The organism is Streptosporangium sp. NPDC050855 (assembly GCF_044456585.1).
Lineage (GTDB): Bacteria > Actinomycetota > Actinomycetes > Streptosporangiales > Streptosporangiaceae > Streptosporangium > Streptosporangium longisporum.
On the sequence record NZ_JBITFY010000015.1, the window covers coordinates 1 to 56,953 of the forward strand.

Genomic DNA, 56,953 nt, shown 5'->3' on the forward strand with positions numbered 1-56,953 from the left:
AGGTAGTCCTCCAGCGACCGCGTCGAGCGCCAGCTGGAGGCCACCCGGGCCGGCTCACGCACCACATACCCGGCCACCCACACCCGCCCCGATTCAGGGTCTTCGTCGTTGACACCGGTGTTGCCGATGTGCGGCGCGGTCATCGCGACGATCTGACGGTGATACGACGGGTCGGTCAGCGTCTCCTGATAGCCGGTCATCCCCGTGTTGAACACCATCTCACCGAAGGTCTCCCCCTCGGCTCCGTAGGGGGTCCCGTGGAAGACACGTCCGTCCTCCAGCACCAATACCGCGGTCATTCACCCACCCCGATCATCTCGGTAACAACACCACAAAGTATGAAATATCCGGCACGCTGGGGAGTGGTCCGTCCGCCATGCGGGACGCTCCCGGATCCCGGCCGGGCGTGCGGGGGCCTCCGGCGCGCCGCGCGGCCGTTCACGGACGCGTGGCGGGCGGCGGGTACGGCGGTCCTCACGTGAGCTTCCCGTCCAGGACGGTGGGCCTGCCGCGCAGGAAGGTCGCCACCACGCGGCCGGGCAGGGTCAGCCCCTCGTACGGCGTGTTGCGGCTCTTGGAGGCGTAACCCGCGGGGTCGACCGCGGCGCGCACCGACGGGTCGTAGAGGGTGATGTTGGCCGGTTCGCCGGCCTCGATCGGCCTGCCGTGCCCGGCGAGGCGTCCGATCCTGGCGGGCGTGCGGGACATGCGCTCGGCGACGCCGGCCCAGTCCAGCAGCCCGGTCTCCACCATCGCCTCCTGCACCACCGCGAGCGCCGTCTCCAGACCGATCATGCCCATCGCCGCGGCGGCCCACTCGGTCTCCTTGTCCTCGACCGGGTGGGGGGCGTGGTCGGTGGCGACGCAGTCGATCGTGCCGTCGGCCAGGGCCTCGCGCAGCGCCATGACGTCCGCGCGGGTGCGCAGCGGCGGGTTCACCTTGTAGATCGGGTTGTAGGAGCCGACCGGGGAGTCCTCGACCAGCTCGTCGGTCAGCAGCAGGTGGTGCGGGGTCACCTCGGCGGTGACGTCCCAGCCCTTGGACTTGGCCCAGCGGATGATCTCCACCGAACCGGCGGTGGAGACGTGGCAGATGTGCAGGCGCGAGCCGACGTGGGCGGCCAGCAGGCAGTCGCGGGAGATGATCGCCTCCTCGGCGACCGCGGGCCACCCGGTCAGGCCGAGCCTGCCGGAGACCGCGCCCTCGTTCATCTGGGCGCCCGCGGTCAGCCTCGGCTCCTGGGCGTGCTGGGCCACGACGCCGTCGAACGCCTTGACGTACTCCAGCGCGCGGCGCATGAGCACCGCGTCCGAGACGCACTTGCCGTCGTCGGAGAAGACCCGCACCCGCGCGGCGGAGTCGGCCATGGCGCCGAGCTCGGCCAGGCGCTCGCCCTGCAGGCCGACGGTGACGGCGCCCACGGGCCGCACGTCGCAGCGGCCCGACTCCTGGCCCAGGCGCCAGACCTGCTCGACGACGCCCGCGGTGTCGGCGACCGGGTCGGTGTTGGCCATGGCGTGCACGGCGGTGTAGCCGCCCAGGGCCGCGGCCCTGGTGCCGGTCTCCACGGTCTCGGCGTCCTCGCGGCCGGGCTCGCGCAGGTGGGTGTGCAGGTCCACCAGGCCGGGCAGGGCGATCAGCCCCGCGGCCTCGACGATCTCGACGGGTTCCAGGCCCGGACGGCCCTCCAGGTCGCGGCCGACCTCGGCCACCAGCCCGTCGTGGACGAGGATGTCGGCGGGCTCGCCGCCGAGGATCCTGGCGCCCCTGATGAGGAGGCTCTCGCCGCCGGTGCCGTTACGCTCGTCCATCTACTTCTCTCCCCCGAGGTCGGCGCCGCTGAGCAGCAGGTACAGGACGGCCATGCGCGCGGTCACACCGTTGGCGACCTGCTCGACGATCGTCGAGCGCGTCGAGTCGGCCACCTCCGCGGCGATCTCCATTCCCCGGTTCATCGGCCCGGGGTGCATCACGATGGCGTGGTCGGGCATCTTGGCGACGCGGTCGCGGTCGAGCCCGTAGCGGCGGCTGTACTCCCGCTCGGTGGGGAAGAACGCCGCGTTCATCCGCTCGCGCTGCACGCGCAGCATCATCACCACGTCGGACTTGGGCAGCACCCCGTCCAGGTCGTAGGAGACCTCGCACGGCCAGGTGTCGACGTTGACCGGGAACAGGGTCGGCGGGGCGACCAGGGTCACCTGGGCGCCGAGGGTGGCCAGCAGCAGCACGTTGGAGCGGGCCACCCGGCTGTGCAGCACGTCGCCGACGATGGTGACCCTGCGTCCCTCCAGCGGGCCGAGGCGGCGACGCATGGTGAAGGCGTCCAGGATGGCCTGGGTGGGGTGCTCGTGGGTGCCGTCCCCGGCGTTGACGACGCTGCCGCGCACCCAGCCGGCCAGCCGGTGCGGCGCGCCCGAGGCGCCGTGCCTGATGACGACGGCGTCGGCGCCCATCGCCTCCAGGGTCAGGGCGGTGTCCTTGAGGGACTCGCCCTTGGAGACGCTGGAGCCCTTGGCCGAGAAGTTGATGACGTCGGCCGACAGGCGCTTGGCCGCCGCCTCGAAGGAGATCCTGGTGCGGGTGGAGTCCTCGAAGAAGAGGTTCACCACGGTGCGCCCGCGCAGGGTGGGGAGCTTCTTGATGGACCGTTCCGAGATCTTCGCCATCTCGTCGGCGGTGTCCAGGATGAGGAGCGCGTCGTCGCGGGTCAGGTCGGCCGCGGAGATCAGGTGCCGCTTCACCGCTCGTCCCCCTTCAGCAGCAGGACCGCGTCGCGGCCGTCGTTCTCCTCCAGGTAGACCTTGACGTTCTCGGACTTGGAGGTCGGCAGGTTCTTGCCCACGTAGTCGGGGCGGATGGGCAGCTCGCGGTGGCCCCGGTCGACCAGGGCGGCCAGCTGCACGGCCTGCGGGCGGCCCAGGTCGTTGAGGGCGTCCAGGGCGGCGCGGACGGTGCGGCCCGAGTACAGGACGTCGTCGACCAGGACGATCAGGCGGCCGTCGATGCCGTCCGCGGGCAGCTCGGTGCGGCCCAGCGCGCGGGCCGGTCGCAGCCGCAGGTCGTCGCGGTACATGGTGACGTCCAGGGAGCCGACGGGGACGGCACGGCCCTCGAACTGCCTGATGTGGGCTGCCAGCCGGCGGGCCAGGTGGACGCCGCGGGTGGGAATGCCCAGCAGGACGACGTTCTCGCCGCCCTTGGTGCGTTCGAGGATCTCGTGGGAGATGCGGATGAGGGCCCGGTTGATGTCGGGCTCCTCCAGAACTGCGCGGGCGCCACTGGGCGCACGCGAAACGGCCTCGGCCAAGGGGTGACACCACCTTTCCCGCCTCACGGGACGGGTCTTAAAGGAAGTCGATGCCCTCACGCTACCAGCCGGGTCCCGGTTCGCCCCGGGCGGGGGCGAGGCCCGGGACGGGCCCGACGAGGACACGGGACGAGCCCGGCCGCGGCGGCCCGGTGGGGCCTACCTCTCCGAACCTCCCTCAAAAGTGAACAAATATCCCAATATTCCCTGACTCTCAGTTGCCCGGATGGGTATGCGCCTTACACCCGCCCCACGGCGAAGCACGTCCGGGCGCCCGGGCGATCCCCGGCGACGCCCTTCCGACGCTCTCGTCACCAGCCGAGAAGGAACACACATGACCTTTCACGTCGACTCCGAGGTCGGTCGGCTCCACCAGGTCCTGCTGCACAGGCCCGAGCTCGCCCTGAAACGGCTCACACCGTCGAACAAGGACGACTTCCTCTTCGACGACGTGCTCTGGGTGCAGCGCGCCGTGGAGGAGCACGAGGAGTGGCAGAAGCTCCTGGTCGACCAGGGGGTGACCGTCCACATGCTCTCCGACCTGCTGCGCGAGACGGTGGAGATCCCCGAGGCGCGCAAGCACATCCTGGACGGCGTCACCGACGAGCGCTTCTTCGGCCCGATGGCCGTCGACGCCGTCCGCAACGCGCTGGACTCGATGGACTCCCCGACGCTGCAGCGCTACCTCACCGGCGGCATCACCAAGCGCGAGATGGTCGAGATGGGCACCGACCCCAAGAGCCTGGCCTTCCACACCCTGGGCCCGGACGACTTCGTCCTTCCCCCGCTGCCCAACCACCTGTTCACCCGCGACACCTCCTGCTGGATCTACGACGGCGTCTCGATCAACCCGATGAGGAAGAAGGCGCGCCGCCGCGAGACCGTCAACATGGAGGCGGTCTACCGCTACCACCCGACGTTCGCCCCCGGCTACGACCGGCCCGGCGAGGGCGGCTACAACGTCTGGATGGCCGGCACCCCCTCGGCGCCCGCCACCGTCGAGGGCGGCGACGTCCTCGTCCTGGGCGGGGGCGTGGTGCTGGTGGGGATCAGCGAGCGCACCCAGCCGCAGGCGGTGGAGATGCTGGCGCGGAGCCTGTTCGCGCGCAGGGCGGCCACGAAGATCGTCGCGCTGAACATGCCGAAGGCGCGGGCGTTCATGCACCTGGACACGGTCATGACCAACGTGGACGTCGGCGTGTTCACCAAGTTCGCCGGGCTGGGCATGCTGCCCTCCTACACGGTCGAGCCCGGGGACAACGAGAAGGAACTCAAGATCACCGATCATCCCGCCGAGGACATGCACCGGGCCATCGCGCGGGCGCTGGACCTGGACGACATCAAGGTCCTGACCGCCGTCCAGGACGTGTACGCCTCCGAGCGCGAGCAGTGGGACGACGGCTGCAACGTGCTGGCCCTGCGGCCGGGCGTGGTCGTGGCCTACGAGCGCAACACCACCACCAACAACCACCTGCGCGCCAACGGGATCGAGGTGATCACGATCCGGGGCAGCGAGCTGGGCCGGGGCCGCGGCGGCCCGCGCTGCATGAGCTGCCCGCTAGAGCGCGAGGGCGTCTGAGCGACGGCCCGGCCACTCCCGGGACACGGCGGATCACCCCGCGACGGCACAGCGAAGCGAAGGAAAGAGAGGACACATGGCTTCGGTAGCCCGCCGGCTGTTGCGCACCAAGCCCACCGAGGAGATCGTCGCCGAGGGCGGCCACGGCGAGGGCGGTGAGCTGCGCAGGACCATGACGCTGTGGCAGCTCACCCTGTTCAGCATCGGCGCCACGCTCGGCACCGGAATCTTCGTGATCCTCGGCCAGGCCGTGCCCAAGGCGGGCCCGGCGGTGGTGGTCGCCTTCCTGCTGGCCGCGGTGACCGCCCTGTTCTCCGCGCTCTCCTACGCCGAGCTGGCGGGCACGATCCCGGTGGCCGGGTCGTCGTACTCCTACGCGTACGCGACCCTGGGCGAGCTGGTGGCGTGGGTGTGCGGCTGGTGCCTGATGCTGGAGTACGCCGTCTCGGTGGCCGCGGTCGCGGTCGGCTGGGGGGAGTACCTCAACGCCTTCCTGAACGACCTGTTCGGCTGGACGCTGCCCGCGGCCCTGACCCACTCCCCCGGCGACCAGGGCGGTGTGATCAACCTCACCGCGATCCTGATCGTCCTGCTGGCCACCTGGCTGCTGCTGCGCGGCGCCTCGGAGAGCGCCGGCGCCAACGCGATCTTCGTGCTCATCAAGATCGTGGTGCTGGTGTTCTTCTGCGTCGTGGCGTTCACCGCGTTCGAGGCGGGCAACCTGGCGCCGTTCGCGCCGATGGGGATCGCGGGCATCACCGCCGCGGCCTCGCAGGTGTTCTTCTCCTACATCGGCTTCGACGCGGCCTCCACGGCCGGTGAGGAGGCCAGGAACCCCAAGCGGGACCTCCCCCTGGCGATCATGCTCTCGCTGGGCGTCGTCACGCTCGTCTACGTGCTGGTCGCGCTGGCCGCCGTCGGCGCCATGCCCTGGCAGGAGTTCGACCCGGAGAGCACCGAGGCCGGCCTGTCACTGATCGCCAAACAGGCGGCCGGCGCCACCTGGCCGGGGCTGATCATCTCCTTCGGCGCGGCCATCGCCATCGCCAGCGTGGTCCTCACCGTGCTGTACGGCCAGACCCGCATCCTGTTCGCCATGTCCCGCGACGGGCTGATCCCGAAGATCTTCCAGAGGGTGAGCCCGCGCCGCCGGGTACCGGTCGCCAACACGCTCATCGTGGCCCTCTTCGTCTCGGTGCTGGCCGGGTTCATCCCGCTGGGCCAGCTCGCCGAGGCCACCAGCATCGGCACCCTGTTCGCCTTCGCGATCGTCAACCTGGGCGTGCTCGTGCTGCGCCGCACCCGTCCGGACCTGCCGCGCGGCTTCAGGACCCCGTTCTTCCCGGTCACCCCGATCCTCGGGGTGGTCCTCTGCATCGTGGTGATGGCCGGCCTGGCCGGTGTCACCTGGCTGGCCTTCGGGATCTGGATGGTGGTCGGCCTGCTCGCCTACTTCCTCTACGGCTACCGCCACTCGCGTCTCAACGGGAGCGACCGATGAAGATCGAACACGTGCTCGCCGGGTTCGTCCCCGGGTCGCGGGGCCGGGACGGGCTGGCCCTGGCCCTGCTGCTGGCCCGGCAGGCCGGCGCAAGGCTGACCGTCGCCCACGTGCACGTGCCGGCCTGGACCACACCGGGCCCCGGCAAGGTCGACGCCGAGTGGCGGGCCTACGTCGCCCGGCAGGCCGCCCACACGCTCTCCCAGGCGCGGGAGCTGCTCTCGGACGTACGGGACGTGGAGATCGACCTCCTCTCGCACGGCCACCGCGGCAGCGGGCGCGGCCTGGCCGAGCTCGCCTGCCGGATCGGGGCCGACGTGGTGGCCGTCGGCCCGGCACCGCGCGGCGCGCGCGGGCGCATCAGCCTGGGCAGCACCGCCGACCAGCTGCTGCACGGCTCACCGGTGCCGGTGGCGCTGTCCCCCCACGGGTACGCCGTCACGGCCCCGGACCGGCTGGCCCGGCTGGCGGTGGCCTACCGGCGCGGTCCCGCCTGCGCCGAGATCGTCCGGCAGGCCGCCACGGCCGCGGCCGGGATGGGCCTGCCGCTGCGCCTGATCACCCTGGTGACGGGCGGCGGGCGGCGGACCGGGATCGGCCGGGAGATGCTCGACCGGCTGCGCGAGCAGGTCGCGGCCGACCTGGAGGCCGCGGCCCTGGCGCAGGGGGGGCCGGGGGACGCCACCGGCGTGGAGGTGGAGGTGCTGGAGGGCGGGGACGTGGCGGCGGCGCTGAGGAGCTCCGGCTGGCACGAGGACGCGGTACTGATCTGTGCCTCCAGCCGGACGGGACCGTTGCGCCGGGTATTCCTCGGCGACATGTCCCTGAAGATCATACGCGCCTCGCCGAGCCCTGTGATCATGTTGACCCGGCTCCCGCGGACGGCGCGGGAGGCGGCCCGGAACCCCCGAAAAACCTGATGTTTCGCGCGACCGCAGGGGACGATTGCGGCGTTTGAGGCGGACCCCACCGGACCGGATTCGACATCTTTTTTCCAATCAGCTTGACCTTAGGCGCCCACCGCTTTACCGTCACTGTCCGTAACCACACCTCGGAGCGTTATCGGATGAACCCTGACGCACCGGTCACCACAGGTGCCTGCCCCGGGCGCCAACCCGGTGACTGGGGCATAAGTTGCGAGGTAGCACAATCAAGTTGAGAGCAGTACATAGAGAGCCGGGGGGCCACACCATGCCGTCTGAGTACGCCAAGTCACTGGGTGCAAGACTTCGTGCCATCCGCACCCAGCAGGGCCTTTCCCTGCACGGGGTCGAGGAGAAGTCCCGTGGGCGCTGGAAGGCGGTGGTCGTCGGTTCCTACGAGCGTGGCGACCGGGCCGTCACGGTGCAGAAGCTTGCCGAGCTTGCCGATTTCTACGGGGTGCCGGTCTCGGAACTGCTGCCCGGAGGGGCCGCTCCCAGCCCTCTCGGCCCGACACCGAAGCTTGTCATCGACCTTGAGCGCCTCGCCCAGCTCCCCAAGGAGAAGGCCGGCGCGCTCGCCCGCTACGCGGCCACCATCCAGAGCCAGCGTGGTGACTACAACGGCAAGGTGCTGTCCATCCGCCAGGAGGACCTGCGCTCCCTCGCCGTGATATACGACAAGTCCCCCAGTGAGCTCACCGAGGAACTGATCGGCTGGGGCGTCCTGGACCCCGAGGCTCGCCGAGCCGTCGAGTCCTTCTGACGGCCTGACCGGTCGTGGGTGCGCCGGATCCGGCGTGCCCACCCCGCCGCCGATAATCCCGCTCTCAGCTGAAGACGTCTTTCCTCCCGCCCCGCCGTCGGCCACTGTGGTAGGAAAAGGCAGACATGCCCTCGGCGAGATGTGGTGGAGATGGCTCCGGGAGACGATCGGCCCGATCGTTCTCGATCGCGCCCTGAAAGCCGCCTTCGCGCCCTCATGGCCTCACTGGGCTCGACCAGGACGCGGGCCTTCCTGCGGTTGCTGACCTCGATCGGCACCACCAGGACGCAGGACACCCTCAAGCTGCTGCCGTTCGTCGTGATGGCCGTCGTGGCTTTGATCGACTTCGGCTCGGGCCCCACCTCCGGCCTCCTGCCGCTGCTCGCCCTGGGCCCGGCCTTCGCCAGCGTGGCGTGCGGGCTGACCCGCACCACCGTGGTCGGGGTGGTCGCCTTCGCCCTGTGCATCATGCTGGGCCTCTACAACGACATCCTCTGGATGCCCCGCACGAACATCACCATGGTCGCCATCCTCGGCGTCACCGTGGCCAGCGTGCTGGCCAGCGCCGGGCGGCTGCGCCACGAGAACCAGCTCGCCGACGTGCGCTCGGTGGCCGAGGCCGCCCAGCGGGTGCTGCTGCGCCCGGTCCCGCGCCGGGCCGGCCCCGGCATCGGCGTGGCCGTCTCGTACACCTCCGCCACCGCCGAGGCCAGGATCGGCGGCGACCTGTACGAGGTCGTCAGCACCCCGCACGGGGTCCGGATCATCGTGGGGGACGTCCAGGGCAAGGGGCTGGAGGCGGTGGAGACCGCGGCCGTGGTGCTCGGCGCCTTCCGGGAGGCGGCCCATGACGAGGGAACGCTCCAAGGCGTGGTGGCCCGCCTGGAGAACGCCCTGACCAGGGAGCTGTCGGGCGAGCAGTTCGTGACCGCCGTGCTGGCCGAGATCGGCGGCGGGTCCGCCATCACCGTCGTCAACTGCGGCCACCCGCCGCCCATGGTGCTCGGTGGTGACGGCGGGATCTGGTTCGCCGATCCGCCGGACGAGGCGCTCCCCCTGGGCATGAGCTCACTGGAGACCAGCAGGCCGCAGCCCTACCGCGTCCCGTTCGAACCGGGTGACCAGGTCCTCTTCTACACCGACGGGGTCATCGAGGCCCGCGACGGGGCCGGGGAGTTCTACCCGCTGGCCGAGCGGGCGCACCTGCTGGACGGCGCCGATCCCCAGGGATCGCTGGACGCCCTCCGCGCCGACCTGCTGCGCCACGTGGGCCGGCCGCTGGGCGACGACGCGGCCATGCTGCTCCTGCGCCACCGCGCCGCCCACCGCACCTCCTCGACCTCCTCGGCCGCCTGAGACCGGGCGGGCCCGCCCCGCCGGGGAGCGTGAGCCGATCGGGGATCAAGGCCGGGAATCGCGAGCCGGCCGGTCAGGGGAACGAGGAGCGGCTCGCCTGGCGGAGAGGCGGCCTGCCGGAAGACGCGGCCCGCCGAGAAGGTGTGACCGGCCGGCGGGAAGGCGTGACCGGCCGAGGTGGTATGGCCCGCTGAGGGAGTGCGGCCGGGAAGGTGTGACCGGTCGAGAGGGGTATGGCCTGCTGAGGGGGGTGCGGCCGGGGAGCGTGGGCTACCGGCCGGGAAAGGCCATGCCGGGGGTGGACTACCCGGCCAGGGGCACACGGCCGGGGAGCATGGGCTGCGTCGGCACGCCGAGCAGGTCCTCCACCGCGTTGACGAAGCGCTCCGCCTCCGAGATGAGCTCCTCGGCGTCCCTCGACGACACGACGCGGGTCATCCCCGCCTCGGCCGAGGCGCGCTTGGCGGCGCTCATCTCGAAGTAGGGCGCCCAGTCGGCCAGCCGGGGCTCTGCCTCGGGCAGCAACTCCCAGGCACTGCGGAGCCGGCGCCTGCGGCCCTGCATGGGACGGGGGCGCGCGGCCAGGACAGCGGCCGCCGCCCTCAGCGCCGCGAGGTGCGCCGCGACATAACGTGTGGCGGACGTCCGGGCGGCGGCTGCCTCTTCGAGGCAGTCACGCGCGTCTGTGAGGTGCGCCCGCACCGTGGGGGACAACCGGGGCCCGCCGGAATCGCTGAGCCGAGGGGTCATGCGCTTCAGCCTCCTTGGTCGCAAGCGGCTCCCGACGTTTTCGCCGGTGGATACCACACTTTCAGACCCCACCGACAAATTCGCCGGACGGCCGGACGAGGAGCTTCCCCTCTCCCCGCCCGTCCCGACCGGGCCCGATCGTCTCCGCCGACGACGTGGGCCCGCCCGACCGCCCTGGACACGGGCCGCAAGGCGCCGCGTCATTACCATCGAACATAAATTCGACCACTCGCACTGTCAAGTAGAACGGCGAACAAAAGTTCGATCTTCGGTATCCGTTCACGCGCACGAGAAGGCCCCGGGAGGAGGAGAACGGACCTCCCGGGGCCTTCGAAGAGCGGTACCGGATCGAACCGGCGAGCCCTGAGCGCGTCATGGGCCGCGCACCACGAGCGGCAGATCATGAACGGCGGGTCGTGAAAGGCTCGCGATGAGGGATACGTCACAGTCGGCACGTCACCGCGAACCCATCGCGACATGAGTGTCACCACGGGCGCGTCGCCGCGGGCGTGTCACGCGGCCGGCGGGTCAGGGCCGGCCGCGCCGTCCGCTAGCGGACGAACCTGCCGCGTACGTGAACCGGCACCCCCGTGCCGAGCAGGCCGGGCAGGACCTCCGCCACGTGCATCGGCAGCCGGACGCAGCCGTGGGAGGCGGGCGCCAGCGGCACCGACAGCGCGCCGTGGAAGGCGATGCCGCCGTTGAAGAAGATCGGGTTGTAGAGCTGTCCCAGGTAGGAGACGTGCCAGCCGTCGCGGCGCCAGGTGGTCTTGTAGTCGCCGGTGGGCGTGCGGGCGTTCCCGCAGAACCGCTGGGTCCTGCCCTGCCAGGTGGCCGTCTCGCAGTAGGCGATCCCGCTGCCCGAGGAGATGTGGCTGACCAGCTTCACCGCTCCGCCGGCGTAGAGGACCATCACCTGCTTGGTGAGGTCGACCTCCACCCGGGTCGGCTTCCCCCTGGTGACCAGCACCCTGGGCGCCCGGGGCGCCTCCAGCGCGGTCCAGGTCCTGCGTGCCACCGTGCTGGTCGGCCGGATGCCGTTCACCTTCTGGAAGGCCCAGACCGCCGCCAGGGTCGCCCCGCCGTAGCGGCCGTCGATCCTGCCCGGCAGGTAGCCGAGCGCGGCCAGCCTGCTCTGCAGCGTCTTCACCGCGGCGCCCTTGGCGCCAAGCTTGAGCGTCTTACCGGGCGCGGCGAAGCCGGACCCGGCGGACGCCGTCCCGGGCGTCACGGCCGTTCCGGACACCCCGGAGATCCCCGGCACGGCCGAGGTCCCGGACGTCGCCGTCGTCACGGCCACCGCCGAGGCCGCGGCCGGAGCCGTGGCGGCGACCGCCCAGGACGCGGAGGACGACACCGACACCGAGGAGAAGAGCACGGCTCCCGCCGTCGTCAGCGCGGCCGTTCTCAGCCGCCGTCCAACCCCCATTTTCCACCAACTCCTCATATCACTATCGATCGGGTCAAGGGACCATAGCGCACGCCTTCCCCGTGCACGTGGAGCGTCATGTGGCGGCGATGGGCCGTCGATCTGTTTAGAGTGTCCGCGTGTCAGAAAAGTTGCATCCGAACGTCGAGAAGGTCGCCGCGGCACTGCGCGAGCACGGCGTCCCCGGCGAGATCGTCTTCTTCGCCGAAGCCACCCCGACCGCCGCCACCGCGGCCGCGCAGCTCGGCTGCGAGGTCGGGGCCATCGCCAACAGCCTCGTGTTCGATGCCGACGGCGAGCCCCTCCTGGTGCTGACCAGCGGCGCCCACCGGGTGGACACCGCCCTGGTCGCCGGGAGGATCGGCGCGGCGAGGGTACGGCGCGCCGATGCCGCCTTCGTCCGGGCGGCCACCGGCCAGGCCATCGGCGGGGTCGCCCCGATCGGTCACCCCGCGCCGATCAGGACCCTGGTCGACACCTGGCTCGGCCGGCACGAGGTCGTCTGGGCCGCCGCGGGCCACCCGCACACCGTTTTCCCGACCTCGTTCGACGAGCTCGTCCGCATCACCGGCGGCGTCCCCGCCGAGGTCGAGTGAGGGATCGCGCGCGCCCGGCCGGTCGTGGCCGGGCCCGCCCGGCGCGGTGGCTCGGCGCCGCGACCGCCCTGCTAGGGTGCGATGCGTGACCGGACTGCGACGGATCGGCCCCGACGAGTTCACGCTCCGGCTGGACGCGGTCCTCGACGTCTACACCAGGGCGATGAACCCACCGGCCGACCAGCTCCCGGGGCGCAGGGCGATCATGCGCAACCACGCCGCCCACCCCGCCTTCACCTGCCTGTTCGCCGAGGACGAGACCGGTACCCCGGTGGGCGTGGCGTACGGCTTCCACGGGGTCCCGGGCCAGTGGTGGCACGACGTGGTGCGCCGCGCCCTCGTCGAGCGGCACGGCGAGGACCACGCCCGGCAGTGGCTGGGGGACGCGCTGGAGCTCGCCGAGATCCACGTCCACCCCGACCACCAGGGCAAGGGCATCGGGCGGGCGCTGGTGGTCGGCATGTGCGCGGGCCGCCTGGAGCGCACCGCCGTGCTCTCCACCCGCGACGGGGGGCCCACGGCCGCCCTGCACCTGTACCGGAGCGTCGGTTTCGTGGACCTGCTCACCCGGTTCGTCTTCCCGGGCGGGCACGAGCGTTACGCGATCCTCGGCGCGGCCCTCCCCCTGGGCGGCTGACCCCGGGGTCCTAAGCACCCGCCGGCCCGGGGCCCCACCGGGCCGAAGCACCCCGCACCGGCCTGCGGCCCCGTCGGCACGGAGCGCTGCCGGCCCGAGGCACCGCGTCGGTCCCCCGGTCCGAGACGCCGCGCGGGCACCCGGGCCTCCCGGGACGGACCTTCCCCGGAAGAACCGGCGGCCGGCCGCTCCGAAGCGCGACCGGCCGCCGGCCCGGAGTGACCGCGGGCTCAGACCTTCGCGGGGACGGCCTGCGAGGTGTGGTCGAGGGCCTGGAAGACCTCGCGGGTCGCGCTGGAGCGGTTGAAGGTGATGAAGTGGATGCCGGGCGCGCCCTCGTCGAGCAGGGTCTGGCAGAGCTCGGCGGCGTGCTCGATGCCCAGGGCGCGCACGGCGGCCGGGTCGTGGGCGACGGCCGCGAACCGCTCGGCCACCTCGGGCGGGAACGGCGCCCCGGAGAGCTGCTCGGACCTGGCGATGGTGCTGATCTGCGTGACGGGCATGATGCCGGGGATGATCGGCGTGTCGCAGCCCGCCGCCGCCACCCGGTCGCGCAGCCGCAGGTAGTCCTCGGCGCGGAAGAACATCTGCGTGATCGCGTAGTCGGCCCCCGCCCGGCACTTGCGGACGAAGTACTCGGTGTCGGTCTCGATCGACGCCGACCGGGGGTGCTTGTACGGGAAGGCGGCCACGCCGACGCAGAAGTCACCCGACTGGCGGATGAGGCGGACCAGCTCCTCGGCGTACAGGACGCCCTCGGGGTGGCGCACCCACTCGCCCGTGACGTCGCCGGGCGGGTCGCCACGGACGGCGAGGATGTTGCGCACCCCCGCGCCGGCGAACCGGCCGATCAGGTGACGAAGCTCACGGACGGAGTGGTTGACCGCGGTGAAGTGGGCGACCGGGGTGAGCGTGGTCTCGTGCGCGATCCGCTCGACGATGTCGACGGTGCGGTCACGGGTGCTGCCGCCGGCGCCGTAGGTGACGGAGACGAAGGTGGGGTGCAGCGACTCCAGCTCGCGGACGGCGCGCCAGAGCTGGCGCTCCCCCTCGTCGGTCTTCGGGGGGGAGAACTCGAAGGAGAACGAGCGGGCACCGGAGGCGAGGAGCTCGCGGACGGTGGCGGCGCGATCGGGAAGAACAGACGGGCGACCCAGAGCCATGGGGCAAGGATACTTGCCCGGCCCGCGGTACGCCCGGTCAGATGATCGACTCGGCACTTGAGAAGATGATGGGAAACAGCCGTATCTCTAGATCGAAATACCCTCTTGGGCGGTTAATCTCGTTATTTGAGCTTCTCCTGCGATCCGAGCCGGGGATTTTCGACCGCCCCAGATCAGGTCCTCATCGGGCCCGGTTGCAGATGTCCCGAGGTGTCATGCCGTACCGCGGTTCCACAGGTGTCCCGACTCTCCGCCGTCCCGATGGGGGAAATCGTGGCGATCATGCGTACGGTGGTCGGAGTGTCACCGTCGCCGGGCGGATCGTCACGGCGCCCGGCACCGCACCGCGCCTTCCCCCCGGAGCCGTAGCCAAGGGTCTCCACACTGGAGGTATTCGATGACCACTTCCGTGGCCGCGCTGGACACGATCCGCTCCGAAGTGGATCGTGCTCTCCGGTGGTTCGTGGATCGGCAGCGCCCCCAGGTCGGTGCTCCGGAGCTGGTCCCCCTGATCTCCGCGGCCGAGGACTTCCTGGCCGGTGGCAAGCGGCTGCGGCCCGCCTTCTGCTACTGGGGCTGGCGCGGCGCGGGCGGGGGCGACGACCCGGCGGTCTTCACCGCCGCCGCCTCGCTGGAGCTGCTGCAGGCCAGCGCCCTCGTGCACGACGACGTGATGGACGCCAGCGACCGGCGCCGGGGCATGCCCTCGGCGCACCGCAGGTTCGAGACGCTGCACCGCGAGGCGGGCTGGCACGGCTCGGCCGAGCAGTTCGGCGAGGGTGCGGCCATCCTGCTGGGCAACCTGCTGCTCATCTGGTCCGGTGAGATGTGGCGGAACAGCGGCCTGCCGGCCGCCTCCCTGGCGGCGGCCCAGCAGGTCCACGACGACATGCGCACCGAGCTGATGTGCGGCCAGTACTTCGACCTGCTGGAGCAGGCGCACGGCGAGGGCACCTTCGACAGCGCGCTGCGGGTCGCCCTGTTCAAGAGCGGGAAGTACTCCGTGGAGCAGCCGCTCCGGCTCGGCCTGGTGCTGGCGGCGCAGGGCAGGCAGCCGTGGATAGACCGGCTCTGCGAGGAGTACGGGCGGTCGGTGGGCATCGCCTTCCAGCTGCGCGACGACATCCTCGGCGTCTTCGGCGACCCGGACGAGACCGGCAAACCGGCGGGCGACGATCTCCGCGAGGGCAAGCGGACGATGCTGGTGGCCCGTACGCTCGCCGCCGCCTCCGAGGCGCAGGCCCGTGTGGTACGTGCCAGACTGGGCGCCCCGGACCTGGACGCGGACGGGGTGGACCTGCTCCGCGAGATCATCGAGGAGACCGGCGCCCTGGTGGCGTGCGAGGACCTGATCAAGGGCTACCTGGAGAACGCGCTCGGCTCGCTGGAGGGCGCCCCGATCCGCCCCGAGGCCCGTACGGCCCTGGCCGACCTGGCGGTGGCCGCCACCGCCAGGCGCACCTGAGCGACCACCGGTCCCGGACCCGGCCGGGGCCGTTCGGGCGTCCCGGCCCGGCACCTCGTCCGTGGCCCGTTCACGACACCGCCCCGGGGACGTCCGGACGCGGGCCGTTCAGGCGTGGGCGGTCAGCCTCCGCTTGAACTCCGCGGCCGCCGCCTTGGGGTCGTCGGCCTCGGTGATCGCGCGGACGACCACGACGCGGCGCACGCCGTAGGACATGACCTCGTCCAGGTTGTCCAGGTCGATGCCGCCGATGCCGAACCAGGGCCGGTCGGTTTCCAGGGCCGCGGCACGGGTGAGCAGGCCGGGGCCCGGGGCGTGCCTGCCGGGCTTGGTGGGCGTCGGCCAGATCGGGCCGCAGCAGAAGTAGTCGACGCCGGGCTCGACGGCCGCGGCGGCGGCCTCCTCGGGGGCGTGAGTGGAACGCCCGATGAGGATGTCGTCGCCGAGCAGCTCGCGGGCCACCGGCACCGGCAGGTCGCCCTGGCCGAGGTGGAGCACGTCGGGGCGGCACGCGTAGGCGATGTCGGCCCTGTCGTTCACGGCCAGGAGCGTCCCGTGCCGGTCGCAGGCCTCGCGGAAGACGGCCAGGAGGTCGAGCTCCTCGCGCGCCTCCAGGCCCTTCTCGCGCAGCTGCACGATGTCGACCCCGCCCGCGAGGGCGGCGTCGAGGAAGTCCGCGAGGTCCCCCCGGTCACGCCGCCCGTCGGTGCACAGGTACAGCCGGGCGTCAGAAACCGAGCGCCTGGGCACGTCTCTTCACTTCGGTGTGCCGGCCCGCGACGATCGCGTCGACCGGCGACCCCGGCAGGGTGTCGTCGGGCGTGAAGAGCCAGCGGAGCGATTCGACGTCGTCGTACCCGGCGTCGAGGAGGACGGTGAGGGTGCCCGAGAGGCCCTTGACGACCTCCGTGCCGGCGAGGAAGGCGGCCGGGACCTGCGGCTCGCCGCCTCCCCTGCGCACCCCGATGAGCTTGCGGTCCTTGAGAAGTTGCTTGGCGCGACCGGCGCTCAGGTTGAGCCTTCTGGCGACCTCGGTCAGGGTGAGCCACTCGCCCACCAGCTGGTCGGTCTCCCGGTCGATCTGCGCAACAGAAAGCGTCACGAATCCACCACTACCACATCGAGCCCTTCGCCAAACACCCCGCGGCGAGGTTACGCCGCCGTACAGTCGCGCAACGCTATCGCAGGGTCGGCCAGGCGCCCGACGTCCAGGCGCTGCCCGCCCTCGATGAGGCGGCGCCCCTGGACGAGGTCGCGGGGGCGGTTCACCGACAGGACCGCGACGAGCCGGTCCCCGGCGTCCACCCAGCACGTTCCCCACCGGGGTTTTCCCGGGGCGGAGGGGTCGCCGCGCCGGATCGGCCGGGCCCCGTCGTGGTGCCCGGCGTACTGGACCATGTGGCCGAACTGCTCGGACCAGAAGTAGGGCACCGGGTCGTAGACGGCGGCGTCCCCGACCAGCGTGGCCGCGGCCACGTCCGGGGCGCCCAGGGCGGTGTCCCAGTGCTCGACGCGCAGCCTCAGGCCGTAGCGGCGCGACCACCAGGCCGCGCAGTCGCCCACGGCGACCACTCCGGGCAGCGAGGTGTTCAGGTGCTCGTCGGTGACCACGCCGTCGTCGAGCCTGATGCCGGAACCGGCCAGCCACTCGACGGCCGGCCGTACGCCCACGCCGGTGACCACGACGTCGGCCTCGATCGCCGAGCCGTCGGCCAGGGTGAGCCCGCCGTGGTCGACCGAGGCGACCATGGTGCCCAGGCGGAGATCCACTCCCGCCTCGGCGTACCAGGGGACGGTGTGCGCGCCGATCTCGCCGAGCGCGGCGGCCAGCGGGGTGGCGGCGGCCTCGACCACGGTCACCGCGCAGCCGGCCCGGCGGGCGGCGGTGGCCACCTCGGCCCCGATCCAGCCCGCGCCGACGACGGCGACCCGCCTGCCGGGCCCGAGCAGCGAGCGCAGGCCCAGCGCGTCGTCGATGGTGCGCAGCACGTGCTGGGGGCCGTCGCCGCGCAGCCTGATCGGACGGGCCCCGGTGGCCACGACCAGGCCGTCGTAGTCCAGCTCGCCCTCGGTGGTCTCGACCACCCCGGGGTGCAGCCCCTTGGCGGCCACGCCCGCGCGGAAGTCGACCTCCAGCGCGTCGAGGTCGGAGTCGACCACCGTGGAGTCGGTCCCGCCGAGCAACACCGCCTTGGACAGGGGCGGCCGGTCGTAGGGCCGGTGCCGCTCCTCTCCGATCATGGTGATCCTGCCGCCGAACCCTCGGGCCCGTAACGCCTCGACGCTGCGTACACCGGCCAGGCCGGCACCAACCACCACGACATGATTCACACTTCCTGACCATAAGCGTCAGCACCGCCCTCCTACCAACGGTCGTTGGTAACGAAAGCGGGATTTACCTCACATCTGACGCGCTAAGGATGTTGCCGCAACCCTTAGGGTGGAGGAGAAGACGCGCGGGAGCCCGGAACGCACCGGGCTGAGAGGAGGGCAGCGGGGCGAGGCAGGGCCTTCGTGAGCCACGTGACGTGCGAGGAGGTACCGCTCCGGCGGTGCGGCCCGGCACCCGCGGGGCGGGAGGGACCCACCGAGCGACCGCGAGCGGGCCCTCGACCGCCAGGAACCTGATCCGGGTCATGCCGGCGAAGGGAGCGGAGCACGTATGCCCGACCTTTTCGACCTCGTCGTCGTCGGCGGTGGCGTCATCGGCCTGTCGGTGGCCTGGCGGGCCACCGGCCGGGGGCTGAGGGTGGCCGTGGTCGACCCCGCACCCGCCACCTCGCACGCCGCGGCCTCGCACGCGGCCGCGGGCATGCTGGCACCGGTCAGCGAGGTCACCTACACCGAGGAGCCGCTGCTCCGGCTGGGCCTGGCCTCCCTGGAGCGCTGGCCGGCCTTCGCCGCCGAGCTGTCCCGGGCGAGCGGGCACGACCTCGACTACCGCGCCGACGGCACGCTCGACGTGGCCTTCGGAGCCGACGACCTGGCCGCGCTGGACGACCTCGCCGCCTTCACGGCCTCGCTGGGGCTGCCGGCCGAACGGCTCACCGGGCGCGAGTGCCGCCGCCTGGAGCCCATGCTGGCCCCCTCCGTCCGTGGTGGCCTGCTGGCCGGCGGGGACGCCTGGGTGGACCCCAGAAGGGTCACCGCGGCGCTCCTGGCGGCCCTGGGGCGGACGGGCGCCACCCTGGTGCCCGGCCGGGTGACCGGGCTGCTCACGGCCTCGGGCGCGGCCAGCGGCGTACGGCTGGAGAGCGGCGGGCACCTGGACGCGGGCCGGGTGGTCCTGGCCGCCGGCGCCTGGTCGGGTTCCCTGGAGGGGGTGCCGCCCGAGGCGCTGCCCCCGGTGCGGCCGGTCAAGGGCCAGATCATGCGGCTGCGCTCCCCCGAACCGGTGCTGAGCCGCTGCGTGCGCGGCGTCGTGCACGGCTCCCACGTCTACCTGGTGCCGCGCGGCGACGGCGAGCTGGTGGTCGGCGCCACCCAGGAGGAACTCGGCTTCGACACCCGCGTCACCGCCGGGGGGCTCTGGGAGCTGCTGCGCGACGCGCGCGAGCTCGTCCCCGGCGTGACCGAGCTGGAGGTCACCGAGACGATCGCCGGGCTGCGCCCCGGCACCCCGGACAACCTGCCGCTGGTCGGCCCCACGACCGTGCCGGGCCTCGACCTCGCCACCGGCCACCACCGGGGCGGGGTCCTGCTGGCCCCGCTCACCGCCGACCTGTGCGCCGGCGAGGACACCGGGTCCGTACGGCCCGCGGAGCTCGCGGAGCTCGCGGGGCTCGCGGGGCTCGCGGAACTGTGCTCCCCGCTCCGCTTCGCGCGGGGCGCCCCGCGGGCGCCCTCACCGCACGCGCCCGCGCCGGGGCCGTCCCGGCTGCGGGAAGGCGGCCTCGCGGCACGGGAACGCGACCTCACGGAGAACACGACGCGGGAGCATCGATGAACGTGACCATCAACGGCGCCGCCCACGAGCTGCCCGCCGGGGCCACCGTGGCGCAGGCCGTACGGCGGCTGACCGACGCCCCGGGCGGGGTGGCGGTCGCGGTGAACGACGAGGTCGTCCCGCGCGGCGCCTGGGAGTCCACCGCGCTCGGCGAGGCCGACCGCGTCGAGGTGCTGACCGCGGTTCAGGGAGGGTGAACGTGGACGACATGACGGACGACCTGCTCATCGGGGGCGAGAAGTTCTCCTCCCGCCTCATCATGGGCACCGGGGGCGCCCCGTCCCTGGAGATCCTCGACCGGGCGCTCGCCGCCTCGGGGACCGAGCTGACCACGGTCGCGATGCGGCGGCTCGACCCCGCCTCCCGGGGGTCGGTGCTCGACGTGCTGCGCGGGCGCGACATCAAGGTGCTGCCGAACACCGCGGGCTGCTTCACCGCGGGGGAGGCCGTGCTGACCGCCAGGCTGGCCAGGGAGGCGCTGGAGACGAACTGGGTCAAGCTTGAGGTCATCGCCGACGAGCGCACCCTGCTGCCCGACCCCATCGAGACCTTCGACGCGGCCGAGCGGCTGGTCGCCGACGGGTTCACGGTGCTGCCCTACATCGGCGACGACCCGGTGCTGGCCCGCAGGCTGGAGCAGGCGGGCTGCGCCGCGGTGATGCCGCTGGGCTCGCCGATCGGCTCCGGGCTGGGCATCCGCAACCCGCACAACATCGAGCTGATCGTGGAGTTCGCGAACGTGCCGGTGATCCTGGACGCCGGGATCGGCACCGCCAGCGACGCGGCGCTGGCCATGGAGCTGGGCTGCGACGCGGTGCTGCTGGCCACCGCGGTCACCCGGGCGCAGCGGCCGGACCTGATGGCGCGGGCGATGCGCTCGGCCGTGGAGGCGGGCAGGGCCGCGCGCCTGGCCGGGCGGATACCCCGGCGTCGCTACGCGGAGGCATCCTCCCCTCTTCATCGCTAGAAAACGACCACGTCTCGGCATCGGTTTGGGATTCGGGGACCCTGTCGGCGCCAAATCGCCCGTAAACTCGGCCTCGTGGACACGACGCTTACGGATCCCCTGGTCGGGAAACTCCTCGACGGTCGATACCGCGTCGAGTCCCGGATCGCCCGGGGGGGTATGGCGACCGTCTATCTGGCCCTGGACATCCGGCTCGACCGTACGGTCGCCGTGAAGGTGATGCACCGATCCCTGGCCGAGGACCCCGCCTTCGTGCGGCGCTTCATCGGCGAGGCCAAGTCGGTGGCGAGCCTGTCGCACCCCAACGTGGTGCACGTCTTCGACCAGGGGACCGACGGCGACAACGTCTACCTCTCCATGGAGTACGTGCCGGGACGGACCCTGCGCGACGTGCTCCGCGCCCGCGGCAGGCTGCCCGCCCGCGAGGCGCTGGAGGTCATGATCCCGGTTCTCGCCGCGCTGGGCGCCGCCCACCAGTCGGGGCTGGTCCACCGGGACGTCAAGCCGGAGAACGTGCTGCTCGCCGACGACGGCAGGGTCAAGGTCGTGGACTTCGGCCTGGCCCGCGCGATCGAGGCGACCAACCAGACGCGCACCGGCGTCATGATCGGCACCATCGGCTACATGTCGCCCGAGCAGGTGACCGCCGGCGCGACCGACGCCCGCAGCGACGTCTACGCGGCCGGGATCATGCTGTTCGAGCTGCTGACCGGCCGCCAGCCGTACGAGGGCGAGACGCCGATGTCGGTGGCCTACCGGCACGTTCACGACACCGTGCCGGTGCCCTCGGCGGTGCTGCCCGGCTCTCCCCCGCTGCTCGACAACCTGGTGGCCGCGGCGACGGCCCGCGACCCCGCCAACCGGCCGGCGGACGCGACCGCCCTGCTGGTCGCCGCGGTCGAGGCGCACCGGATGCTGCCCCGCGACAGCGTCCCGCATCCGTCCGTGCCGATCGGCGCGCCGCACGCCCACGCCTCCGTGGCGCCCGAGCCGCCCGCCCCGGTCAACCACACGCTGATCCAGCCGCGCACCGACCTGCTCACCGGCCCGGCGGCCGGGACGGGGACGCCCCCGCCCGCCGTTCCCCGGCCGCGCCGTTCGGCGGGCGCCCGCTGGTTCCTCGTCGGGCTGGCCGTGGTCATGGTGATCGCGGTGGGGGTGACCGGCTGGCTGTTCTCGCAGAACACCTCCATCGTCGTGCCCGCCACCCTGGTCGGCAAGAACATCACGGCCGCCACCGACGAGGCCGAGCAGCGGGGCTTCGTCGTCGAGCGGGGCAAGCCCGAGCACGACGAGAAGGCCCCCAAGGGCACCGTGCTCCGTACCGACCCGGTGGCGGGGACCGAGCGCGAGCCGGGCAGCAGGCTGGTCCTCATCGCCTCGGCCGGGCCCAAGAGGGTCGCCGTGCCCAACGTCGTCGGCATGAGCGAGCCGGAGGCCAGGAGCAGGCTCGCCGAGGTCCTGATCACCGTGGACGACGTCAGGAAGCAGGCCAGCGAGACCGTGCCGCGCGGTCAGGTGATGCGGACCGTCCCGGCCGTGGGCAACCTGGTCAAGGAGAACAGCAGGATCGACCTGGTGGTGAGCGCCGGGCTGCTCATGCCGGACGTCAGGGGCATGCCCCGCGACCAGGCCGACGGGGTGCTGCGCGGCGCCGGGTTCACCCCCGAGTTCGTCGAGCAGACCGACAGCGCCCAGCCGTGCACCGTCATCGCCCAGGACCCGCTGCCCAAGGCCGAGATCGACAGGGGCGCCGTGGTCCGGCTGACCCTGTCGCAGTGCAACAGCGAATGGCAGTGGCCGTGGGAGCGGGATCGGCAGCGGGAGGGCGAGCAGCCCGGCGGTGAGGAGGGCGACAACGTCGTGGTCATCCCGAACATCGTGTTCAAGGACTTCAGGGCCGCCCGGGACGAGCTGCGCGCCGCCGGGGTGCGGGTCAAGATGAAGCGCACCCTGGGACGGGGCAGGGTGGTGGCCCAGCTCCCGCCGGGCGGGCAGTCGGTCCCCCCGGGCACCGAGGTCACCATCTGGTACTGATCCGCCGGTTACTGACCCGCCGGTGCCGGACCGGCCGCGGACGCTGCCCCGACCGTCGGTGCGGCTCAAGGGCGACTCAGGGCCGTGGACGCGGTCCCGACCGTCGGTGCGGCTCAGGAGCGGCTCGGAGGCCGTGGACGCGGCTCAGGATCGTGGACGCGGCTCAGGATCGCACGCGGCCTCAGGGCCGGTCGGTGGCGAGGAAGCCGTGCAGGCGGACCCTGGCGAGGCCGCCGTCGGGATGGATGTCCACCCTGGCGTACGCGGCCACGGGCGCGTCCGCGATGCGGAAGCGGTGCCGGGTGTCCGGCAGCAGGCGGGTCCTGGGCAGCAGCGGGAACCAGGTCTCGCCGTCCGCGGTGCCGGTGATCCCGGCCTCGGCGGGGGCGTTGAAGACCAGGTTGGCGGTGTCGATCTCGGCGAGCCTGACGACCCCCGGACCGGCCAGGCGGATCACCATCCAGTCGTTGCCGCCGTCACGCCGTCGGGCGGTCTCCCACCCCTCGGCCTGGTGGCGGGCGAGCCCCGGCGAGATCGCGTTGTTCGGCGAGGAGTAGAACTCGTCGGAGCAGGCCGTGACCAGGGCGCCGTTCTCCAGCGCGGCCAGGTCCAGGCCGAGCCCGTCGTACACCGACAGGTCGCACCTGACCTCGCCGTGCACCCGGAGCCGGGCGACGCCCCCGTCGGGGAGGATGCTCAGCCGCACGTGCGTGTACCGGCGCTCGTCGGACACCTCGAAGAAGTGCTCGGCGTCCCCCGTCAGAGGGCTGACGGGCACCACCTCCACCCAGTCGGCGGCCTCCAGCTCGGCGGGCGCCGGGTAACCCTCGACCTCGGCGGCCTCCACGCGTGCGCGGGGCGGGTAGTTGCCCTTGAACCAGGCGGTGTCGATCACGACGCCGCGGATCACGCCGGGCATGCCGAGCCGCACCAGGGCCCAGTCGTGGCCGGGCTCGCGCCGCCTGCGGGTCTCCCAGCCGTCGTACACCTGCCCCTTGGCACCGAAGGTGTGCGGCCTGAAGGCGGGACGGCCCGGCCTGATCAGGTTCTCCCGCTCGGCGAAGGACTCGTCGTTGGCCGCGACGACCGAGCCGCCGAGGCTGCGCAGGGCCAGGTCGGGCAGTGCGGTGAACTCGGTCAAGGAAGAGGCCTCTCACGTCGGACGGACGGGTGATCGGACGATGCGGGCGGACGGGCGATCCGTAGGAGCGACCGGACGGGCCGAGCGGAGCGAAGCGGACGAGGTCAGTGGAGTGGGCGGAGTCGGCGGGCGGGTCGGGGCGGGTTCACCGCAACGCGGCGGGCCCCCTACAACAGGGTCCCCCGGGGTTCCTTCCCCACCACCCGGCCGCGCAGCCAGGTGGTGCGCACCTCACCCCTCAGCGTCCTGCCGTGGTAGGGGGTGACCGGGTTGCGGTGGTGCAGCGCGGCGGCGTCCACGGTGTGCACGGCGTCGGCGTCGAAGGCGACCAGGTCGGCGTCACCGCCCACGACGATGGCCCCCTTGCCGCGCAGCCCGGCCAGCGCGGCCGGGTTCCCGGCCATCCAGCGGACGACGTCCTCCAGGCCGTGCCCGCGCCGCGCCGCCTCGGTCCAGACGGCGGTCAGGCCGACCTGGAGGGAGGAGATCCCGCCCCAGGCCGCGGCGAAGTCGGGCACCTTGAGGTCGGGGGTGGACGGCGAGTGGTCGGAGACGACGCAGCCGAGCACGCCGTCGGCGAGACCGCGCCAGAGCTCGTCGCGGTTGGCCGCGGACCGGATCGGCGGGCAGCACTTGAACCGGGTGGCGCCCTCGGGCACCTCCTCGGCCGTCAGCGTGAGGTAGTGCGGGCAGGTCTCGGCACTGAGCCTGACCCCCTCCCGCACGGCCCTGGCCAGCGGTTCCAGGCAGAGCGCGGACGAGACGTGCAGGATGTGCGCGCGCACCCCGGTCTCCCCGGCCAGCTCGGCGACCCGTTCGACGGCCCGGCGCTCGGACTCCCCCGGCCGCGAGCCGAGGAACTCGGCGTACCCCGGCCCCGACGGGTCGGCGAGCAGCGCGGGATCCTCGGCGTGCACGATCAGCAGCCCGTCGAACGAGGCGATCTCCTCCATGGCGGCCCGCAGCCCGCCGGTGTCCAGCGGCGGGAACTCCTCCACGCCCGACGGGGACAGGAAGCACTTGAAGCCGCGCACGCCCGCCTCGTGCAGTGCCCGCAACTCCCCGGTGTTACCGGGGATCGCCCCGCCCCAGAAGGCGACGTCCACCGCGCACTGCCCGGCCGCGGCCCTCCGCTTGACGGCCAGGGCGTCGGCGTTCACGGTCGGCGGCAGCGAGTTGAGCGGCATGTCCACGATCGTGGTGACCCCGCCCGCCGCGGCGGCCCTGGTGGCCGTGGCGAACCCCTCCCAGTGGGTACGGCCGGGCTCGTTGACGTGCACGTGGGTGTCGACGAGGCCGGGCAGCAGCGCGACGTCGCCGAGGTCGACCCGCTCGGCGACGTCGAGGCCCGCGTAGGGGTCGGTGTCACGGCCGGTGTCGCGGGGGTGGACCGCGACGATCCTCCCGTCCCGTACGGCGACCGCCGCCGGTCCCTCCCCGGAGGGCAGCACGACCCGGCGCGACCGGATGACCAGATCCGGCCGCTCGCCGGCGCCCGCGCTCATCGCGATTCCCCCGTGAGCCCTCGCCGCACGCGAGCGGTCGACGCCACGGCGGTCACGACGGCCGTCGCAGTGACCGTCGCGGCGGCCATCACGACGGCGGTCGCAGTGGCCGTCGCGATGGAGGCCGCAGTGGCGGTCGCATTGGCCGTCGCGGTGGAGGTCGCAGTCGCGGTGGAGGTCGCGGTGGCCGTCACAGGTGCCGCTCCGCGACCGTGCGGGCCAGCCGCTCCAGCAGCGGCCCGGCCTGGGCCATGCAGACGGCCGGGTCCGGTTCCAGGTCGGTGAGCGCGTAGGCGGCCGTGATGCCCGCCGCCCTCAGCTCCTCGTCCCCCAGGGTGCGGCGCCCGCAGACCGCGACGACCGGCACCCCCGCCTCGGCCGCGGCGTCCGCGACCCCCGCGGGCGCCTTGCCGCGCAGCGTCTGCTCGTCGAGCGACCCCTCGCCGGTGATGACGAGGCGCGCACCGGCGAGGTGGTCGCGGAAGCCGAGCAGGTCCAGGAGGTAGTCGATGCCGGGCCGGAACTCGGCCCCCAGGAAGGCGAGCGCGGCGAACCCGACCCCGCCCGCGGCGCCCGCGCCCGGCTGTCCGGCCACCCCCATCGAGCGGACGATCCCGTCGTGCTCGGCGGCTCCGACCAGGCCGTGGGTGTGCGCGGCGACCGCGGCGAGACGGGCGAGGGCGGCGTCGAGCAGCTTCACCTCGTCCGGGTTCGCGCCCTTCTGCGGGGCGTAGACGGCGGCGGCGCCGTACGGGCCGAGCAGCGGGTTGTCCACGTCCCCCGCCACCACGAACTCCACCTGGTCGATCGCGACGAGACCGGACATGTCGATCTTGTCCAGGTCGGCCAGGGCGGCTCCTCCGGGCGGGAGATCCCGGCCCTCGGCGTCCAGGAAGCGGACGCCGAGTGCCCGCATCATGCCCGTGCCCCCGTCGGTGCAGGCGCTGCCCCCCAGGCCGAGGACGATCCGCCGGGCACCGCGCCGTACGGCGTGGGCGATCAGCTCGCCGGTGCCCTGGCTGGTCGCGGTGAGCGGGGCCGTCTCGACGCCCTCGTGCGCGACCGATCCGGGATCCCGGGCGACCGGCCCGGAGGAGAGGGGCAGCCGCCGCAGGCCGGACGCCTCGGCCAGCTCGACGACCGCCGTCGGCACGTCCGCGGCGACCGGGGAGCCGGAAGCAGCCGGAGAGACGGAAGGAGCCGACGGTCCGGAAGCAGCCGGAGGTCCGGAGGGAGCCGAGGCACCGGAAGGAGCCGGGGAGCCGGAAGGGGCCGGGGCATCGGAAGCGTCCGGGGAGGAGCCGTCCCGCGCCCCTCCCGGGCGGGCGTCGCGCCAGGCGTAGGAGGCGAGGACCGGAACGCCCACGGGCCCGGTGACCTCCACCTCGACGCGGGTGAACCCGCAGGCCACCACCGCGTCCACGGTGCCGTCACCGCCGTCGGCCACCGGCAGCGCGACCGTGGTGACGCCCGGCCCCAGGCCCGCGGCGACCCGCGCGGCGACCTCGGCCCCGGTCAGCGACCCCTTGAACTTGTCCGGGGCGATCACGACGTGTCCCGACGACTCAGACAACCCTGCTCCCTGCTGGCGAAGGGGACGGCACGCGTTCCCGGCCGGTACGAGCGGACGGGAGGCGGACACCGGACCCGATGAGACGGAGGACCATCTTGGCATCCGTCCCCGCGCGCCCCGACGCCCGGCCCTTTCCCGCCGTCCCGGCTGCCGGGACGCTCATCCGAGCCGCCGTCCCGGCCCCACGCCACGACGCTCACGCGAGCCGTCGTCCCGGCCACCGGAGCGTTCACGCGAGCCCGGCGACGTGCTCGGGGCGGAGCGGCACCCGGTTCAGCGCAAGGCCGGTGGCGTCGCGGACGGCCGCCACGATCGCGGGCGTCGAGGAGAGCGTGGGCGGCTCCCCGGCACCGCGCAGCCCGTACGGGGCACGCGGATCGGGGTTCTCCAGGATGTCCAGCCGCATCGGCGGCATGTCCAGGATCGTGGGGATCAGGTAGTCGGTGAACGAGGGGTTGAGCACCAGCCCGTCGCGGACCTGGATCTCCTCCATCAGCGCCAGCCCCAGCCCCTGCGCGGTGCCGCCGTGGATCTGCCCCTCCAGCGAGACGCGGTTGAGGATCCTGCCCACGTCCTGCACGGCCGCCAGCTCCACCACCTTGACCAGGCCCAGCTCCACGTCCACGTCCACCACGGCGCGGTGCACGCAGAGCGCGAGCTGGGTGTGCGAGGCGCCCTGCCCGGTGAGCGGGTCCATCCGCTCGGTGGGCGCGTGGTGGTACTCGCGGGTCTCCTCGATCACGGCGTCGCCCAGCACGTCCTCGACGGCGACGCCCGCGCCGCCACCGGCCGGGACGACCTCGCCACCGGCCAGGCAGAGGCCGCCGGGCGCGGTGCCGAGCCGTGCCGCGGCCAGGGTCAGCACCCGGTCCCGCACCGCCCGGCAGGCCGTCATCACCGCGCCTCCCGACATGTACGACTGGCGGGAGGCCGAGCTGGAGCCCGCGTCGCCGACCCGGTTGTCGGCCGGTTGGATGACGACCCGCTCGACGCCCAGTTCGGTGCGGGCGATCTGCGCCTGGACGGTGACCAGTCCCTGGCCGACCTCGGCGGCGGCGGTGTGCACCAGCACGGTGGCCCGGCCGCCGATCACCTCCAGCCGGACGCGGGCGGTGGAGAAGTCGTCGAAGCCCTCGGAGAAGCAGATGTTCTTCAGGCCCACGCCGTAGCCGACGCCGCGCCGCACCCCCTCCCCGCGGGTGGTCTGCGAGGCGCCACCGGGCAGGCTGAGCGGGTCGAGCGGGTCGGCCGTGTCCAGCGGGGCGGGCATCGGCAGCTCGCGGACCCGTTCGAGCATCTCGGCCATGGGCAGCGGGGCGGCGACCACCTGCCCGGTGGCCAGCACGCCCCCCTCGGACAACGCGTTGACCTGCCGTACCGTGAGGGGGTCGAGGCCGCAGGCGTCGGCCAGCCGGTCCATCATCGACTCGTAGGCGAAGCACGCCTGCACCGCGCCGAAACCGCGCATCGCGCCGCACGGCGGGTTGTTGGTGTAGACCCCGTACGCGTCGATCCTGATGTTCGGGATCGTGTAGGGGCCGACGCCGAGCGAGGCCGCGTTGCCGACCACGGCCATCGTCGAGGAGGTGTAGGCGCCGCCGTCGAGGAGGATCTCCACGTCGGCGTACAGGAGCCTGCCGTCGCGGGTGGCGCCGTACTCGTAGCGCATCTCGGCCGGGTGCCGGTGGACGTGCCCGAAGAACGACTCCTGCCGGTTGTAGACCATCTTGACGGGCCGGCCGGTGCGGAGCGCGAGCATGGAGGCGTGGATCTGCATCGACAGGTCCTCGCGCCCGCCGAAGGCGCCGCCGACGCCCGAGAGCGTCATCCGGATCCGCGCCTCGGGCAGGCCGAGGCAGGGGGCGATCTGCTTGATGTCGTTGTGCACCCACTGGGTGGCGACGTAGAGGTCGACGCCGCCGTCCTCGGCGGGCACGGCCAGTCCGGACTCCGGGCCGAGGAACGCCTGGTCCTGGATGCCGACCCGGTACTCGCCGGAGACCACCACCTCGGCCCGCGTCCTGGCCTCGTCGACGTCGCCGACCCTGACGGGCTGGTGGCGGACGAGGTTGCCGCGCGGCTGCACCGGCGGGCAGGACGGGTCGAAGGCCGCCCTGCGGGCGTCGGTCAGCGGCTCCAGCACCTCGTAGTCGACCCTGATCATCTCCAGCGCCCTGCGCGCGGTCTCCGGGTGGTCGGCCGCGACCAGCGCGACCGGCTCGCCCTGGTGGCGCACCTCGTCGAAGGCGAGCACCGGCTGGTCCGGGATGTGGTCCAGGCCGAAGTGCTTGCTGCCGGGCACGTCCTCGTGGGTGAGGACGGCCGCCACCCCGGGGTGCGCGAGGGCCTCGGAGACGTCGACGGCGACGATCCGGGCGCGCGGGTGCGGGCTGCGCAGGGTGGCGCCCCACAGCATGCCGTCCATCCACAGGTCGGAGGAGTAGGCGAACTCCCCCCTGACCTTGAGCGTCCCGTCGGGCCGCGGCGGGCTGTCGCCCACTCCCCCGGAGCCGGGGGCCGCGATCTCGCGCGGCGCCCGCGCGGGGGCGGTGCGGGCCCGCGCGGCCGTTCCCGTACCCGTTCCGGCGCGCGTCCCCGTACCCGGGACCGGTGCGGGCCCGTTCATCGCCCGACCTCCCGGTCGGCGGAGAAGCCCCGCTCGTCGGCCAGCCGGACGAGGCGGCGGTGCGCCTCGGCTCCGGCGCGGCCCAGCTCGTCCTGGGCGACGGTACGCAGCTCGTCGTCCTCGACGACGGTCCTGCCGCCCACCAGCAGCCGGGCCAGCTCCGGCTGCCGGGTGCCGAAGACCAGGGCGCAGACCGGGTCGTCGACCGCGGAGGCGAAGGCCCCGGTCCGCCACAGCGCGATGTCGGCCAGTTTCCCCGCCTCCAGGGAGCCGAGCTCCTCCTGCCGTCCCAGGTTCCTCGCCCCGCCGAGGGTGGCGAGCTCCAGAGCCTGGCGGGCGGTGAGCGCGGTCGGCCCGTACCGGGCCCGCTGGAACAGCAGGGCCTGGCGCATCTCCCCCGACAGCGAGGTCAGCTCGGCCGAGGCGCTGCCGTCCACCCCCAGGCCGACGTTCGCCCCCCGCCGCAGCATCTCGGAGACGCGGGCGATCCCGGCGCCGAGGCGGCCGTTGGAGCTGGGGCAGTGCGCCGAGCCGGTACCGGTCTGGGCGAAGACGTCGATGTCGTCGTCGCTGAGGTGGACGGCGTGCGCGAACCACACGTCCGGGCCGAGCCAGCCGAGCTTCTCCATGTACGCGACCGGACGCTGCCCGACCTGCTCCAGGCAGTGCTCCTCCTCGTCCAGGGTCTCGGCGAGGTGGGTGTGCAGGCGTACCCCCTTGGACCTGGCCAGCGCGGCGGACTCGACCATCAGGTCGGCGCTGACCGAGAACGGCGAGCAGGGGGCGACCGCGACGCGGAGCATGGAGGAGAAGGACGGGTCATGGTAGGTGTCGACGGCCTCGGCGGTCGCCTCCAGGATGTCGTCCAGCCGCTCGACCACCACGTCCGGCGGCAGGCCGCCCTGCGACCGTCCCCGGTCCATCGAGCCGCGGGCCGGGTGGAAGCGGACGCCGACCCGCCGGGCCGCCTCGATCTCGGCGGCGAACAGGTCCCCGCGCCCGGAGGGGAAGATGTAGTGGTGGTCGCTGGAGGTCGTGCAGCCCGACAGCGCCAGGTGCCCCAGCCCCGCGCCGGCCGCGCCCGCGACCACCTCGGCGTCCATCGCGGCCCACACCTGGTAGAGCGCGGTCAGCCACTCGAACAGGGTGGCGTCCTGGGCGAGCCCCTGGGAGGCCCACTGGTAGAGGTGGTGGTGGGTGTTGACCAGGCCCGGCGTGGCCAGGCAGCCGGTCCCGTCGATCCGGACGGCACCGTCCGCATCCGGGGCGGGCCCCGCGCCGAGGGCCGCGATCCGGTCGCCCTCGACGTGGAGGTACCCCGACGCGATCTCCGGGCCGACGACCGGGGCGATGTGGACGTTCTCGATCAGGACGGTGCTCATCGGCGCTCCTCGGGCGTGGGGGTGCCGCCGTACGGCACGGGATCGTCTCCGGCCCTGCGCGCCGCGGCGACGCGCACGGCGTCGAGGATCTTCTCGTACCCGGTGCAGCGGCACAGGTTGCCCGCCAGGGCCTCGCGGATCTCCGCATCGGACGGCCGCGGCACCCGTTCGATCAGGTCGTGCGCCTGCACGACGAGACCGGGGGTGCAGAAGCCGCACTGGACGGCACCGCACTCGGCGAACGCCTCCTGGACCGGGTCGAGCCGGTCGCCGTCGGCCAGCCCCTCGACCGTGCGGACCGACCGGCCCTCGGCCTGCCCGGCCGCGACCAGGCACGCGCAGACCGGCAGGCCGTCCAGGTAGACCGTGCACGAGCCGCACTCGCCCTGCTCGCAGGCGTTCTTGGAACCGGGCAGGCCGACCCGCTCGCGCAGCACGTACAGCAGGCTCTCGCCCTCCCAGACGTCGTCGGCGGTCTCACTGCGGCCGTTGACGGTGAAGGTGACGCGCATCAGCCGGCCCTCCTCTCGAAGTGCCCGGAGCGCAGCTCGTTCCACGCCCAGGTGAGGGTGCGCCGCGCCATCACCGCGACGGCGTGGCGCCGGTAGGAGGCGGTGCCGCGCACGTCGTCGATCGGCGAGGCGGCCTCGGCGGCCAGCTCGCCGAAGCGCGCGAGCACCCCGGGGTCGAGCCGGGCCTCCCAGTCGAGCTCGGCGGCCAGGAACTCCTCGGCGGCGACGGCGCGGCGCGGCGTCGGGGCGGCCGAGCCGATGCCCGTGCCGACCCGGCGCTCGCCGGGGTGCAGCGCGATCGCGAACGAGCAGACCGCGATCACCATCGCGTTGCGGGTGCCGACCTTGGAGAAGTACTGCGGGCCGGTCGCCGGAACGATCCAGAACGCCCGGATCAGCTCGTCGGCCTCCAGCGCGCTGCGCTTGACCCCCAGGTAGAAGCCGTCGGCCGTGATCATCCGGGTGCCCCGGGCCGCGGACTCGACCTCGACGACCGCTCCGGCGGCCAGCAGCGGCGGGTGGGAGTCCCCGGCGGGCGAGGCCGCGCCGAGGTTGCCTCCCACGGTGGCCCGGTTGCGGATCTGCGGAGAGCCGACCGTGCGGGAGGCCTGCGCCAGGCCGGGCAGCCGGTCGCCCAGCTCGGCGATGAGCCGCGCGTACGTCACGCCCGCCCCGACCCTGAGCCGGCCGTCGGGCTCCTCGCTCCAGTCGGCCAGACCGGCGACCCCGGTCAGGTCGAGCAGCCCCTCCGGGCGCCGCGTGTCGAAGTTGAGCTCGACCATCATGTCGGTGCCGCCCTGGACGGGCGCCAGCCCGGGCCGCTCCGCCTTGGCGGCCAGGGCCTCCGCCCACGTGGCGGGTCGCAGGAAGTCCATGCGTCACTCCCAGCTGAAGCGGGCCTCGGGGGCGTCGTCGCGCAGTACGGCCCCCTCGATCAGCCCGTAGGGACGGTCGGCGGCGTGGAACACCTCGTTGGGGTTGTCCATCCCGAACGGGGTGAGGTCCACCGTGAAGTGGTGCCTGTTCGGCAGGGCCAGGCGCACCTCGCAGATCTCGTCACGGGCGTTCAGCACCCGCTCGCCCATCGCGTAGAGCGTCTGCTGCAGCGACAGGCTGTAGGTCCCGGCGAACGCCTCGACCAGGTGGCGGCGCACCTCGTCGTACGACTCACCGTACGACGCCGCCCTTCCCGGCCCGGCGGGCAGGTGCCGCCAGCGGGCCGAGACCTCGGTGGCCAGGACGCGGTCCGCGGTGGGCCGCAGGGTGGTGTACTCGTCCTCGGCGAACCCGGAGAACTCCGAGTCGGTCGAGTTGAGCACCACCAGGTCCTTGAGCCCGGAGACGACCGTGGTCGTGCCGTCGGCGTCGTGGTGGACCAGGCAGGTGCGGGTCTCCCGTCCCGAGCGGACGAAGGAGTGGCGCCGGTCGCCCGCCCCCGGGCCCGCGGCCGAGGCCGGCACCGGGATGCGGTCCCAGAAGTGCTCCTCGACCGACACCCGGGCGTGGTGGACGGCCGGCTGGGACCCCACGTAGTGGCGGGCCAGCAGGATCGCGAAGTCCTCGATCTCGGCCACGCCGTGCTTCCTGGCGAAGGCGTACACGGTGTTCTTCTGGGTGTCGGTGGGCAGCACCGCGGTGTTGTCGCCGGTGAGGTGGACGGCCTCCATGTCGCCGGACAGGGCCGTGGAGACCGTGAGGTCCTTGAGGTGGTGGACCCCGCCGTCCCTGACGACGCGGACCAGGCGGACCTCGGCCTTGCCGTAGCGGTTGGGACCGAGAACGACGCGCACGCTAGCTCCCCCGGTACGTCGAGTAGGCGAACGGGCTGAGCAGCAGGGGCACGTGGTGGTGCTCCCCCGGGTCGGCCACGGTGAAGTCGATCGAGACCCGCGGGTAGAAGGCGTCCACCGCGCGGGAGGCGAAGTAGCCGCCGGTGTCGAAGACCAGCCGGTGGGCGCCCGCACCGCACGTCCACCCGGTGATCCGGCCGTCGGCGTCGGTGACCCCCTCGGCGAGCACCTCGCCGTCCCGTTCCAGCCGGACCGCGACCCCGGCCGCGGGCCTGCCGAGGGCGGCGTCCAGCACGTGCGTGGACAGGCTCACGCGGCCTCCCCGGAGAACAGGCCGCTCACGGGGTCTCCCCGATGGGACGGGGTCACGGGGTCCTCCCGCAAAGGCGGGTTCACGGGGTCTCCTCCGGAGCCGGGGTGGTCCCGAGGAGCCTGGCCAGCCTCAGGCGGGTGATCGCGGCGAGTTCGGTCCTGACCACGTCCTGCTCGGCCTCCTCGTCGTTGCCGAGCCGCCGCGTGAGGCGTTCCAGCATCTCCTCGGCCGACAGGCCGGTGGCGCAGACCAGGTAGACGTGGCCGAACCGCCGCTCGTAGGCGCGGTTGCCCTCGGCCAGGCCCTCCAGCAGCTCGGGCCCGGCCGCGCCGACCCCCGACTGTTCCCGGCGGGACCAGGCCGACTCCCGTCCGGTGTCCTGGGGGCCGGGCGCCTGCCCGATCCTGGGGTGGGCCGCCAGCGCCTCCAGCACGTCCGGCCAGTCCAGTTCCCGTACGGCGGCCTCTGCCGCGCCGGCCAGCCGGTCCGCGTCGGGGTAGGGGCGTGCCGCGGCCACCCGCCGGGCGAAGGCCCTGCTCGCGCAGCAGGCCAGCAGCTCGGCCTCGGCCTCGCCGGCGTCCAGCGCGTTGAACGCGGCGAGCCCGTCGGGCGGCGGGGCGGGGTTCACCGTGGGCATGTCAGCCAGTACACACACCGTGAGCGCCCGCGGTCCACCGGCAGGACGTCCGAACCGTGGCAAGGGTCCGCCATGAGTTTTCGTAACATGCTCCGAACCTGCCGGTGCCCGGGGCTCGGTTACCCTCACGACATGCGGCTGAGCGCACTGCTGGAGACGACCGGGCTGGGCCTGTCGCTGGTGTCCGGCCGCGACGAGCCCGACCCGGTGCTGCGCTGGGTCGTCACCACCGACCTGCTCGACCCCGGCCGCTACCTCGCCGGGGGCGAGCTGGTCCTCACCGGGCTGGTCTGGCGCCAGGACGCGGCCGACAGCGAGACGTTCGTCCGGTGCCTGGCCGAGGCCGGGGTGTCGGCGCTGGGGGCGGGCGACCCCGACCGCGACGAGCTCCCGCCCGACCTGGTGCGGGCCTGCCTGCGGCACCGGATCCCGCTGCTGCACGTACCGGCCGCGCTCTCCTTCGCCGAGCTGACCGAGCACGTCGTACGGCGCCTGTCGTCGGGCAGGGTCTCGGACATCAGCGCCGTCCTCGACCGGCACCGGCGGCTCGTCGCCGGGGTCACCGCGGGCGCGGGCCTGGGCCCGGTGCTCCGCCTGGTCGGCCACGACCTGGGCATGCCCTGCTGGGTGCTGACCCCGGCCGGGCGGGTGGTGGCGGGCTCGCACCCGCTCCCCGAGGGCGCGGCCAGGCCGCTGGCCAGGGGTTTCCTGACGGCCAAGCGGATGCCGTACGTCCCTCCCGGCGCGGAGCGCTACTCCGTGCTCGCGGTGGACGAGCAGTCGACGCCCCGGGTCGCCGACTGGTTCCTGGCCTTCGAGGGCGCCTGGCAGGACTGGTCGCCGGAACGGCGGGCGCTGGCCTCGGAGCTGGCCGCGGTGGTCGCGCTGGAGCGCGCCCGCCTGGACGACCGGCTGACCCCGGAGGGGCGGACGGCCCAGGAGCTGGTCGGGCTCGTCCTGTCCGGGGGCAGGCCGGACGACTTCCTGCCCCGGCTGCGGGCCACCGGCCTGCTGTCCGAGCGCGGCTACGTGGCGGTGTCGGCGACCGCGCGCGGAGACCTGCGGCCGGGCGAGCTCCGCGTCGTGGTCAAGGAGATCCTGCACCCGATGTGCGCCGTCCCCGCGGTCGGGGTGGCCGGGGGCGGCGGGGGCGCCGGGGACGAGATCATCGCGCTTCTTCCCGCCCCGGGACCGGGCGGCGCGGGAGAGGGCGCCGCGGGGACCGACGTCACCGCCGTGGTGCGCGAGGCCGTACGGGACCTCGCGCCCGGTCTCGGCAGCGGCGGGCTCACCGCCGGGGTCAGCGGCGTCGTCCCGGTGGAGGGGCTGCTCGGCGCGGTCGAGGAGGCCCGGCACGCCCGGCGGATGGCCGAGGACCGCCCGCAGCCGGACGCGGTCGTGGGCCACGACGAGCTGGCCACCCACCTGCTGCTGCTCGCCTCCGTCCCCGACGACGTGCGGCGGGTGTTCCGGGCCCGGCTGCTGGACCCGCTGCACGACTACGACCGCGCGCACCGCGCCGACCTGGTGGGCACGCTGGAGGCGTTCCTGCGGGTCTCGGGCTCGTGGACCCGGTGCGCCGAGATCCTGCACGTGCACGTCAACACGCTGCGTTACCGGATCCAGCGCATCGAGGAGCTGACCGGCCGCGACCTGTCCGGCCTGGAGGACCGCGTGGACTTCTTCCTGGCCCTGCGGCTGGGATGACCGCGTCCTCCGGCCCGGACGACTGACCGATGATCGCGCCCCCCGGCCGGGATGATCCGCCGATGACCGTGTCCCCGGGTCCGGACGATCCGCCGATGACCGTGTCTCGGCGGCCCGGACGACCCGCCGGAGGTCGTCCCCGGACGGGAGACCGCGGACGGGCACGGCGCGGGAACGGTGCCCCGGTGGGGAGAGCGCCTAAAATGGCCTCACCATGACTCCTCTCTCCCCCATCGGCGGACACGTCTCCGTCACCGGCGGCCTCGCCAAGGGCGGGCTGAAGTACGCGGCCGACATCGGCGCCGAGATGATCCAGGTGTTCGTCACCAACCCCCGGGGCTGGGCGCTCGCCGCGGGCGATCCCGCCCAGGACGCCAAGCTGCGCGACTCGGGCGTGCTCTCCTTCGTGCACGCGCCGTACCTCGTCAACCTGGGGTCCCCCAGCCCGGACACCCTGGACAAGTCCCTGGCCACGGTGCGGCACGGCCTGCTGCGCGCCCACGCGATCGGTGCGAAGGGGCTGGTCGTCCACACCGGGTCGGCGGTGAGCCAGTCCCGCGACGACGCCATGCGCCAGCTGCACGAGCGGGTCCTGCCGCTCCTGGAGGAGATCCCCGACGACGGGCCCGATCTGCTGCTGGAGTCGATGGCCGGACAGGCCGGGATGCTCTGCAGGACCGTCCAGGATCTGGAGCCCTACCTGGAGGCCCTCGAATGGCACCCCAAGGCGGGCGTCTGCTTCGACACCTGTCACTCCTTCTCCGCCGGTCACGACCTGTCGACGTCCGAGGGCGTCAAGGAGACCCTCGACGCCCTGCAGGCGATCGCCCCCGGGCGGCTCAAGCTGATCCACGCCAACGACTCCAAGGACGAGTGCGGCTCCTCGCGGGACCGGCACACGAACTTCGGCGCCGGTCACATCGGCGTCCTGCCCTTCATGGACATGCTGCGCCATCCGGTGGCCGCGGGGGTGCCGTTCTGCATCGAGACCCCGGGAGGGGCCGAGAAGCACCGCGCGGACATCGAGGTGCTCAAGAAGCTGCGTGAGGGCGAGATCCCCGACCTCACGACCGTCACCGTCGAGGTCGACAGCGTCGAGGTCAGCAGCGTCGAGGTGGAGGAGACCGAGGTCCGCCAGACCCCGGCACGGAAGACCAGGGTCCGCAAGACCAAGGTGCGGAAGACCGAGGTCCACAGCGTCGAGATCCGCGAGACCGAGGTCGGCGGTGCCGAGGTCCGCGAGACCGAGGTCACCGAGGTCCGCGGTGCCGAGGTGAGCAGCGTCGAGGTGCACGACGTCGAGGTCGAAGCCGTCGAGATCCCGGCCTCCCGCCCCGAGGCGTCGATCCCCCAGCCGTCGACGCCGGCCCGCTGAGATCGCACCCGGCTCCCCGGAACCGCGTGCGATGCCGGTGGCCGGGTGAAGGCCACGGGGCCGGACGGCGGGCCCGTCCCCGGCGAAGACCGCAGGATCGAGCGGGACGCCCGTCCCCGGACGAAGGTCATCGAGCAGGACGGCGGGCCCGTCCCCGGCGAAGAGCGTGGAATCGGACGGGACGCCCGTCCCCGTGATCCGGCCGCCCCCGTGTGGCCGGATCACGGACAGGTCCCCTGCGCGGGCGTCCCGTCGTATCGGAGATCGGCGGCCCCTTCCCCCCGGTAAGGACCCGGCGGCCGATGACCGGACCTCGCCGGTTACCGGCGATCGCCCGGTGCCCGCGCATCAGGTCTTGTGCGAGCCTCGCGGCTCTGTCCCCCCTGATGCGGCGGGTCTCGCTCTCCGATGAGGGAACACTAAAGGCGCGTCCGGACGGACGAGATGCGCTTGACGCCCAGCGCGATTAACGGCGTGTAGTTGTCGATGTGCGGAGGGCACCGGCACGACGAGCGGCGGACGGCGGACGACGAGCGGTCGATCCGGGGCCCATGGGGCCGGTGGGGACCCGCCGGGGCGTGGAATCGCCGTCGCGGTGCGACCGGCTCACGGCACGCTCGACCGGCCGGTACGCGATCGCCGCAAGGGCACGCCGGACGGTCCCGGGGCGGCCCGGGACGAAGACCCGAAGGAAATGGCGAAGGGCGAGCCCGGGCGGCCGGAGTCCTGCGAACGACGCCGGACCACGGCCACGACCTCCTACGAGGGGCAGGAGCGGCCCGAGAACGCCGTCAACGGCTCCGCGGGCGGCCGCGGAGCCTTCAGACGGTCACCGCAGGGCGGCGGAGGGCACGGGCCTGTTCTGGACCGCGCGCGACGCGGCGGCCATCCCCGGCGCGCTCGAAGCCCTCGGAGCACTCGAAGAACCGGAGGTGCTCGAAGAACCGGAGGTGCTCGAAGAACCGGAAGCAGCCGGAGCACCGGAGACCCTCCGGGAGCCCGGAGCATCCGAGACGTCCAGGGCGCTCGAAGCCACCGGGGCACCCAGCACACCCGGCGTACCCGACGGGCCCCGCACACCCGACGGGCCCGAAACACCCGACGGGCCTCGCACACCCGATGCCCCCGAAACACCCGGCGGGCCCGAGACACCCGGCGGGCCCGAGACACCCGACGCCCCCGGGGCGCCCGGCACCGCGGGCCCCCCGGGCTCGCCCGCCGTGTCGCCCATGTCCGGCATCCCGGCGGCGACACCGGTGATGCCCGGCACGTCCGGCCGGTCGCGGAACTGGCGGACGAGCCGCTCGCGGACCTGGCGGGTGTGGCGGCGGCTGACCGGGAGCGTCTCGGTGCCCACCCGGAGCGTCACCCGGCCGGCGTCGAAGCGCAGCTCGCTCACGTGCCGTACCGAGACCAGCGTGCTGCGGTGCACCCGGATGAACCCCGAGCCGGCCCAGCGCCGTTCCAGGGCGGCCAGCGACATGCGCACCAGGTAGCCGCCCTCCTCGGTGTGCAGGCGGACGTAGTCGCCCTTGGCCTCGGCGTACCAGACCGCCTGCTGGGGGACGAACCTCGTCCGCCCGGCCAGCTCCACCGGGATGACGTCCTCGGGCACCGGCTCCGTGGCCGCGGAGGACGCGTACTCCAGGCGCCGTACGGCCTCGGCCAGCCGGTCGGCCCTGACCGGCTTGAGGAGGTAGTCGACCGCCTCCAGCTCGAACGCCTGCACCGCGCAGTTCTCGTGGGCGGTGACGAAGACCAGCCGGGGCGGGTTCGGGAAGCCCGCGATGAGCCTGGCCAGGTCCAGGCCGTCGAGGCCGGGCATCCGGATGTCGAGGAAGACCCCGTCCAGCCGCTCGCCCGTGCCGATCATCTGGACCATGTCCTGGAGTGCGGTGACGCCGCCGACCGCCGTGGAGACATGCTCGATCCGGGGGTCCTGGCGGAGAAGATATGCGATCTCCTCAAGGGCGGGGACCTCGTCGTCAACGGCCAGGACTCGCAACATGACCCTACGCTGTCCCTTCCAGCACACTCACCGCAACCCGCATGGCAACTTCGGGTAATAGTTTGACTACAAATAGCTATCACCGGAGGGGGGCTTGGGGACGCGCAGCCGCACCCGGGTGCCCGCTCCCGGAGCGCTCTGCACGGCCAGCCCGTAGTCCTCCCCGTACAGCTGGCGCAGCCGCACGTCGACGCCCGCCAGCCCGCCCCCCTCGTCCTCCCCGGGCGCCGCGGAGCCGCCGAGCAGGAGGCGGACCTGCTCGGCGGGCATGCCGGGGCCGTCGTCCTCCACGCTGATGTGCGCCTCGGACCCGGCGTCGGAGACCACCACGCGCACCTCGCACGAGCGGCCGGTGGCGGCCACGCCGTGCTTGACGGCGTTCTCCACCAGCGGCTGGAGGCACAGGAACGGCACCGAGAGCGAGAGCACCTCGGGCGCGACCCGCAGGGCGAAGCCGAGCCGGTCGCCGAACCTGGCACGTTCCAGGAGCAGGTAGCGGTCCACGCAGTGCAGCTCCTCGGCGAGGGTGGCAAGGTCGCGGGCCCGGCGCAGCGCGTACCGGTTGAAGTCGGCGAACTCCACCAGCAGCTCCCTGGCCCGGTCAGGGTCGGTGCGGACGAACGAGGCGATGGTGGTGAGCGCGTTGTACACGAAGTGCGGGGACATCTGGGCGCGCAGCGAACGCATCTCGACCTCCATGGCGCGCCGCCGCGAGGAGTCCAGCTCGGCCAGTTCCAGCTGGCCCGAGGCCCAGCGGGCGACCTCGGTGACGGTCCGCACCAGCCCCGCCCCCACCACGGTGTCGTACGCGGCCAGCGCCCCGACCGCCCGCCCGTCGACGGTGAGCGGCACCACGATCCCGTCCCCGGCCGCGGCGCACCCCGGTGTGTCGCAGCCGGAGGCGTCCCGGGAGACCAGGTGCGGGCGCGCCGAGGCCAGGACGGGCCGGGCGTGCTCGCGGGCGTGGTCGTACCTGCAGGCCGGTGCGCCGTCCCAGGCGAGCAGTCCCTCGGGGCCGGTGACCGCGACCGCGCCGGTGCCCAGCAGCGCGCGCAGGTGGCCGACGGCCTTGCGGGCGGAGTCACGGGTGAGGCCGGACCGCAGCGAGGGGGCCGCCATGGCCGCGATGTGCAGGGTGACGAAGGTGGCCTCCTCAGTCGGCCCGCCCGCCCGGCCCGGGGACCGCCGCCGGCGCGGGAGGACGAATCCGATGAGGACGCTCAAGGCGCAGAGAAGCACCCAGCCGGTGGTCGACATGCGGGAAACCGTAGTCAACCCGCCCCTGTGATCAGGGGCGAACGCCGATCACGGCGGGCCTTCGCCCGCTTCCTCCTGGTACGAGTACCGCTGCTCACGCCAGGGGTCGGCGATGTTGTGGTAACCGCGCTCCTCCCAGAAGCCGCGTTTGTCCTCCAGCAGGTACTCCACGGCGCGCACCCACTTGACGCTCTTCCAGGCGTACAGGTGCGGGACGACCATCCGCACCGGGAACCCCCGCTCCGGGGAGATGGGCTTCTCGTCGAGCTCCAGCGCGAACATGGTCTGGGCGCGGGTGAAGTCGCCCAGCCGCACGTTGGCGCTGTAGCCGTACTCGCCCCAGATCATGACGTGCCGCACGCCGGGTGCGGGCGGGACGAGCTCCATGAGCGTCGCCGTGGAGACCCCGCTCCACTCGTTGCCCATGATCGAGAACTTGGTGACGCAGTGGAAGTCGGCCAGGACCGTGGTGCGCGGCAGCCCGGAGAACTCCGGCCAGCTGAAGCCGTGCTGCTCCCCCGAGGCGGTCGCCCCCATGACGTGCAATCGCCAGGTCTCCGGGCGGAACGTGGGCACCCGGCCGTAGTGCATCACCGGCCGACCCCGGGGGACGTACTGCCCCGGTGGCAGGCGGGGCTCCTCGGGCGGTTCGGGCTGCTCCACCATCACTCCCCTCGCCGTTTCCCCGATGGCACGGGGTAATCCTGCCATCGAGGGTTTTCCACCGGCTCGGCGGCCACCGGATAACGCCCCCGGGACGCGGGAGCCGCCGATCCGCCCCGGGCCCGGGGCGCGGGGCGTCAGGCGTCGAGCCGGTACTCCTGCAGGGACCCGGCCAGCCGGGTGGCGAGCTCCTCGACGTCGAGCCGCCGCTCGATCTTCTTCAGGTCGGCGATCCTCGCGGCCGTCTCGGCCTTGCGGGGGGCCAGCAGCGTGCAGCAGTCCTCGTCCGGCAGCTCGGAGATCGTCAGGGTGCCGATGCGGCGGGCCTCGGCCATGATCTCGGTCTTGTCCAGGCCGATCAGGGGACGCAGGATCGGCATGTCGACCGCGTCGTCCTGGGCGGTGATGTTCTGCAGGGTCTGGGAGGAGACCTGGCCCAGGGAGTCACCGGTGACCAGGGCCCCGGCGCGCAGCCGCCGGGCGACCTCCTCGCCGGTCTTGAGCATCAGGCGGCGCTGGGTGATGACCGCCAGGCGGTCCTGGCCGGAGGCCTTGATGGACTGCTGGGCCTTGCCGAAGGGCACGACCCACAGCCGGGACCCGCCCTGGAACCTGTCCAGCGCCCGGACCAGCGCGTACGCCTTGTAGATGGACTCGGAGGTGGTGAAGGGGATGCCGGAGAAGTGCAGGAAGTCCACGCGCAGGCCGCGGCGCATCATCCGGTAGGCGGCCACCGGGGAGTCGATGCCGCCGGACATCAGGACCAGGCCCCGGCCGCTGGTGCCGACCGGCAGCCCGCCCTGGCCCGGCTGCCCGCCGGTGAAGACGAACGCCTCGTCGCGGTCGACCTCGATGGAGACCACCAGCTCGGGCCTCTTGAGGTCGACGGGCAGGCCGTAGATGTCGTTGAGCTCGCCGCCGACCGAGCGGTCCAGCTGCATCGAGGTGAGCGGGAAGCGCTTGTCGCGGCGGCGGGAGCGGACCGCGAAGGAGACGCCGCGCCTGACGTCCTCGCGGTCGGCCAGCAGCTCGATCGCGGCCTTGGTGATCGCCGAGGGGTCCTTGGCCACCCGCCAGGCGCGGTGGACCCAGACCAGCCCGGGGACGTAGGAGACGCGCTCGGCGACCGCGTCGGCGACCGCGGCGTCGCTGCCGTCGGGCAGGAAGAGCGCGATCACGCCGTGGCGCTGCCGCACGTCGACCTTGACGCCGACGTCCTTGAGGGCGGCCTTGATGTTGGCCTGCAACCTGCGCTCGAAGAGCTCGCGGTTGTTGCCCTTGAGGACGACCTCGCCCAGTTTGAGCAGAACGCAGGGCTCGCCCAAGGCGGACATGGTCATGGTGCGACCTCCGGTGGAGCTTCGAGGGGAACGGGGGTTACGGGGGGTGCGGGGGCGACGGGGATGCGGGGAAGTGCACGGGCTTCGGGACGTGCGGGGGCTCACGGGCCGGCGCGGGGCCCGGCGGGACCCACGCGACCCCGCCGGGCTCCGACGAGACCCTGCCGGGACTCACGCGGACCCCGCCGTGAGCCTCCGGGGAGGCTCGGCGGGCCCGGCCACGAGACGCCGCGTTTTTCGGGAGGTTTCAGGGGGATGGGGGAAGTTTAACGGCGAACGAACGATGGGGCTTCGTCAAGTCTCTCGCGCGTCCGCGTAAAGGCAACCTCTCGACCTTGTCACCTTAGTCGTGCCTATGACTCGTCGAGTCCTTGCTCGATGGCGTACCGGACGAGCTCCACCCGGTTGTGGAGCTGGAGCTTGTTCAGGGTGTTCTGGACGTGGTTCTGCACGGTCCGGTGGGAGAGCACCAGCCGCTCGGCGATCTGCCGGTACGACAGGCCCTTGGCGACCAGGCGGAGCACCTCGGTCTCGCGGTCGGTCAGGCGCGGGGTCGCCTCGGGCGCGGGCCGGGCGGCCAGCCTGCGGTACTCCCCCAGCACGAGCCCGGCCAGGCCGGGGGTGAACACGGCGTCGCCCTCGGCGGTACGCCGGACCGCGTCGAGGAACTCCTCCTTGCTCGCGGACTTCAGCAGGTATCCCGAGGCACCGGCCTTGACGGCCTCCAGGACGTCCTCCTGCTCGCCGCTGGCCGAGAGGACCAGCACCCGGGGCGGCGGCTGCGCGGCGGCCAGCCCCCTGGCCACCTCGACCCCGGCCAGGTCGGGCAGGCGCAGGTCCAGCACGACCAGCTCGGGCCTGACCGCAGCGGCCACCCGGAGGGCCTGGCGCCCCTCCCCGACCGTGGCCACGACCTCGTACCCGGCCTCGGCCAGGTCCCTGGCCACCCCGTCCCTCCACATCGGGTGGTCGTCCACCACCATCACGCGCATCCGCCCACCATAGAGCGCGCGACGGTACGGGGCCCCTCCGCTCCCGCCGTACGGGCCGTCCGGCCGGGGGACGGCGGGCACGGACCAGAGCACGGGTGACCGGCCGTCCGGCCCGGGACGGCGGCACGCGACCGTGTCCCGGGGCGAAGGGCGAGGGGCACGGCGCGTCGGCCGTCCGGCCGGGGGGTGACGGGCACGCGACCGCACCCCCGGACCGGAGGGACACCGGCTATCCGGCCGGGACCGACATCTCGATCTCGGTGCCCCCGCCAGGGGCGGAGATCACGGTGACCGTGCCGCCGACGTCGGCGATGCGGCCCCGGATGGACTGCGCGACACCGAGCCGGCCGTCGGCGGCGGCCTCCTCCAGGCGTCCGGGCGCGATGCCCGGCCCCTCGTCCCTGACGGTCACGGTGACCAGCCCGTCGTCGGCCTCGGCGAAGACCCACGCGGGCGCGCGTGCCCCGCAGTGCCGGGCGACGTTGTCCAGGGCGGCCCCGACGGCGGCGGAGACCTCCGTGGCGGTGGCCGCGGGCAGGGTCAGCGGGGTCGCCGGTGCCGAGACCGTGACCGTGGCCGAGCCGTACCGGTGCAGCAGGGCGCCCAGGTCGGCGGTGCCCGCGGCGGGCGGCTCGGGCCGGAGCCTGACCAGCTCGCGCAGGGCGGCCTCCTGCTCGCCCGCCAGCCTGCCCAGTTCGGCCGCCTCGCCGCCGATCTCCTGGCCCCGCCGCTGGACCAGCGCGAGCACCTGGAGCACCGAGTCGTGGATGCCGCGGGCGAGCCGTTCGCGCTCGCGGCCCGCGGCCTCCATCTCGATCGCCCGCTGCATGCGCTCCTCGGCCGTCCTGGCCAGCCGGGCGACGTGCCCGACGACCACGCCCGCGAGGAAGAGCAGGACGGTGCCGTTGATGGGCAGCGTCTCGAACCCGCCGGGGGCGGCGCGCAGCCACAGGTCGGCCGACGAGACCACCAGCGCGGCCACGGCCCCTGCGCGCCGGCCGCCGTACACGGCCCAGGCGAGCACCGCGCCGCCGATCCAGGTGCCGGTGACCGGCAGGTCACCGGGCCGGTAGGCGCCCTGTACGCCCGGGGAGGCGAGCAGGCAGCCCACGGTCACGAGCATGTCGGCGGCGAGCAGCGGCCGGCCGCGGAACTCCTCGACGGAGTAGGCGAAGATCGTCGCCGCGGTCCAGAGCGCCATGACGCCGATCACCAGCCCGCCGACGGCCGGGTGGGCGTATCCCCCCGCGCGGGCGAACAGGGCCACCGCGTACGCCAGGGAGGCGACCCGGAACACCGCGACCGCGCGCCAGAACGGCCCCTCGATTCCCGCCACCCGCCGACCATACCCTTCGCCGGAAAGGCGGTGAACTGCGCTGTTCGTCCCTGAGGCGGCGGGCATCCGGGGACGGCGCGGGACGGGCACGGGGAACGCCCGGGACGACACCGGGGTACACCGGGTGGACGCATGGGAGGGGCCCGGACGCGTACGCGTCCGGGCCCCTCCCATGGCATCGCGGGCGACGTGGGCCTTCGGCGACCGGGCCGTGGGCGGCCCGGTCGCGGGTCACCTCGGTCGCGGGCGACCCGGTCCGAACGGTCAGAGCCGAACGGTCAGGGCCGAACGGTCCGGACCGGGGTGGACCGGCCGGTGGGCCGATGCCCGGGACCCGTCGCGGGCGGCTCAGCCGAAGAAGACCTCGGCCTCCTCGTAGCGGCTGACCGGAACGGTCTTGAGCTCCTTGGTGGCCTCGTCGAGACCGACCCGCACGATGTCGGTGCCCTGCAGGGCGACCATCGTGCCGAAGTCCCCGTCCTGCACCGCGTCGATGGCCTGCAGGCCGAAGCGGGTGGCCAGCACCCGGTCGAAGGCCGTGGGCGTGCCACCGCGCTGGATGTGGCCGAGCACGGTGGTGCGGGCCTCCTTGCCGGTGCGCTTCTCGATCTCCTTGGCGAGGGTCTCGCCGATGCCGCCGAGGCGGACGTGGCCGAAGGCGTCGAGCTCGCCCGCCTGCAGCGCCATCTGGCCCTCCACCGGGTGCGCGCCCTCGGCCACCACGATGATCGGCGCGTAGCGCGTCTTGAAGCGGGACTCGACGTAGGCGCAGACCCGGTCGATGTCGAAGGGCTTCTCCGGGATCAGGATGACGTTGGCCCCACCGGCCATGCCCGCGTGCAGGGCGATCCAGCCGGCGTGACGGCCCATGACCTCGCAGATCAGCGCGCGGTGGTGGGACTCGGCCGTGGTGTGCAGGCGGTCGATCGCCTCCACGGCGATGTTGACGGCGGTGTCGAAACCGAAGGTGTAGTCGGTCGCGTTGAGGTCGTTGTCGATCGTCTTGGGCACGCCGACGACCTTCACGCCCTTGTCGAAGAGCTGCTTGGCCACCCCGAGGGTGTCCTCGCCGCCGATCGCGATCAGCGCGTCGACCCCGCCCGACGCGAGGTTCTCCTTGATCTTCTCGACGCCACCCTCGATCTTGATGGGGTTGGTCCGCGACGAGCCCAGGATCGTTCCGCCGCGCGGCAGGATCCCGCGTACGGCCTGGACGTCCAGGGGCATGGTGTCGCCCTCGAGCGGCCCGCGCCAGCCGTCGCGGAAGCCGACGAACTCGTGTCCGTGGACGGTCACGCCCTTGCGCACGACGGCGCGGATAACGGCGTTCAGGCCGGGGCAGTCGCCGCCTCCGGTGAGCACTCCGATACGCATGACATCCTCCGGTGTGGGGTGCGGGACAGGTCCGAGACGGTGGCCTGATCAGGCGGCATGGTGCGGGCGGCGACGGGTCGTGCGTCACCGCCGCAACGCATTCTGCCCTCAGAAGCCTCAGTGGTCTAGACCAAATGGTACTAGTCCTCGGGTGCCGCCTCGCGCGCCCGACAGGCGAGGACCCGGCCGAAGGCCCTCGTCCCCGCTCCCGGCGGGGGTGCACCGCCACAGGGACCGGCCGGGCCGGTCCTGGCCGTCGCCGTCATCCCCGAGCGTACGCCCGGGGCGACGAGCGCCCACGCCCGGGCGCGGTGGACGCTCACGCCCGGGCACGACGGGCGCCCCGCGCACGACCCCCGCGCGGACAGGTCCCGCGACACCTCTCGGGACGGACGGTCCTCAGGACAGCGGCAGCACGCAGGAGGGGCTGCCCACCGCGAAGACCTCCGCCGCGGCACCCGGCACGCCGCCGTCGAGCGGGAGCACGGCGACGCCGTCCGAGCGCTGGTTGGCCACGTACATGCGGCCGTCGGCGAGGGCGAAGTGCCGGGGCCAGACGCCGCCGCAGGCCACCTCCGCGACCGCCTCCAGCTCCGGCCCGGAGAAGACGGAGATCGTGTCGGGCCCGCGGTTGGCGACGTAGACGAATCCGCCGGAGACCTCCAGGTGCGAGGGCTCGTTGTGCCGTCCGGTGCCGGTGGCCGGGACGGCCCGCAGCTCGCGCCAGTCGGCGTCGTAGACGCGGACGGTGCCGTCCAGCTCCCCGGCCACGTACCAGTGGTCGCCGGACCGGGCCATGTGCCGGGGGCCCATGCCCGGGGCGAGCCGCACCGGGCCGTCCGGGTGCGGCACCACGGCCTCCCCGACCAGGTAGCGGCGGATCTCGCAGGCGCCCAGATCGCTCACGTACAGCACGCCGTCGGGGCCGAAGACGGCCTGGTGGGCGTGGGACCCCTCACGGTAGGGGAAGATCCACACCTGTTCCGGCAGGCCGGAGGCGTCCAGGCCGTGCACGCTCACCGTGCCGTCCCCGTAGTTGGCCACCGCCAGCCGGGTGCCGGTGGGGTCCACCGCCAGGTGGCAGGGGGCCGAGCCCTCGCTGGAGCGCTGCGCGAGCGGGCTGAGCACGCCGTTCTCACCCCGGCCGAACGTGGCGACCGTACCGCGCTCGGCCTCCCCGACCGCGTAGAGCACCGGCAGCTCGGGGTGGACGGCGAGGAACGAGGGGCCGGAGGCCACCGTCTCCCCCAGCCTGGCCAGGCTTCCCAGCTCGACCAGGGTGATCCCCGGCCCGGATCCCCCGGTGTCGGGGGTGTACCCGCCGATGTACGCGACCTCAGCCATCATGCTCCCGCCCCGGGCGCGGCGTCCGCGCCTCAGATCGTCATCCGTTCCCGGCCAGGTGCGAAGGTAGCGCAGCGGGCCGACACCCTGACAGGGACCCACCACGGAAAGCCCTTCCCGATTGATTGACTTCGTCAAAGAATTGGTTGACGATGTCAAGCATGGAGAGACACGTGGCGGAGATCCGCTCCTTCAACCGCTTCTACACCCGGCTCATCGGCGTGCTGGAGCAGCGGGTCCTGGGCACCCCGTACTCGCTCACCGAGATGAGGGTGCTGTTCGAGCTCGACCACCGGGGCCGGACCGAGGCGGGCGAGCTGCGCCGGCTGCTCGGGATCGACGCCGGGTACCTCAGCAGGATGCTCGGCGGGTTCGAGAGCGAGGGCCTGGTCGTGCGGAGCAGGTCGGCCACGGACGCGCGGCGGCAGGTGGTCGAGCTGACCGAGAAGGGCAGGGCGAGCTTCGCCGACTTCGACGAGCGCGCGGCCGAGGAGGTGCGCGAGCTGCTGGCCGACGTGAGCGACGAGGACCGCGAGCGGCTGGTCGCGAGCATGGCGACCATCGAGAGGATCCTCACCCGCGAGCCGGGGGCCGCCCGGTCGTACGTCATCCGCCCGCCGCGCACCGGCGACATGAGCTGGGTGGTGTACCGGCACGGCGTCCTCTACAGCCAGGAACAGGGCTGGGGCATGGACTTCGAGGCGCTGGTGGCCAGGATCACCGCCGACTACATGGACGGCTACGACCCCCGCTACGACGCGGGCTGGATCGCCGAGGTGGACGGCGAGCGTGCCGGGTGCGTGTTCTGCGCCCGCAAGGACGACGAGACCGCGCAGCTGCGGATGCTGCTCGTGGAGCCGTCCGCGCGCGGCATGGGGATCGGCACCCGGCTGGTGGACGAGTGCGTGCGCTTCGCCCGGGAGGCCGGCTACCGGCGGATGGTGCTGTGGACCAGGGACGTGCTGGTGGGGGCCAGGCGCATCTACCAGGCGGCGGGCTTCGAGCTGGTCGAGAAGCGGCCCGCCGGGGACGTCGTCGAGGAGGTCTGGGCCCGCGACCTCTGACCTGACGGCGGCACGGCCGTCCGGGCCGTTCGGTCCGTCCGACCGGACAGGCCGGCTCGGACGGACCGGCCCGGACGGGTGCGGGAGAACGGACCCGGCCGACCAGGCGCGGACGGACGATCAGCCGGACAGGCCGATGCGGGCGTGCAGGCGGCGCAGCGGTCCCGGGGCCCACCAGTTGGCCTCGCCGGCCAGGCGCATCGCGGCAGGGACCAGGACCGCGCGGATCACCGTCGCGTCCACGATGATCGCCACCGCCGTCCCCACGCCCAGCATCTGCACGAACACCACCTGCGCGGTGCCGTAGACCGCGAACGACACCGCCAGGATCCCGCCCGCCGCGGTGATGAGCGGACCTCCGTGCCGGAGCCCGGCCACCACGGCGCCCGGGGTGTCGCCGGTCAGGTCGTACTCCTCCTTGATCCGCGAGAGCAGGAAGACCTCGTAGTCCATCGAGAGCCCGTACGCGACGCAGAACATCAGGATCGGGATGCTCGGGTCGAGGGTCCCGGTGGGGGTGAAGCCGAGCGGGCCCGAGAGGTTGCCGTCCTGGTAGATCCAGACCAGGGCCCCGAACATCACCGACAGGCTGAGCAGGTTGAGCACCGTCGCCTTGAGCGGGATCAGGACGCTGCCCGTCATCAGGAACAGCACCGCGAAGGTGATCGCCAGGATCAGCGCGAGCAGCGGCGGCAGCCGGTCGACCACCGCCCGCCGGTAGTCGGCCAGCTCGGCCGGGTAGCCGCCGACCAGCACCTCGAACGGCGCCCGCAGCGCCCTGACGTCGCCGACCAGCCGGACGGGGTCGTCCTCCATCAGCTCCGCGGACGGGATCACCGACAGCCAGGTGCCCCCGGCGCCCGCGAACCGTGACGGGTCCCCCGCCGAGACCCGCGCTCCGGCCGCGTACGACCCGGCGGCGGAGTCGACCTGCGCGACGCCGGGCAGGCGGGACAGGGCGGCGGCGTAGCCGGGAACGGCGCGGGAGAGATCTCCCGACGTGCCCGCCGAGACGATCTGCAGGGCGTCGGTCTCCTCGGCCGGGAACTCGGCGCGGATCACCTCCGAGGTCTGCCTGGCGGGCGCGGACGCGGGCAGCACGCGGTCGTCGGCCACGCCGAGGCGCAGGCCGAGGAAGGGCGAGCCGAGCAGCAGCAGCACGGCCGCGGCCGCCCCGCCGTACAGGAGCGGCCTGCCCATGACGCGCGTCGCCAGTCCTGGCCAGAACGTCCCCCGCGCCCGGCCGGGGCGGCGGGGCAGCACCCGGTCGCCGACGGCGGCGAGGACGGCGGGCAGGACGAGCACGGCGCCGACCACTCCCCCGGCGACGACCGCGATCCCGGCGTAGGCGAAGGAGCGGAAGAAGTCGAAGGGCATGAGCAGCAGCACACTCAGCGAGGCGGCCACCGTCACGCCACTGAAGATCACCGTACGACCGGCCCGCTCGACGGCGCGGGCGACCGCCTCGTGCCGGTCGCGGCCGAGCGCCACCTCCTCCCGGAAGCGGGCGATCATGAACAGCGCGTAGTCGACGCCCAGCCCGAGCCCCATGGCCAGGACGAGGTTCAGCGCGAACGTCGACACGTCGGCGTACAGCAGCGGTATCCGCAGCAGCGCCAGCCCGATCACCATGGCCAGCGCGCCGAGCACGACCGCCAGCACGGCGGCGAGCAGGCGCCTGAGGTACAGCCACAGCAGCACGAGCACGAGCGGGACGACCACCAGCTCGGCCCGGACGAAGTCCTGCCGGGCCAGCGGCACGAGCTGGCGGAAGACCTCCTCCCCGCCGCCCGCCCTGACGGTGATCGCGGCGTCGCCCCGCAGGACCTCGGGAACGATCTTCGGCAGGATCTCGGAGCGGACCCGCCCGGCGTCGCCGGGGATGCGGGCGACCACGAGCGCGTGCCTGCCGTCCCGGCTGCGCATCGTGGCCGGTGCGCCCCGCGTCCAGTAGGACGCCGCCTCGGCCACGCCCTCCAGGCCGGCCAGGCGCGCGGTGAGCTCCCGTCCCGAGGCCGCGGCGGCCGGGCCGTCCACGTCGCCGTCCACGGCGGTGACGAGGAGAACCAGGTCGGCGCTCCCGGTGCCGAAGCGCTCGGCCAGCTCCACCCGCGCGCGGTCGGACTCCGAGCCGGGCGCCTCGTACCTGGCCAGGGAGAGCCCGGAGACCGTGCCCGCGGCCGGTACGCCCAGCGCGACGACGCCGAGCAGGGTGAGGACCATCACCAGGCGGCGGCGCCGTGCCAGCAGGTGGCCGAGCCGTCTCAGCGGCGGGACGGGAGGGGCCGCGGCCGGGCGCGGAACTGCTTTCATGATCATCCCCGAACTCGGTAAACTGCTCGTGTTTTTGCGGTTCGAGAGAGAAATACAAGTGAATGCTCGTATTTGTCAACGAGGGGACGGGATGACGCATGCCCGAGGAACGTCCGGCGACCGGCGCGGCGACCGGCTCCACCGGCCCGGACCGCGCGGCCACCGGCCCCGCGAACGCCCCCGCGAACGCCCCGGCGAACGGCCCCGCGAGCGGTACGACGACCGGCGACCGGCCCGGGGCTCCGCGGCGGCCGGTCAGGCGGCAGGCGCGCGGCCTCAGGCGGATGGAGGAGATCCTCGACGCCGCCGAGGAGGTGGTCGCCGAGGTCGGCTACCCCGACCTGACGACCAACGCGGTGGCCGAACGGGCGGGGATGTCCCCCGGCTCGCTGTACCAGTTCTTCCGCAACAAGGAGGAGATCCTGGACGGCCTGCTCGACCGGTTCACCGACGGGCGGAGCGCGCACTGGGAGGCCCGCCTCACCGAGGACGTCGTGCGGATGCCCGCGGCCGAGCTGATCGACCGGGTGGTGGACGAGATCGTCGCCTACAAGGCCGCCCGCCCGGCCTACTGGGCCCTGCTGCACGGCTCGGCCACCGGCGACCGGCTGGCCGAGGCGTCCGAGCGGCTCCACCGGGACGTCGCCCGGCACATCGCCGGCCTTCTCGCCATACGCGCACCCCACCTGGGCGAGGAGCGGCGCCTGACGGTCGCCACGATGATGCTGGCCACCGTCAGGGCGGTCCTGCCGCTGGTCGCGGCCGGGCCGGGGGAACGCGCCGCGGAGCTGACCGCCGAGCTCAAGACCCTGCTCACCGGTTACCTGACGGCCTCCACGGCCCCGGACCGGCCCGGCGCGGACCGGCCCCCGGCGGGCGACCCCACCCCGCCCTAATACCCTATTTGCAGATAGGTATTATGCGTTTATCGTCGGGGTGCCGTCCCCGTTCCGTACGAGCCCCCGGATGAGGCGAAGATGCGCTTGCACTGGTTCCTGCCGACCACCGGCGACGGCCACCACGTCAGGCCCGCCACGACCACCGTCGCGGCGGGAGGCGACGCGGCCAGGCCGGCGACGCTCGACTACCTCTCCCAGGTGGCCCGCGCGGCGGAGGCGGCCGGGTTCGAGTCCGCGCTGACCCCCGTCGGGGCCGGGTGCCCCGACCCGCTGGTGGCGTGCAGCGCGGTCGCGGCGCGGACCGAGCGGCTCAGGCTGCTGGTGGCCTTCAGGCCGGGCTTCACCCTGCCCACGCTCCTCGCCCAGCAGGCGCAGACCTTCCAGGAGATCAGCGGGGGACGGCTGCTGCTCAACGTGGTCACCGGCGGCGACCCGCAGGAGCAGCGCGCGTACGGCGACTTCCTCGACCACGACGCCCGCTACGAGCGCACCGGCGAGTTCATCGAGGTGCTCAGGCGCACCTGGGCGGGCGAGCCGTTCGAGCACCGCGGCGCCCACTACCGGGTCTCCGGGGGCGGGCTGGCCACGCCCCTGCTCGACACCCCCGACATCTACTTCGGCGGGGCCTCCCCCGCCGCGGAACGGGTGGCCGCCGCCGGGGCGGACGTCTACCTGATGTGGGGCGAGCCCCCGGCGATGATCGCCGAACGGGTCGCCCGGATGCGCCGGCTGGCCGCCGAGGCCGGTCGTGAGCTGCGCTTCGGCATCCGGCTCCACATCATCGCCCGCGACACCTCCGAGGAGGCGTGGGCGCACGCCCGCCGCCTGCTCGACGGCATGGACCCCGGCAGGATCGCCGCCGCACAGGCCCGGTTCGCCCGGATGGACTCCGTGGGGCAGCGTCGCATGGCCGATCTGCACGGGGGGTCGGCGGACGCGCTGGAGATCTCGCCCAACCTGTGGGCCGGGGTCGGCCTGGTCCGCGAGGGAGCCGGCACCGCGCTGGTCGGCGGCTACGACGAGGTCGCCGAGCGGATGCGCGAGTACGCCGAGCTGGGCCTGTCGGAGTTCGTGCTGTCCGGCTGGCCGCACCTGGAGGAGGCCTGGCGGGTGGGCGACTTCGTCCGTCCCCGGCTGGCGGCTCCCTCGCTCGCCGCGTGACGGCCCCCGGGACCTCCGCTTCACCGCCCCGGCGAATCCGGCCGGAACCGGCGCGGGGTCAGGGACACCACCATCCCTTCAGGCGCGACACGAACAGCCCCGAGACCGGGGCGTCGGTCAGACCGGCCGTCTCCCCGCCGCAGAAATAGGTCCTGCCACCGTCGCTGTGGACGACGTACCCCGACCAGCTTCCCGCCCTCACCTCGTACGCCCGCCTGGGAGGGGTGATGGTCCGTGACCCCGGCGCGTTCACGGAGGTCTTGGTGCCGTCCTCGAACGCGAGGATGACGGGGCTCGTCAAAGCGGTCCGGGCGTCCGCCGACACCGCGGCCGGGGCGAGGAGAAGCGCGACGGCCACTCCGAGCGCAGCGAGCATTCCAGAGGATTTCACCGTTCGATTCATCGGCGATGCCTTTCTCGTCATCGCCCGCCTCGACCGGAATACGCGGGCGCCTGACCGGATGGTGGCACGCGTGAACACGCGTCCTGTTGACCATCCCCGCCGACCACTTGCCGATTCCCGCCACGATTCCCGGTCCCGGCGGCCTCCCCGGGCGTGAACACCGACGTCTCCCCGGACGTGAACACGCGCGGGACGTTCACAGCGGGACGTTCACACCGGCCGGGATCGCGCGACGGCGTCACCCGGCAGGGGCCCGTGACGCGGGCACCCGCCCCTGTCGCGCCCGTCCGGGAACGCAGGGCCACCGGAGACCGGACCCGCCGGGCCGCCCCGTACCCCCGGATCGCGGATTTCACCGGAACGGGAAGAATGAACAGCAGTGAACGAACGCGCATGCCGATCGTACGGAAGGCACGTCTGAATGACCGTTTCACCGGCCGGAACCCTTCTCGCCCGTCACCTGCAGGAACTTCGGGCCCTCACCGGTAAGAGCCTGAAGGAGCTCGAACGGGTCACCGCGGCGAGCGATTCCTCGCTCTCCCGTTACTTCTCGGGGGCCGCGTGCCCTCCGTGGTCCGTGGTCGAGGCGTTGTCCCGTGCCGCCGGTCGTGACGCGGAGGAACTGCGTGAGCCGTGGGAGGCCGCCCGGCGGGCCAGGCTGCAGCGCTACCGTCCCTCGTCGCAGGAGACGGCCGGGCCGGGTGACCCGGTGGGACCGCCGGAGCCGCACGAGCCCCCGGAACCGTCCGAGCCGGCCGATTCGCCGGAGCCGCCGGAGCCGTCGGAGCCTTCGAGGTCTTCGGAGCCGTCGGAGCCGGAGAACGCGGGAGGGCCCGACGACCGGAAGGTCCCGCGACACCCGGAAGCCCCGGAAGACCCGGAAGACCCCGGAGCCCCGGAGAGGCCGGGCGCCCCCGAAGGCTCGGTGGGCGCGGCGGGACCGGACGGCCCCGGGGAGACGGCGGGACCGGAGACGGCCGGTCCCCGACGCAGGCGGATCGTGCCGATCCTGGTGACGGCGCTCGGCCTCGGCGGGCTGGCCGGAGCGGGCTACCTGTGGAGCGGCATCGGCGAGGAACGGCCGCCGAAGCGGTACTGCCCGTGGCACTACGTGGTGACCGACGGGGATCCCGCACCGGTGCGGATCGCCGACCGGTCCGGCGCCAACCGGAGGCACCTTCCCAAGACGTACCTGCCGAACGAGGTCTTCTACGTCGCCGAGCCGCCCGTGGTGCGGGACGCGATGATGCAGACGGTCGACGGCTGGGTCACCCAGGGCGACTGGATCCGGCGTGCCCAGGGGCCGTGCGTCGCCGAAGCGGGCAAGGGGACGTAGACGCAGGTCAGGACGTACGGGATGGATGTGGGACGAATCCGGGACGCCGTCGCCGCACCTCGTCGCGCCCGGCTGGCTAACGTTCGGTCCAGAACGCGCCGGCCGTTCCGCGAGCTCGGCCGGCGCCGTGCGCCGGGTCCGGCCCGCAGGCCCGTCCCCCCGTCGCCCACGGTCTGCGCACCGCCCCACGTGGCGGTGCGAGCACACCGGTACGTGGCGGGAGGTCCCTCGGATCCCGCTGTGCGCCGCGCCCGTCTCCGGGCGGTTCTCCCCTCGCGGAACAACGGATGACCAGCACAGGTACGGTCGACCGGTGCCGCCGGCGACCTCCTGACGGGAGGCAGAGGTCAGTGGAGACAGTGGTTCGCACAGAGGATCCGCCCGTGAGGGAACGGTTCGGCTCCTGGCTTTCCTACCTGCCGCGCGCACGACCGGCCGGGGGGACCGGCAGCCCTGCGGGCACGCGGAAAGGAACGGGCACCCCGGAGGACACGCGGGACGAGCCCCAGAGCGACATCGTGGACACGCGGGACGAAACCGGCGGTCCCGCGGATCCGTACGCCCCGGGAGGTCCGCACACCCTGGGGGAGCCGCACGCCCCGGAGGATCCGGGGAACCCGGCCGTCCCGGGAGACCCGGGAGAGCCCGCCGGCCACGTCCCCCCTCCGGCGGCCCCCGTGGCACCCCCCGCCCGCCACCGGCACCCCCTGCTGGCGAGGATCCACGCCTTCGTCGACAGGCACCTGGCCGATCCCCGGCTCTCCCCGGACCTGATCGCCACGGCGCACAACATCTCCAGCCGCTCCCTGTACCGGCTCTTCCAGGCCGAGAACACCACCGTGGCGCGGCTGATCCACGACCGGCGGCTGGAGCGGTGCAGGGACGACCTGACGGATCCCGCCAAGCGTGACCGGCCGATCCACGCCATCGCGGCCCGGTGGGGCTTCGGCACCGCCGCGCACTTCACCCGCGCCTTCCGCACCGCCTACGGGCTCAGCCCCCGGGAGTACCGGCGCCGGCACGGCCGGTGGCCGGCGACCGAGGCCTGACGGGAGGACGGCCCGCGCGCGGGTCCCGGGAGGACGTCACCTCCTGTCAGGGACCGGCGCGGGCCGGACGGGGACGTCCCGCGCCGGTCCCTGACAGGGGGCGGCGCGGAGCGCGGGCGTGGCGAAGGGGGTGACGGCCGCCCGCTCGCCGGGTCCGTCGGACACCGGCTAGACCTGCCAGAGGACGGCGAGCCGCCGGGTGGCCCGGGACGGCACGGTGGGCGCGGCCCGAGCGGCGTCGCGGCCCGCGTTGATCGGCGGATCCCGGCGCCGGCGCACGACCGCGCCACCGGCCGGCCCGTCACCCGATCACTGATCTCCTGCGACCACCGGCCGGGCGTCGGACCCACCTGTCCGGCGGAGGAAAGGGCCGGTGACCTCGTAGGTGACGCCGCCGATCCCGGTGGCGTCACCCCGGGGGCCGCGCCAGGTCCCCCGCCGGTTTCCACGCCGGGATTCATGGCGGGATTCATGGCGGGATTCATGGCGGGCCCCGTGCGGGGAGGAGAAGTAGAGGCGGTCACCGGCCGGGGAGAAGGCGAGGCCGGTGATCTCCGCCCCGGGGTGTCCCACGACCCGTACGAGCGGGACCACGCCCCGGCCGGAGACGATGGCCTTGATCTCTGTGTCGTCGCCGTCGTCGCCGTCGTCGCGGGCGACGCGGAGGCCGCCCGAGGCGGTGCCGGTGACGATGCCGGCCCCGGCCGGCGGAGCACCGGTGTCGTGAACGACGCGCAGGGTCTCGTTCTCCGCGTCGTAGGCCCACACGCGGCCGTCGCCGCCGGTGGTGAACAGGCACACACCGTCGGCGTAGTGGCAGCCCTGCCCCCCGGAGAAGCGCCGGGCGTCCTCGACCTGGTGACGGGTGGCCACCGGCAGCGCCCCGGGATCGGGCACCCGGCGCCAGATCACCCGCTCGCCGCTCCGGCCGGCACTCCGATCGGCATCCCGGCCGACGTCCCGGCCGGTGTCACGGTCGACGGCCCGATCGTGGGAACGGTCGAGGGACCGGCCGGGGGAACGGTCGGCGCAGAGCACCTCCAGCCTGCCCGAGGTCAGGTCTCCCCGGTGGGCCGGACGGAACCGGTAGAAGCAGCCGTCCGGCTCGCCCTCGGTCAGGTAGACCACGTCCCGGACCGGGTCGCAGGCCGTGGCCCCGTGCCTGAAGCGGCCCATGGCCAGGCGCGGCATCGCGGCCCGCGAGCCGTACGGATCGCACTCGAAGACCCTGCCCCGGCCGGTCTCCTCGCACGACAGCCAGGAGTCCCACGGGGTGCGTCCGCCCGCGTGGTTGAGGTCGGTGCCCGACAGGATGCGGTAGGCGCCGGTCACGTCCCCGCCGGGCGCGAACCTGACGGCCGACGCCCCGCCGAGCAGCGGGACCCGCGAGTTGGACACGTAGATCCAGCCGTCGCCGTCCGGGAAGCACGCGC

At 73.5% G+C, this 56,953-nt stretch carries 48 protein-coding genes and 2 pseudogenes (1 of these 50 cut by a window edge); 19 read left to right on the plus strand and 31 right to left on the minus strand.

Going from position 1 to position 56,953, the window contains the following annotated elements; translation table 11 throughout:
- The 4 genes from ACIBCT_RS27255 to pyrR all read right to left on the minus strand — a co-directional run.
- Window positions 1-299: carbamoyl-phosphate synthase domain-containing protein (locus ACIBCT_RS27255; protein WP_399193235.1), on the minus strand; the 299-nt coding region annotated here is incomplete at its 3' end.
- Window positions 300-474: 175 nt separating this feature from the next.
- On the minus strand, window positions 475-1,812 hold the full coding sequence (locus ACIBCT_RS27260) for a dihydroorotase (protein WP_399193237.1): 1,338 nt from the start codon (window positions 1,810-1,812) through the stop codon (window positions 475-477).
- Window positions 1,813-2,742, minus strand: coding sequence for an aspartate carbamoyltransferase catalytic subunit (locus ACIBCT_RS27265; RefSeq protein ID WP_399193239.1), 930 nt, complete (start codon window positions 2,740-2,742; stop codon window positions 1,813-1,815). It lies immediately after the preceding gene.
- The gene (pyrR, locus tag ACIBCT_RS27270; protein ID WP_399193241.1) at window positions 2,739-3,308 is read right to left on the minus strand and encodes a bifunctional pyr operon transcriptional regulator/uracil phosphoribosyltransferase PyrR; all 570 of its coding nucleotides are present in this window, start codon (window positions 3,306-3,308) and stop codon (window positions 2,739-2,741) included. The genes ACIBCT_RS27265 and pyrR overlap by 4 nt, the downstream gene beginning before the upstream one ends.
- A 334-nt stretch (window positions 3,309-3,642) precedes the next feature.
- On the opposite strand from pyrR, the gene ACIBCT_RS27275 reads away from it, so the two are divergent.
- From ACIBCT_RS27275 to ACIBCT_RS27295, 5 genes are all read left to right on the plus strand, one after another.
- Window positions 3,643-4,887: an arginine deiminase gene (locus ACIBCT_RS27275; RefSeq protein WP_399193243.1), complete on the plus strand. Its 1,245-nt coding sequence runs from the start codon at window positions 3,643-3,645 to the stop codon at window positions 4,885-4,887.
- 76 nt (window positions 4,888-4,963) lie between these two features.
- Window positions 4,964-6,388 carry an amino acid permease gene (locus ACIBCT_RS27280; RefSeq protein ID WP_399193245.1) on the plus strand — a complete coding sequence of 475 codons (1,425 nt, stop codon included), beginning with the start codon at window positions 4,964-4,966 and terminating at the stop codon, window positions 6,386-6,388.
- Window positions 6,385-7,308: a universal stress protein gene (locus ACIBCT_RS27285; RefSeq protein ID WP_399193247.1), complete on the plus strand. Its 924-nt coding sequence runs from the start codon at window positions 6,385-6,387 to the stop codon at window positions 7,306-7,308. The genes ACIBCT_RS27280 and ACIBCT_RS27285 overlap by 4 nt, the downstream gene beginning before the upstream one ends.
- 271 nt (window positions 7,309-7,579) lie before the next feature.
- Window positions 7,580-8,074 carry a transcriptional regulator gene (locus tag ACIBCT_RS27290; RefSeq protein WP_030910010.1) on the plus strand — a complete coding sequence of 165 codons (495 nt, stop codon included), beginning with the start codon at window positions 7,580-7,582 and terminating at the stop codon, window positions 8,072-8,074.
- 216 nt (window positions 8,075-8,290) lie between these two features.
- On the plus strand, window positions 8,291-9,430 hold the full coding sequence (locus ACIBCT_RS27295) for a PP2C family protein-serine/threonine phosphatase (RefSeq protein ID WP_399193249.1): 1,140 nt from the start codon (window positions 8,291-8,293) through the stop codon (window positions 9,428-9,430).
- A gap of 303 nt (window positions 9,431-9,733) precedes the next feature.
- Here ACIBCT_RS27295 and ACIBCT_RS27300 read toward each other — a convergent pair whose 3' ends face one another.
- Both ACIBCT_RS27300 and ACIBCT_RS27305 read right to left on the minus strand, forming a co-directional pair.
- Window positions 9,734-10,180, minus strand: a complete 447-nt coding sequence (locus tag ACIBCT_RS27300; protein ID WP_344896586.1) for an SAV_6107 family HEPN domain-containing protein — start codon at window positions 10,178-10,180, stop codon at window positions 9,734-9,736.
- A gap of 550 nt (window positions 10,181-10,730) precedes the next feature.
- Complete coding sequence (locus ACIBCT_RS27305) at window positions 10,731-11,609, minus strand: peptidoglycan-binding protein (RefSeq protein WP_399193252.1); 879 nt, start codon at window positions 11,607-11,609, stop codon at window positions 10,731-10,733.
- A 119-nt stretch (window positions 11,610-11,728) separates the two neighbouring features.
- Here ACIBCT_RS27305 and ACIBCT_RS27310 point away from each other — a divergent pair, with 119 nt between their 5' ends.
- Window positions 11,729-12,205: a YbaK/EbsC family protein gene (locus ACIBCT_RS27310; protein WP_399193253.1), complete on the plus strand. Its 477-nt coding sequence runs from the start codon at window positions 11,729-11,731 to the stop codon at window positions 12,203-12,205.
- Between the two features lie 85 nt (window positions 12,206-12,290).
- Window positions 12,291-12,842, plus strand: coding sequence for a GNAT family N-acetyltransferase (locus tag ACIBCT_RS27315; RefSeq protein ID WP_399193255.1), 552 nt, complete (start codon window positions 12,291-12,293; stop codon window positions 12,840-12,842).
- A gap of 230 nt (window positions 12,843-13,072) precedes the next feature.
- Here ACIBCT_RS27315 and metF read toward each other — a convergent pair whose 3' ends face one another.
- Complete coding sequence (metF, locus tag ACIBCT_RS27320; protein ID WP_399193257.1) at window positions 13,073-14,005, minus strand: methylenetetrahydrofolate reductase [NAD(P)H]; 933 nt, start codon at window positions 14,003-14,005, stop codon at window positions 13,073-13,075.
- A gap of 397 nt (window positions 14,006-14,402) precedes the next feature.
- Here metF and ACIBCT_RS27325 point away from each other — a divergent pair, with 397 nt between their 5' ends.
- Window positions 14,403-15,470, plus strand: coding sequence for a polyprenyl synthetase family protein (locus ACIBCT_RS27325; RefSeq protein WP_399193259.1), 1,068 nt, complete (start codon window positions 14,403-14,405; stop codon window positions 15,468-15,470).
- Between the two features lie 108 nt (window positions 15,471-15,578).
- On the opposite strand, the gene thiE is transcribed toward ACIBCT_RS27325, so the two are convergent.
- The 3 genes from thiE to ACIBCT_RS27340 are packed head-to-tail and all read right to left on the minus strand — an operon-like array spanning window position 15,579 to window position 17,801.
- Complete coding sequence (thiE, locus tag ACIBCT_RS27330; RefSeq protein WP_399193261.1) at window positions 15,579-16,220, minus strand: thiamine phosphate synthase; 642 nt, start codon at window positions 16,218-16,220, stop codon at window positions 15,579-15,581.
- Complete coding sequence (locus ACIBCT_RS27335; protein WP_344896565.1) at window positions 16,198-16,572, minus strand: Rv2175c family DNA-binding protein; 375 nt, start codon at window positions 16,570-16,572, stop codon at window positions 16,198-16,200. Before ACIBCT_RS27335 ends, thiE begins: the two co-directional genes overlap by 23 nt.
- A gap of 50 nt (window positions 16,573-16,622) precedes the next feature.
- Window positions 16,623-17,801 carry an NAD(P)/FAD-dependent oxidoreductase gene (locus ACIBCT_RS27340; RefSeq protein ID WP_399193264.1) on the minus strand — a complete coding sequence of 393 codons (1,179 nt, stop codon included), beginning with the start codon at window positions 17,799-17,801 and terminating at the stop codon, window positions 16,623-16,625.
- Window positions 17,802-18,132: 331 nt separating this feature from the next.
- Here ACIBCT_RS27340 and thiO point away from each other — a divergent pair, with 331 nt between their 5' ends.
- The 4 genes from thiO to pknB all read left to right on the plus strand — a co-directional run bounded on the left by thiO (window position 18,133) and on the right by pknB (window position 22,420).
- Window positions 18,133-19,416: a glycine oxidase ThiO gene (thiO, locus tag ACIBCT_RS27345; protein WP_399193265.1), complete on the plus strand. Its 1,284-nt coding sequence runs from the start codon at window positions 18,133-18,135 to the stop codon at window positions 19,414-19,416.
- Window positions 19,413-19,613, plus strand: coding sequence for a sulfur carrier protein ThiS (thiS, locus tag ACIBCT_RS27350; RefSeq protein WP_399193267.1), 201 nt, complete (start codon window positions 19,413-19,415; stop codon window positions 19,611-19,613). Before thiO ends, thiS begins: the two co-directional genes overlap by 4 nt.
- Before the next feature lie 11 nt (window positions 19,614-19,624).
- The gene (locus ACIBCT_RS27355) at window positions 19,625-20,383 is read left to right on the plus strand and encodes a thiazole synthase (RefSeq protein WP_399193636.1); all 759 of its coding nucleotides are present in this window, start codon (window positions 19,625-19,627) and stop codon (window positions 20,381-20,383) included.
- Between the two features lie 75 nt (window positions 20,384-20,458).
- Complete coding sequence (pknB, locus tag ACIBCT_RS27360) at window positions 20,459-22,420, plus strand: Stk1 family PASTA domain-containing Ser/Thr kinase (RefSeq protein ID WP_399193269.1); 1,962 nt, start codon at window positions 20,459-20,461, stop codon at window positions 22,418-22,420.
- 181 nt (window positions 22,421-22,601) lie between these two features.
- Here pknB and alc read toward each other — a convergent pair whose 3' ends face one another.
- From alc to uraD, 10 genes are all read right to left on the minus strand, one after another.
- On the minus strand, window positions 22,602-23,561 hold the full coding sequence (gene alc, locus ACIBCT_RS27365; RefSeq protein ID WP_399193271.1) for an allantoicase: 960 nt from the start codon (window positions 23,559-23,561) through the stop codon (window positions 22,602-22,604).
- Between the two features lie 167 nt (window positions 23,562-23,728).
- A complete protein-coding gene (allB, locus tag ACIBCT_RS27370; protein WP_399193273.1) occupies window positions 23,729-25,066 on the minus strand; it encodes an allantoinase AllB in 1,338 nt (445 codons plus the stop codon).
- Between the two features lie 190 nt (window positions 25,067-25,256).
- Window positions 25,257-26,639, minus strand: coding sequence for a glycerate kinase (locus ACIBCT_RS27375; RefSeq protein ID WP_399193275.1), 1,383 nt, complete (start codon window positions 26,637-26,639; stop codon window positions 25,257-25,259).
- Window positions 26,640-26,868: 229 nt separating this feature from the next.
- Complete coding sequence (pucD, locus tag ACIBCT_RS27380) at window positions 26,869-29,265, minus strand: xanthine dehydrogenase subunit D (RefSeq protein ID WP_399193277.1); 2,397 nt, start codon at window positions 29,263-29,265, stop codon at window positions 26,869-26,871.
- Window positions 29,262-30,647, minus strand: a complete 1,386-nt coding sequence (locus ACIBCT_RS27385; protein ID WP_399193279.1) for an 8-oxoguanine deaminase — start codon at window positions 30,645-30,647, stop codon at window positions 29,262-29,264. Before ACIBCT_RS27385 ends, pucD begins: the two co-directional genes overlap by 4 nt.
- Window positions 30,644-31,159 (minus strand): (2Fe-2S)-binding protein, encoded by a 516-nt coding sequence (locus ACIBCT_RS27390; RefSeq protein ID WP_399193281.1) that lies wholly within the window; start codon window positions 31,157-31,159, stop codon window positions 30,644-30,646. The genes ACIBCT_RS27385 and ACIBCT_RS27390 overlap by 4 nt, the downstream gene beginning before the upstream one ends.
- Window positions 31,159-32,034: an FAD binding domain-containing protein gene (locus ACIBCT_RS27395; RefSeq protein WP_399193283.1), complete on the minus strand. Its 876-nt coding sequence runs from the start codon at window positions 32,032-32,034 to the stop codon at window positions 31,159-31,161. The genes ACIBCT_RS27390 and ACIBCT_RS27395 overlap by 1 nt, the downstream gene beginning before the upstream one ends.
- Window positions 32,035-32,037: 3 nt before the next feature.
- Entirely contained in the window at window positions 32,038-32,949 is a 912-nt protein-coding gene (gene pucL, locus ACIBCT_RS27400) for a factor-independent urate hydroxylase (protein ID WP_399193284.1), read from the minus strand.
- Window position 32,950: 1 nt separating this feature from the next.
- Entirely contained in the window at window positions 32,951-33,262 is a 312-nt protein-coding gene (uraH, locus tag ACIBCT_RS27405) for a hydroxyisourate hydrolase (RefSeq protein WP_344896529.1), read from the minus strand.
- A 79-nt stretch (window positions 33,263-33,341) separates the two neighbouring features.
- Window positions 33,342-33,899: a 2-oxo-4-hydroxy-4-carboxy-5-ureidoimidazoline decarboxylase gene (gene uraD / locus ACIBCT_RS27410; RefSeq protein ID WP_399193287.1), complete on the minus strand. Its 558-nt coding sequence runs from the start codon at window positions 33,897-33,899 to the stop codon at window positions 33,342-33,344.
- Between the two features lie 132 nt (window positions 33,900-34,031).
- Here uraD and ACIBCT_RS27415 point away from each other — a divergent pair, with 132 nt between their 5' ends.
- Both ACIBCT_RS27415 and ACIBCT_RS27420 read left to right on the plus strand, forming a co-directional pair.
- Window positions 34,032-35,606: a PucR family transcriptional regulator gene (locus ACIBCT_RS27415; protein WP_399193289.1), complete on the plus strand. Its 1,575-nt coding sequence runs from the start codon at window positions 34,032-34,034 to the stop codon at window positions 35,604-35,606.
- A 214-nt stretch (window positions 35,607-35,820) separates the two neighbouring features.
- Window positions 35,821-36,654: pseudogene (locus tag ACIBCT_RS27420) on the plus strand (deoxyribonuclease IV); the annotation flags it as partial.
- Between the two features lie 1,609 nt (window positions 36,655-38,263).
- Here ACIBCT_RS27420 and ACIBCT_RS27425 read toward each other — a convergent pair.
- The 8 genes and pseudogenes from ACIBCT_RS27425 to ACIBCT_RS27460 form a co-directional block, all read right to left on the minus strand.
- Window positions 38,264-38,989, minus strand: a pseudogene (locus ACIBCT_RS27425) (LytR/AlgR family response regulator transcription factor); the annotation flags it as partial.
- A gap of 66 nt (window positions 38,990-39,055) precedes the next feature.
- Window positions 39,056-40,246: a sensor histidine kinase gene (locus ACIBCT_RS27430; RefSeq protein WP_399193291.1), complete on the minus strand. Its 1,191-nt coding sequence runs from the start codon at window positions 40,244-40,246 to the stop codon at window positions 39,056-39,058.
- 48 nt (window positions 40,247-40,294) lie between these two features.
- Window positions 40,295-40,912, minus strand: a complete 618-nt coding sequence (locus ACIBCT_RS27435; protein WP_399193293.1) for a molybdopterin-dependent oxidoreductase — start codon at window positions 40,910-40,912, stop codon at window positions 40,295-40,297.
- Window positions 40,913-41,046: 134 nt separating this feature from the next.
- The gene (gene thiI / locus ACIBCT_RS27440) at window positions 41,047-42,249 is read right to left on the minus strand and encodes a tRNA uracil 4-sulfurtransferase ThiI (protein ID WP_399193295.1); all 1,203 of its coding nucleotides are present in this window, start codon (window positions 42,247-42,249) and stop codon (window positions 41,047-41,049) included.
- 353 nt (window positions 42,250-42,602) lie between these two features.
- Window positions 42,603-43,241 carry a response regulator gene (locus tag ACIBCT_RS27445; RefSeq protein WP_399193297.1) on the minus strand — a complete coding sequence of 213 codons (639 nt, stop codon included), beginning with the start codon at window positions 43,239-43,241 and terminating at the stop codon, window positions 42,603-42,605.
- Between the two features lie 229 nt (window positions 43,242-43,470).
- Window positions 43,471-44,577 (minus strand): MacS family sensor histidine kinase, encoded by a 1,107-nt coding sequence (macS, locus tag ACIBCT_RS27450; RefSeq protein ID WP_399193299.1) that lies wholly within the window; start codon window positions 44,575-44,577, stop codon window positions 43,471-43,473.
- Window positions 44,578-44,925: 348 nt separating this feature from the next.
- Window positions 44,926-45,951, minus strand: coding sequence for a 6-phosphofructokinase (locus ACIBCT_RS27455; protein WP_399193301.1), 1,026 nt, complete (start codon window positions 45,949-45,951; stop codon window positions 44,926-44,928).
- A 399-nt stretch (window positions 45,952-46,350) separates the two neighbouring features.
- Window positions 46,351-47,298 carry a lactonase family protein gene (locus ACIBCT_RS27460; protein WP_399193303.1) on the minus strand — a complete coding sequence of 316 codons (948 nt, stop codon included), beginning with the start codon at window positions 47,296-47,298 and terminating at the stop codon, window positions 46,351-46,353.
- Window positions 47,299-47,456: 158 nt separating this feature from the next.
- Here ACIBCT_RS27460 and ACIBCT_RS27465 point away from each other — a divergent pair, with 158 nt between their 5' ends.
- A complete protein-coding gene (locus tag ACIBCT_RS27465) occupies window positions 47,457-48,359 on the plus strand; it encodes a GNAT family N-acetyltransferase (RefSeq protein WP_399193305.1) in 903 nt (300 codons plus the stop codon).
- A 120-nt stretch (window positions 48,360-48,479) separates the two neighbouring features.
- On the opposite strand, the gene ACIBCT_RS27470 is transcribed toward ACIBCT_RS27465, so the two are convergent.
- Window positions 48,480-50,672 (minus strand): MMPL family transporter, encoded by a 2,193-nt coding sequence (locus tag ACIBCT_RS27470; RefSeq protein WP_399193307.1) that lies wholly within the window; start codon window positions 50,670-50,672, stop codon window positions 48,480-48,482.
- Between the two features lie 98 nt (window positions 50,673-50,770).
- On the opposite strand from ACIBCT_RS27470, the gene ACIBCT_RS27475 reads away from it, so the two are divergent.
- Both ACIBCT_RS27475 and ACIBCT_RS27480 read left to right on the plus strand, forming a co-directional pair.
- Window positions 50,771-51,568, plus strand: a complete 798-nt coding sequence (locus ACIBCT_RS27475) for a TetR/AcrR family transcriptional regulator (RefSeq protein ID WP_399193309.1) — start codon at window positions 50,771-50,773, stop codon at window positions 51,566-51,568.
- Window positions 51,569-51,649: 81 nt separating this feature from the next.
- Entirely contained in the window at window positions 51,650-52,732 is a 1,083-nt protein-coding gene (locus ACIBCT_RS27480) for an LLM class flavin-dependent oxidoreductase (RefSeq protein ID WP_399193311.1), read from the plus strand.
- A 58-nt stretch (window positions 52,733-52,790) separates the two neighbouring features.
- Here the strand turns inward: ACIBCT_RS27480 and ACIBCT_RS27485 are convergent, their stop codons facing one another.
- Window positions 52,791-53,108 (minus strand): hypothetical protein, encoded by a 318-nt coding sequence (locus tag ACIBCT_RS27485; protein WP_399193313.1) that lies wholly within the window; start codon window positions 53,106-53,108, stop codon window positions 52,791-52,793.
- A gap of 448 nt (window positions 53,109-53,556) precedes the next feature.
- Between ACIBCT_RS27485 and ACIBCT_RS27490 the strand changes: the two genes are divergently transcribed.
- Together ACIBCT_RS27490 and ACIBCT_RS27495 are read left to right on the plus strand one after the other, a co-directional pair.
- Window positions 53,557-54,471, plus strand: coding sequence for a helix-turn-helix domain-containing protein (locus ACIBCT_RS27490; protein WP_399193315.1), 915 nt, complete (start codon window positions 53,557-53,559; stop codon window positions 54,469-54,471).
- 677 nt (window positions 54,472-55,148) lie between these two features.
- On the plus strand, window positions 55,149-55,520 hold the full coding sequence (locus tag ACIBCT_RS27495) for a helix-turn-helix domain-containing protein (RefSeq protein ID WP_399193317.1): 372 nt from the start codon (window positions 55,149-55,151) through the stop codon (window positions 55,518-55,520).
- A 309-nt stretch (window positions 55,521-55,829) separates the two neighbouring features.
- Here ACIBCT_RS27495 and ACIBCT_RS27500 read toward each other — a convergent pair whose 3' ends face one another.
- On the minus strand, window positions 55,830-56,953 hold the 3' portion of the coding sequence (locus tag ACIBCT_RS27500; protein ID WP_399193320.1) for an alkaline phosphatase PhoX. It continues 262 nt past the right edge of the window; 1,124 of the gene's 1,386 nt are visible here — the last part of the coding sequence; its start codon lies off the right edge, out of view; the stop codon is at window positions 55,830-55,832.

Excerpts from the sequence above, each read along its gene's own strand:
- ACIBCT_RS27260 (WP_399193237.1), bottom strand. The coding sequence starts at position 1,812 with ATGGACGAGCGTAACGGCACCGGCGGCGAGAGCCTCCTCATCAGGGGC.
- ACIBCT_RS27275 (WP_399193243.1), top strand. The coding sequence starts at position 3,643 with ATGACCTTTCACGTCGACTCCGAGGTCGGTCGGCTCCACCAGGTCCTG.
- ACIBCT_RS27280 (WP_399193245.1), top strand. The coding sequence starts at position 4,964 with ATGGCTTCGGTAGCCCGCCGGCTGTTGCGCACCAAGCCCACCGAGGAG.
- ACIBCT_RS27285 (WP_399193247.1), top strand. The coding sequence starts at position 6,385 with ATGAAGATCGAACACGTGCTCGCCGGGTTCGTCCCCGGGTCGCGGGGC.
- ACIBCT_RS27290 (WP_030910010.1), top strand. The coding sequence starts at position 7,580 with ATGCCGTCTGAGTACGCCAAGTCACTGGGTGCAAGACTTCGTGCCATC.
- ACIBCT_RS27295 (WP_399193249.1), top strand. The coding sequence starts at position 8,291 with ATGGCCTCACTGGGCTCGACCAGGACGCGGGCCTTCCTGCGGTTGCTG.
- ACIBCT_RS27300 (WP_344896586.1), bottom strand. The coding sequence starts at position 10,180 with ATGACCCCTCGGCTCAGCGATTCCGGCGGGCCCCGGTTGTCCCCCACG.
- ACIBCT_RS27305 (WP_399193252.1), bottom strand. The coding sequence starts at position 11,609 with ATGGGGGTTGGACGGCGGCTGAGAACGGCCGCGCTGACGACGGCGGGA.
- metF (WP_399193257.1), bottom strand. The coding sequence starts at position 14,005 with ATGGCTCTGGGTCGCCCGTCTGTTCTTCCCGATCGCGCCGCCACCGTC.
- ACIBCT_RS27325 (WP_399193259.1), top strand. The coding sequence starts at position 14,403 with ATGACCACTTCCGTGGCCGCGCTGGACACGATCCGCTCCGAAGTGGAT.
- thiO (WP_399193265.1), top strand. The coding sequence starts at position 18,133 with ATGCCCGACCTTTTCGACCTCGTCGTCGTCGGCGGTGGCGTCATCGGC.
- thiS (WP_399193267.1), top strand. The coding sequence starts at position 19,413 with ATGAACGTGACCATCAACGGCGCCGCCCACGAGCTGCCCGCCGGGGCC.
- ACIBCT_RS27355 (WP_399193636.1), top strand. The coding sequence starts at position 19,625 with ATGACGGACGACCTGCTCATCGGGGGCGAGAAGTTCTCCTCCCGCCTC.
- allB (WP_399193273.1), bottom strand. The coding sequence starts at position 25,066 with ATGAGCGCGGGCGCCGGCGAGCGGCCGGATCTGGTCATCCGGTCGCGC.
- pucD (WP_399193277.1), bottom strand. The coding sequence starts at position 29,265 with ATGAACGGGCCCGCACCGGTCCCGGGTACGGGGACGCGCGCCGGAACG.
- ACIBCT_RS27385 (WP_399193279.1), bottom strand. The coding sequence starts at position 30,647 with ATGAGCACCGTCCTGATCGAGAACGTCCACATCGCCCCGGTCGTCGGC.
- ACIBCT_RS27390 (WP_399193281.1), bottom strand. The coding sequence starts at position 31,159 with ATGCGCGTCACCTTCACCGTCAACGGCCGCAGTGAGACCGCCGACGAC.
- ACIBCT_RS27395 (WP_399193283.1), bottom strand. The coding sequence starts at position 32,034 with ATGGACTTCCTGCGACCCGCCACGTGGGCGGAGGCCCTGGCCGCCAAG.
- uraD (WP_399193287.1), bottom strand. The coding sequence starts at position 33,899 with ATGCCCACGGTGAACCCCGCCCCGCCGCCCGACGGGCTCGCCGCGTTC.
- ACIBCT_RS27415 (WP_399193289.1), top strand. The coding sequence starts at position 34,032 with ATGCGGCTGAGCGCACTGCTGGAGACGACCGGGCTGGGCCTGTCGCTG.
- ACIBCT_RS27430 (WP_399193291.1), bottom strand. The coding sequence starts at position 40,246 with ATGTCGACCACCGGCTGGGTGCTTCTCTGCGCCTTGAGCGTCCTCATC.
- ACIBCT_RS27435 (WP_399193293.1), bottom strand. The coding sequence starts at position 40,912 with ATGGTGGAGCAGCCCGAACCGCCCGAGGAGCCCCGCCTGCCACCGGGG.
- thiI (WP_399193295.1), bottom strand. The coding sequence starts at position 42,249 with ATGACCATGTCCGCCTTGGGCGAGCCCTGCGTTCTGCTCAAACTGGGC.
- ACIBCT_RS27445 (WP_399193297.1), bottom strand. The coding sequence starts at position 43,241 with ATGCGCGTGATGGTGGTGGACGACCACCCGATGTGGAGGGACGGGGTG.
- ACIBCT_RS27455 (WP_399193301.1), bottom strand. The coding sequence starts at position 45,951 with ATGCGTATCGGAGTGCTCACCGGAGGCGGCGACTGCCCCGGCCTGAAC.
- ACIBCT_RS27460 (WP_399193303.1), bottom strand. The coding sequence starts at position 47,298 with ATGATGGCTGAGGTCGCGTACATCGGCGGGTACACCCCCGACACCGGG.
- ACIBCT_RS27465 (WP_399193305.1), top strand. The coding sequence starts at position 47,457 with ATGGAGAGACACGTGGCGGAGATCCGCTCCTTCAACCGCTTCTACACC.
- ACIBCT_RS27470 (WP_399193307.1), bottom strand. The coding sequence starts at position 50,672 with ATGAAAGCAGTTCCGCGCCCGGCCGCGGCCCCTCCCGTCCCGCCGCTG.
- ACIBCT_RS27475 (WP_399193309.1), top strand. The coding sequence starts at position 50,771 with ATGCCCGAGGAACGTCCGGCGACCGGCGCGGCGACCGGCTCCACCGGC.
- ACIBCT_RS27480 (WP_399193311.1), top strand. The coding sequence starts at position 51,650 with ATGCGCTTGCACTGGTTCCTGCCGACCACCGGCGACGGCCACCACGTC.
- ACIBCT_RS27485 (WP_399193313.1), bottom strand. The coding sequence starts at position 53,108 with ATGCTCGCTGCGCTCGGAGTGGCCGTCGCGCTTCTCCTCGCCCCGGCC.
- ACIBCT_RS27490 (WP_399193315.1), top strand. The coding sequence starts at position 53,557 with ATGACCGTTTCACCGGCCGGAACCCTTCTCGCCCGTCACCTGCAGGAA.